The sequence below is a fragment of the Paenibacillus terrae genome, assembly GCF_000943545.1.
In the GTDB taxonomy this organism is placed as follows: domain Bacteria; phylum Bacillota; class Bacilli; order Paenibacillales; family Paenibacillaceae; genus Paenibacillus; species Paenibacillus terrae_A.
Genome location: NZ_JTHP01000015.1, coordinates 1 through 57,671 on the forward strand (window position 1 = coordinate 1; position 57,671 = coordinate 57,671).

Consider the following 57,671-nt stretch of genomic DNA (forward strand, 5'->3'; position numbering starts at 1 on the left):
CTGTTTTTTCTTCACGGCTGTCATGTTTTTCCATAAAGAGCTGTTCAGCATATCCTCATATCTATTCCGAACTTCTTGACTGGACTCATCATCTAACTGCAAAATGATATGATCAGGATTATATTCCGGTATTTTTTCCAATGAAATGGATAGACTTAGCGCACCCTGTGGATAATCTTTAATCGGCTTTAGACCTAGTGTCTTATGGATGAAGATCCCCCGATCACTATTTTCGCCGTAAATAACGATCTCCTTCGCCATAATCATCATGTACATGACTGTCTCGTCACCAACTAGAGAATGGAGTTTCTCCTTCGCTTCAGTTTCTTTCGTTTGCAAATCCTGAATGACCTTTTCAGCCTGTTCCACTTTGCCTAGAACCTCGCCAATATCCCGTAACTCATCACGCCAATCATCCCGCTGTGGCAAAAGCACTGTTGGTGCAATTTTAGAAAGCTGAGCATAATCCTTATCGGACCACCACGTAGGGGCAATAATTAAATCCGGCTTAGAAGCCAGAATAGCTTCAAAATTAGGTGTTTGGGCAATTCCCATCTTCAGTGTATCTTTAAACGGTTTCTTTAAATAGGATGGGAAATCCGGATGATAGTTTTGTACCGCAACAGGCGTAACGCCAAGTGCATATAACAACTCCGGGTAAACAACAGAAAGTCCAATGACCCTTTTGGGCTCCGTTGGAATACTAAGGTCCCCTTTTAAAGTTGAAATAACGTGCTGCTCAGCAGTGGCTCCTTTATTCGTTTTTTCAGAATTCCCAGCCGTGTCTCCGGTATTATCAGCTCCACAAGCAGTACTTACGATGACTAACAGTACGATAATTAACCCTGTGATCCAGCGTCGTTGGTGCTTCATTCTTCGGTGATCCTCCTGATCATTTGATTTATTTATGACAACCTCTAATTAAAATTGATTATCATTATCATATATTAGGAGTATAGATGAATTTATAATTTCGGAATATTGACGATAGCGACTTTTTTTTATGCACGATCCCGCCAAATCTTTAAAACTTCATCCAGCATAAGCTCATGAGTGAAAGCCGTATATTCTACCCAAGGATATGAGGGAAGGAAGTCCACCCGGCTGTTCCTGACAGCTTTCAAATCACTCCATAGCTTAGAGTTCATGAGTGTTCGCCAACTTAATTGTGATTGAATGTCCTCGTCTACGATGAGCAATAAACGATCTGGATCAAAATTCGCTAGTTGATCAGGCGTTATCTGCTGATTTTGACTCAAAAGATCGACGCCTTGCACAGGCAGAACATGCAGATCATCGTAAAATACTGTGCCCAGGCTTCTACTGCCCAAAACATTGTAACGATCACCAGTGATTCTCAGAATGAGGAGACGATCATCCTTGAATACGTGTTTCACTTGCTCTCTTACAAAAAGAGCCCTTCGATCATATTTTTCAAGCCAAGTCTCGGCTGCTACGGTCTTGTCCAGAAATTTCCCAATTAAGCGCAAATGCGTACGCCAATCGTTCTTCACCCAGGGTACAAAAAATGCAGGTGCAATTTTCCTCAGCATATCCTGTTCCTCAGGAGGTACCAGAGTGTCGATGCCAACAATAAAATCGGGTTCAGCAAGTCGAATTTCTTCTCTCTTGATCCATTGATTTGAACTTAGAGGCAGCACGGCATCGATTTGATACTTTCGCTTGTAATATTCAGTCCATGGGTGGTCCGCTGGCGCAGCGCAAGGATTAATTTGAAGCGCAATCAATTGCCCAATGTTGGGGAAATCGTAAGCGACTATTTTTTTCCTGCTGTTCTTCATAAATGCCGCTGGAGGCACACCCGATACCTGTTTAAATTTTCGTCGAAAATAAGTATCATCATGGTAACCTACATGTCGTGCAATATCCCGAAGACGATTTTGCCCACCCGATCTCATCAGCTTTTGTGCCTGCTCAATTCGGAAAACTGTCAAATAATCTATCGCGCTGCAGCCATACCTTTTTTTAAATAATCGCATAAAATGACGGGTACTAATACCCGCCACCTTGGCCAAATAATCGATTGTGAGTTCTTGCTGATAGTGCTGCTCGATATAGCCTTTAACGTATTCTAGGGCCGTTTCTGAATCATTTCCTTGTACAAGATAGGCATCTTGCAGGATGGTATGCAGCAGCTCTTGAAAGAGAATTTGACTGCGAAAGCGTTTTAAACGATCCTCGTCCTGCAAGTATTGGCAAATGGTATCGCACAAAGTATTAACAGAAACCTGCGACGTAAGGGTAACTTCCCCTTTAACGGGAAACGGGCTGTTCCTCTTAATAATCTGCATAGAGTGGACTGAAGATCCCTCATCCATAACATCGAATCGCATATGATAAAATCCCCGTTCATCAAAGGTGTTCACGGCTGCTTCGACGAGTTGGCCTGGCATGCACACGTAAACGCTACCCTGTCGAAGTTCGGTGAATTGCCCATCAATCGTTAGCCACCCTTGACCGCTTGCCGCAACAAGAATCATGTGGGATTCGATAAACTGAAGTCTTAGCTCCCAATCATTTGCTTGATTCTTGATATGCTCAATTTCTCGTAGCTTGAAACACATCCCTTCGAGGGATGCATATTCTTTATGTTTAAAGTTCTTTTCTATATCAACCAAGTAATCTCACCGCCCTCATACTAGCTAAAACATTTAACCTTGATACAAGTCAGACTTTAACTGGTTAAAAATATATTCCTGCATTTGATCTAAAAGAAGAATGATGTTAGCATCTTTGCCATTTTTCAAAACCCAATGAATAGACATCATGGAGTTAGCAGCATATAGTTCTGCTAAATACTCCAATGCGATCGAAATTGAGGAAATCTGTTGCTTTAAATAGTCTAAGCAAGTCCTAAACAAAATTTGTTCAAATTCCTTACGTAGATCAGCTGTTACTTCATGAACGGCTAACAATGTTGAAATCTCGAGCTTATTTTTAATCATTTTATCGGTTACAAGTTCTATGGCATTTGCTACCTTACCGTCTTCCATTGCAACAAAACGATGCTCAACCTCAACTTTAAAATCAGAAGCATACTGTTTAACTATTTTTTCTAGCAAATCGTACTTATCCAAATAATGACTGTAAAAAGTAGAACGTCCGATAAGAGATTGATCACAAATTTTTTTGATCGTAATATCTTTAAAATCATGTTGTTGGAGCAATTCAATTAAAGCTCGCTCAATAGCTATTTTTGTTTTATAAATTCTGATATCTTCATTCATTTAACCACTTGCTCCTTATGTGTAAGTTTTCGAACACTTCATATATACCGTGTAAGATATCCTACAGATTATACGATTTTAATTATTTTTTATGTAGTAACTATACTCTATAGTAAGCACATACCCAAATTGAAGGAGGAAAATATATGTTTAAACAATATGTAAATAACGAACAATTCAATCTTCAAATTAATCGTTTTATCAATGATTATTACCAAGAAGATGATCGAGCACAAGCTGACTTGGAAAAAATGATTCCGAATTTAAACGACACCCATAGCTGGTATGAAGCTTGGCTCCATTTTGCAAAGAAACGCGAAGATAGCAAGGACTATGACTTAGCCTCAGTCTACTATCAAGCTGCAGAATTTTATCTTGCAACCACAGACCCCAATAAAGAAAAAATGTATCAAAAATATAGAGAAACATTCTATAAAGGCTTTCATGATTTTGATTATGAATCCTACAAGATTCCCTATGAAGATTCCTATCTTCCTGCTGTAAAATTATTAACACCTGGAGCTACGAAAACATTACTTGTCTTTGGCGGGTATGATTCTTACATGGAAGAGATGCTTAAAATGATGAAATTTATGAAGGGAATTGATTACAATATTATTGTATTTGATGGTCCAGGCCAAGGAACTGCATTAAAAAAAGGTCTTAAATTCATTCATAACTGGGAAAAGCCAATATCAACTGTGATTGATTATTTCAAATTGGATCGTGTAAGCCTTGTAGGTGCTTCTTGGGGAGGGTATTTAGCTATGCGTGCTGCAGCCTTCGAAAAGAGAATCGATAAAGTAGTTGCTTTTAACATTTTCTATTGTGGCTTAGATGCCTTAAAAATGGGCATGCCAGAAGAAACGTATCAGAGTATAATGCAGCTAGTCGATCGTAATGAAGTAGATCAAGTGAATTCATTATTCGAACAGATGATGACTCACAATATTGATTTGCATTGGAAGATTACCAAAGGGATGGAAAACACCGGTGAATCAACGCCTTTTGATCTCATTAAAAATTTTGAAAAGCACACGATGCATGGCATTGGAGCATTCATTAATCAAGATGTTCTTCTATTAGCTGGAGAAGATGATCAATACGTACCTATTAGCCGACTCGCACAAATTCAACAAGAATTAATTAATGCTGCTTCCATTACTACCAAAGTCTTTACTAAAGAAACGGGTGGAGAACAACACTGCCAAGCAGGTCACAGGGAATTAGCATTTAATGAAATGAATAAATTCCTATAACAAAGAGGAATAAACATTTAATTTTTGTCACATTAAAAATTCAGAGTATTGCCAATGGGAATATTTCATAAATATTTAAAAGAATTATGTATAGCGTATGGTTTCCCCTTTTGGGGAAACCACCTTTTTAACGCAAGTATTGGTTTTTTGTTCCCCACTCACATAACCCTTCCAAAACGGGCAATAGTGTTTCCGCTTTATCTGTGAGACTGTACTCAACTTTAGGGGGAACTTGAGGATATTCTTTCCGATTCACCAGACCATCCGCTTCCAATTCTTTTAGTTGTGAACTCAATGTTTTATAAGTAATAGCTCCTATCTGTCTTTTCAGATCATTAAAGCGAACCGTTTGGTTTTCTGCTAGGAGGTAAATAATAACCATTTTCCATTTACCACCAATCACTGACACTGTATAACCAAAAGGTGTATCTTGAATATTTTTAACTTTACCTATATATTCAGCCATACTCATTTTCACACTATCCTTTCGGGTAGTACCTATCAAAAAAGTGCGTACTACGTTTTTATTTGCGTTCAGTTTATACTAACCTTACTTTGAAGTAAAGGAGATAAAAACATGGCTAAAAAAACAATACGCCTGTTAATGCCACAATGGCAAGGGGGGTACAACCCTAACTACTCATTTGGAGCCGAACTGCTTGCTTGGCTAGCTCCAGACAATGATCAACCCCTTATTCATGTTCCAGTTCAAGCTTATGATGGAACTCCTCTTGAAAACGAGAACGGTATGAATGGGAGAAAACAGCTACTTGAACAATTAGAGGCTGCTCAGCATATCATTAATGCTCATAAGCCAGACCGCATTGTAATGTTTGGTGGTGACTGCTTAGTCGAACAAGCCCCATTTGCCTATTTAAACGAACGATACGGTGGGGAATTAGGTTTAATTTGGATCGATGCTCACAGTGATTTAGTTAGATATGTGGGCTATGATAACGGACATACATTACCGCTCGGGAATCTGTTAGGAGAAGGAGATGAAGAGTTCGCAAAACATGTGAAAATCCCTCTAAAACCTGAAAATATCTTTATCGCGGGATTAGCTGCTCCTACAGAACAAGAAACAGAAGTGATTTCAGAAGCGTTTCAAAGACTAGGTATAGCTCCTGCTGAACAAGACACAGAAGTGATTCAAAGACTAGGGATTAAAACCGCCGGAACCAAAGAGTTAACGAACAGTACTGAATCTATAAAAGAGTGGATTAAAGAAAGTGGGATTAAGCACCTAGCTATTCACCTTGATTTAGATGTGCTTGACCCAAAGGCATTTCGTTCTTTATTATTCGCCAACCCTGAAGCACCTTATAATTATTCTCCTGCGGGAACAATGCAAATGCCTCAACTACTTAATCTGATTAAAGAACTATCTGAAGAAACAGATGTAGTTGGATTAGGCATAACGGAGCATATGCCGTGGGATTCTATTAACTTAAAGAATCTGCTTGGAGAGATACCTATTTTAAATAAGTAAAATCATAAACGGAATTATAACAGAACTATGATCTGCTTAATCATAAAAATACACTCACACACTTTAAGTTTGCGTGGGTGTATTTTTATGTGGGAGCAAGTGCAAAAAACACTTAAATTCCTCTGTTTCATGCTTTGTAAGATGAGGGCTAAGATAGGCTGGATTACGACTTAAAGACGCGGCAAGTATTGTAGCTGGTGCAGACTTGCTCCTCCGCAGACAAACATAGGTGATGGTTTCCACAGGGAAATAATCCAGCTTCGCCTCGCGGCTTTCAGCAGATTTTATCCGACTTGTAGGTGACCGTCTTCATGTCTGGCTCCTGCGAGGCAAGTGCCGTGAACACCTCGGCTTCATTGAACAGATTCAGCTCCAGTTGATCGGGGTCCGTCTTCTCGCTCGAGGCTATGCAGCCATCATACTCATGGTATGGGAATCAGTTCGTTTTAGTGAAGCGAGACTCCGCTTATTATTGACGATTCCGATCACCACATCAGGCTCCATTACATCCTGATGGGAGAGCATAACCATTGCTGCAATATCTCCCATTTGATATGCCGCCGTCAATGCCCTTAGAAAAGTCTTCGAGTTTTCACTTTCCGGTAAGGATAACTCTCCTTTGAGGAGGTCCTCCTTGATTGCTCCAAGCGATTTTCGTGCCCGGTGGAGTGCAACTTTGACCGCTCCCTCCGTTGTTTCGAGCATGTCGGATGTCTCACTAATCGAATATCCAAACACATCTCGCAGCAAAAAAACAGTTCTCTGAAGCGGAGATAAATGATTCATTAAGGACTGCAACGCTAGCTCAATTTCAAAAGGTCCATTATCCGGCACGGTTACTTTCGCTTGTTCCCTATTCACTATCCGAGTGTAGACTGCTTTTCTCCGTATATTATCAATCCAGGTGTTCTTAGCAATCCGCAGCAAAAGCGCTTTGGGATTTGTATGCTTGAAGCTATTTAGCTTTCCTAATGCTTTTACCCAAGTGTCCTGCGCCAGTTCTTCCGCATCCCAATTTGATTTCGTAAGCGACAGACAGTAACGTTTCAGGACCGCCTGTAATTCCTCCAAGTTCTCGATGTTCATTATATTGGCTTTCATTTGTATAGAATCATCTATGCTCATAGGCCTTCTCCTCCATGGTCTTATTCTGTCCTTTGCTAGAGCAAAGCCTTTTGCTACTTCCAATGTAAACGAACAAGTGGTTGTAAAAGTTACACTATTTACGCAAATCGTTTTTCCATTGAAACCTCCGTATCTTTTTACGGTCTCGGTTCGTTTACAAGGAGAAATCAACTGAAAACAGGAAAGTGGGGGTTAAAAAAAATGAGTGTTTATGTTCCTTATGTTGTCGAGCAAACCGCTCAAGGTGAAAGATCATACGATATCTATTCCAGACTATTAAAGGATCGTATTGTGTTTGTAGGGGCAGCCATCGACGATCATTTGGCTAACAGTATTATTGCTCAATTATTGTTCCTGGCGGCAGAAGATCCGGAAAAAGGAATTTACATGTACATCAACAGCCCGGGTGGCTCTACTTCCGCAGGATTTGCCATTTATGATACGATGCAGTACATCAAACCCGATGTACACACGATATGTACGGGATTTGCTGCTTCGTTTGGCGCGATCCTTTTGCTGGCGGGCGCCAAAGGGAAACGTTCGGCGTTGCCGAACAGTGAAATCATGATCCATCAGCCGCACGGAGGTGCACAAGGGCAGGCCAGCGATATTGCCATCAGTGCAAAACGAATTTTATGGACTCGTGAAAAGTTAACCCGTATCACAGCTGAGCGGACCGGGCAATCTTTTGAAAAAGTCGAAAAAGACATGGACCGAGATTTTTTCATGTCCGCTCAGGAGGCACTGGAATATGGTGTTATTGATCAAGTGGTGACTTCTTTGTAGAGTATGTCAAAAACCTAATGATCCGGCAAGAAACTTCAAGAAAATACGAGGTGATATCATGTTAGCAAGCTTACAAGGCAAGGAAGTAACTATTCATTTCATAGATGGCACAAATGCATGCGACGGGGTATTGGATCAGATTGACGACAAGTTCGTTAAATACCTTACGCAATATCAGACGCTTTTTATTCCTATTACATCGATTCGCACCGTATCCGTTGACATTAAAGAACGGCAACGCTACAGAGTTGGATTCGCCCCATGAACCTATTTTAGCATTACTGACACTCGCCGATTCAACAAACCACGATCCTATCATGTCTTATTGAATCGGCGAGCCGCATGGGTGGCAATTTCATTTTACGGAGGCCCGATATTATGGAAATTTCACAGGGAGTAGAAATGCTTCATCTAGATTTTCATGGGAATATTATTCACCCCATTCTTTTGTGGGATCGAGAAATGGCTGTTTTAATAGACACAGGATTCCCAGGGCAAATTGAAGATTTACGCGTGGCCATGGAAAAGGTAGGCGTGTCGTTCGACAAACTAAAAGCTGTGATTTTGACGCATCAGGATGTGGATCATATAGGAAGTCTTCCTGAGATTTTGCAGGAGTGTGGCCATAATATTAAAGTATATGCACACGAACTGGATAAGCCGTATATTCAGGGGGAGATACCTCTTTTAAAAGATGGTCACCTTGAGAATCCCCCGAAGGGCAAAGTGGACGTTACCTTAATAGATGGTCAGGAACTGCCGTTTTGCGGCAGGATTCGCGTCATCCATACGCCTGGGCATACTCCTGGTCATATCAGTCTTTATTTAAGGCAAAGTAAGACTCTTATTGCCGGGGATTCGATGTACAGTGTTAACGGGATTCTCGGGGGAATTCATGTCCCGACCACACCGGATATGGATGTAGCTCGTCTCTCATTGAAAAAGTATTTAGATCTCGACATTGCATCCGTGGTTTGTTATCACGGGGGGTTAAGTAATGTAAATGTGAATGATCAGGTATTAGGACTTAGCCAAGGATTATGAAGTTAAAGTTTCAGCAAGTTACCTTTGGTGAATCGATGTTGTGAACGAGAAGGATTATTTAAAATAACACTTTGTTAATTCGTGATTGAACTTTAACAAAGTGTTATTTTGCATTTCACAAAATAGATCTTCATTGTTTATTCCTGCAGCCCATCTAATGATATATCGTTTATAAAAACATCACTCCACGCGTGCTAACTTGTATATAGATCAGACTTTAACTGGTTAAAAATATATTCTTGCATTTGATCTAAAAGAAGAATAATGTTTGCATCTTTTCCATTTTTCAAAACCCAATGAATAGACATCATGGAGTTAGCAGCATATAGTTCTGCTAAATACTCCAATGCGATCGAAATTGAGGAAATCTGTTGCTTTAAATAGTCTAAGCAAGTCCTAAACAAAATTTGTTCAAATTCCTTACGTAGATCAGCTGTTACTTCATGAACGGCTAACAATGTTGAAATCTATTACTTGTCTTTGGTGGGTATGATTCTTACATGGAAGAGATGCTTAAAATGATGAAATTTATGAAGGGAATTGATTACAATATTATTGTATTTGATGGTCCAGGCCAAGGAACTGCATTAAAAAACGGTCTAAAATTCATTCATAACTGGGAAAAGCCCATATCAGCGGTGATTGATTATTTCAAATTAGATCGTGTAAGTCTCGTAGGTGCTTCTTGGGGAGGGTATTTAGCTATGCGTGCGGCAGCCTTCGAAAAGAGAATCGATAAAGTAGTTGCTTTTAACATTTTCTATTGTGGTTTAGATGCCTTAAAAATGGGCATGCCAGAAGAAACGTATCAGAGTATGATGCAGCTAGTTGATCATATTGAAGTAGATCAAGTGAATTCATTATTCGAAAAGATGATGAATCACAATATTGATTTACATTGGAAAATTACAAAGGGAATGGAAAACACCGGTAAAGCAACGCCTTTTGATCTCATTAAAAATTTTGAAAAGCACACGATGCGCGGAATTGGTCCCTTCATTAATCAAGATGTTCTTTTATTAGCCGGTAAAAATGATCAATACGTACCTATTAGCCGACTCGCACAAATTCAACAAGAATTAATCAATGCTGCTTCCATTACAACCAAAGTATTTACTAATGAAACGGGTGGTGAGCAACACTGTCAAGCAGGTCACAGGGAGTTAGCATTTAATGTAATGAAAAAATTCTTATAACAAGGATAAATAATGTGATATAACTCCCAAAACCATGGTGGAGAATTTTGGGCTCATCAAATTGTGGAATCGTGGTGGCATCATCAATAAAAAAGGAATGTACAAATGGATCGCCTAGCGGTCCATTTTAACTTTTAAAAAAAGCGATCATGCATACTAAGCATAGTCGCTTTTTTTTCGACAATCGCTATTCTTATTCTACAAAAAGCAATGTTAAGCTATCAAAGGTGTCCGTTTTTATTATGAATATCTCCTTTCCAACTCTAAACTTACCCAAAGAAAGAATTGTAAGCAATCAAAATAATGATAACTCCGCTTAAGACCGTGCTGAACTGACCTAATGTGAAAGATCTGATGCGAATCGCCGACAATTTATGTCCCAGGATCACACCAAGCCAGACCGTGATTTAGTCATAGGGAATGTTGTAGGATTCATAATCAAGATTTTCTGTATTCATCTAAATCAAATTCAAAAAGGTAATTCTTGTTCCCATAAATAATGTTGCATATTCCTGATGCTATTTAATAACGCTGTACCTCGATTAAAAGGATTTTTCGGTAGTAAGTTCAAAATATTAATATACTCTTGGGCTTTTGCATAATCTATTAAAGCAATTTCAGCGGCTAATTCTTTGGATTTTTTTTCCAACAAAGGTACAGATTGATTCATAGCCCATTTGATTGCTCGATTATAACTTATATTGCCTTCTTTAGACTCTATATCATTCAGTGCTTGTTGAATTTTGCTTTTTAGTTCTTTCTCTTCATTGGCAGATAAATATTTTAACAGTTCGCTTACTGAAACATTTGAAATCAACTCACTATTATCATTATAAAAATCATGTATTACTTCTACATATTCTTTTTCCTCTGATCTTCTAATTTGCTCCATATCTTTAGCCACATTTTCAACTTGTTCATCAGTTACATCTGCATCTAAATATTCCTTTGCAAATTTCACAAAGCTTTCTGTTCTATACATATAAAAATTTTGATTTGTTTTATTGTAAAATTCCTGGATTAATTGAGGATGAGGTCTTCGTATCTTGTTCTGATCATCTTTTTCCCACCAATCCTCTTTTTTTTCTTCCGTAATAAAAATTATAGAAGTTGGATTGTTTTCAGTCTTTGCTCTATCTATCATTTGATTCCAAACAATTAAATCTCCATATAGTTGCTGATACCTAAAATCTCCGTAAGTTCTATAATCCAGCTTATTCTTATCATCCTTGTCTTTAAAACCTGGAGGGACACTGTATTTGTACCTTTCCCCTCCTTCTTTTTCAATTATGTTGATTTTATCTTGTGGGTATGGCTCACCAATTATACCTTCTAATAAATTCAATAAGTCCTCTTGTATTATTGTAGAATCGGGTAAACTTTCAATTTCTATATTTATTTTTTTTGGAGTTCATAAATTGTTTGTTGGATACTATCAATTACAAACTGGAATTTATCAGTAATAATATATGGGTGCTTACTCTTTACTGTACTTATTATTTTCACAGAATTATCTTTTAATTTTTTAATTCTGTCTCCAATAATTTATATCCCTCCTGTTGCTTAAGCATATTGTTTTCATAGTTGAAGAAATACTCTAAAGCAACTTGATGTGGTATCCAAAGTCTCCCTGAATCTTTTAATTTTTTCAATATACCTAGCAGACTTTTTGTTGATTCTTTAGATGTATATTTAAAAAAGTTTAACAATACATTAGTATCCACCACAAATATTGCTTTTTCCCAAAATACTTTAAATTCCTCATTTGTATAACTTATAAATCCCTTGAATTTATCTAACAATATACTAATCCTCCCTATAAAGTAACCAGTGCTCTAAAAAGCAGAAAATCTTCACCTCATGTCTTTATAACAAATCTTTAATACTATTAGCTCCACCAAACAGTATATTCTCATCATCTAATTTAAAATCATGTTTTTTGGGTACATCTAAAGCTTTATTCAGCCTTGTTATAAATTCTAATTTAGAGGCATCATCATTTGCGTAGTCAACAATTACTACTTTTAATAACTTTGGATTTTCTTTTCTTCTAGCAATTTTCAGTCTATCAGAGATCGCTTTATTTATATGGTCGTCTCTAAAGCTGTACCCGATTATATATAATTCATCACAAAGATGATCTTCTATTACCATGTTTTTTTTGAATTCATTGTAATAGAATTGAAAGGGGTTCTGCTGAATTTTCAAACTTTTCCCCCCACCTGTTACTATAGAAGGTATAATGCCATGCTCGAAAATATTCTCATATAAGTTGCTATGCCTTAAAGACTCTGTGGTAATCTTGAAAAGTCTTCCAGTCTTAATATCTTTAAAAGAAGATAAAGAACCGTGTAGGTGGTGCAATCTTATATTATTTTCATAATTCGCAGGATGTATTTGTTTACTTCTGTCAGGATCATAGTAATATTGCCATTCATCATTTATGGACATCCATTTTTTTCCTCTAAAATGAAAATCAGCAAATTTATCTTTTGAAAAATAAGTCAATAGAATTGTTTCTAAAAGCAAATCAAAGTTCAAAGTAAACAAATCTATTTTTTCTGATGTTTCAATAGTATTCACTAACCAGTCGACAAAAGGTTGTAGTTTATCAGAGATATCTTTTTGTTTTACATTGTTTATTATTAAATCTAAGATAGATGAAGTATATTGATGTATAATTGTTTCTATTGCTCTAATGTGGTCTTCAAACTCACTATTTTTTAATTTATAAGCATCCAAAAAATTTTTACCTTTTTCACCAATTAGAAAACCATTATAATGTGTCAAGGAATCGTACACTTGCTCAATTGATGCAATTGCCTCCTCGAAATCTAACTGAGAATAATTATCCTTCATATGGTGTTTGATGAATTCTTTATGACTTTCATCTAATCTATCAAAAAATCTCTCAGTAATAGATTTTAAACTGAAATCAGAGTTTAATGCTACAGATAAACCATTTCCTGTTAAAACTACTCTTTTCATAAGACCTACCTCCTACTTCTCCCCTTATTCTACTAAATAAATCTAACGATTGATATAAAATAGAGACATAATTTAGTTTCCACTTTGTTAATATCTATTTTACAAACCTCACAACGAATATCCAATAACATTAAAGCCATCTTTTATAAATGGAAATTACTTCTCATTGAAAATTAAGTATTATTTTTAAAAGAATTTTAATACCTAAACCTTTTAATTTATCCATAAAGAATATTTCTAGACTATAGCCCAAATTAAGTGCTACGTTTAACCCACTTTTCAAATAACAGTTTGAATTTTTATTTTGTTTTTCTTATGCTCATATAATATAGTCACATATTTCTAGGTTGACGGGTATGGCTAAAGTGTTACGATCTGCTAACTTATTTAATCAATTCCCATCATTTTATAGATATGTTTCATTGTTATATATAGAAAAATTATTCTCAACGGTATTCCTAAAAGGAGACTTCCTTACTATTCTTTCACCTACAATAAACTGTAAACTCGGTTCAATTCCCTTCTTTATCACAAATAAACCATCCATCCTATCCACTTCTTAAACACCTTTTTTTGTAATACATTCCTTAAATACCTAATTCATTTCCGTATCTGCTCTACCATTGGTATTCTCCTTCATAAACTGCAACTTTACGCAATCCTTCAATTCCTCCTCAAGCTCATCTTTTGAATGTACAGCCTCCTTTCAATAATTATTTGCTTGGTATGATTTGGTCTTCTTCGAGTACGTAGTTTAACTATTTACGTTTGCCGCACGTAAGTTAGGTTCATTCAATTGTATTACATTTGTATTACATTTTTCGTAATATAATAATTCCCTCTCATCTAAATGCCCCCCCCCCCCGAATAAATAGCGAAATAATCGCTAAAAATAAATAGCGATTATTTCGCTGGGATATTCTTGGTTTGGAGGTGAGTAAGATGTACCAAAGAATCCGAGATCTGCGTGAAGATAGAGATTTGACTCAAACCCAAATGGCTGAATATTTGAATTGTAGTCAGCGAATATATAGCAATTACGAACGCGGTGATGTTGATATTCCTACGAGGATTCTAATCAAACTAGCTGATTTCCATAACACAAGCACAGATTACTTGTTAAACAGAACGAAACAAAAAAAGCCTTACCCGGCAGGTTAGCTCCTTTTAGAAATAAAAAAGGTAACTCCGCATGAAGGAGCTACCTTTCAAAATTTTTTTTATAATCGACTCCTTCATTCTTCTGAACTGAACTGCCTATATTAATCCTTCTTTCCCGTCAAATACTTCAATCATCATTAGTGCTCCCATTTTATAACCCTCAATATAAGCCGAAGCGGACAATAAGGAAATTAAAACATCTTGTAAATCCGAAAGTTCTTCAATTAATTTGTAATCCTGTTCTGGCAATTTTGTTTTGAGGGCTTCCTCAGCATCGGCTATTCTCTGAGAGACCAGTTCAAACTCAGTGTCTTTCGATTTAATTCGTTCACTTGGGTTACATTTTCCGTAATAAAAGTTCTCCAAGATACTCATGATCTACTCCTTCTTGATATGTATTATTAATCCTTTAATTAATCTTAGCGAAATATTCGCTAAAAATCAATAGCGATTATTTCGCTAAGATATTCTTGTTTAGAGGTGAACAAGATGTATCAACGGATTCGAGATTTACGCGAAGATAAAGATTTAACTCAAACTCAAATGGCCGAGTATCTGAATTGTAGCCAGCGGATATACAGCAATTATGAACGCGGTGATATAGACATTCCCACGGAGATTTTGATTAGACTGGCCAATTTCCATCACACAAGCACAGACTATTTACTAAATAGAACGAACCAAAAAAAGCCCTACCCCGCAGGGTAGAACTCTAAAACAATACAACCATCTCACATGGGCATTTTTCGCTCCCAAATTATCTGATCCTATTGTTCGGTCGGCATCTTCCGTTCAAGCAACAATTTCATCTGGATATCCAATGGGTAAGGGAACCTCCATAAATGGGGCTCCCTTTTTTTAGTAAAATAAATATTTAGAATAGCTTATTTATTAAGCAATTTTTTTGTTACCCAAGTTATAGCTGCATTATTGACATCTTCACCCTGGCCTCCGTGAGGAGCTTTAGAGTTAGACATAAAAATATTTTCTACTCCAGCATGGTTAAGAGCATCTCTAAGTCTCCAACTTTGTTGAATAGATACTAAACTGTCACGTCCTCCATGTGCAATAAACATGGGTGGATCATCTGAAGATACATAATTTATAGGACTTGCCAATTCTGCCAACTTTACTTTTTCCCAATAAGGAGAATTGGTTTGTTTTTTATCCCGAATATCTCTCAGGACTGCCACACCTTGTCCTTCTTTATCAAATCCAAGAAGTTTGGCTTCAGCTGCTCGTGGAGAGTCATGTGTTTCGGCTGCCTCCTCAGGAGATTGCAGGGTTGGGTCCATCTCAGGCCCCATGGTAAACATATCTGTTGGACCGTAAAAATCAACTGTAGCCATTACTTTGCTTGAATACTCAAGATTGCCCCCAACATCACCTTCAAGCTCTTTTATATCACTAGTAACAGCGAGTTCCGTAGCCAGATGTCCACCTGCAGAATTTCCTGCTACTGCAATTTTTTCTGGATCAATACCGTATTCCTTGGCATGTGCACGCAGATATCTGATACTGCCCTTAACATCATAAATTGGAGCCGGGAAAATAGCTTCGCCACTTAGCCGATAATCTATGGAAACGAAAGTAATTTTATCCTCTAATACTTTTTTGAAGACTTGGTATGCTGAATCTGTAGCCACTTGATCTGTAGCTCTACCTGTCATTTGTACTGGTCGATTTGGTAGTGTGGCTGTTTCCTTTTTTGCATCTTTAGGAGCATCATCGCCCTGATAGTCCCCTATAAGCCATCCTCCTCCATGAACATACACCAAGACAGGAGTTGCTTCGGTTACACCCTCCGGCTTGAAGATGTTCATTTTTAACTCTCTTTTCTTTCCATCGTCATTAGTTACGGTTGCATACACCACATCTTTATAGGTAGGAGCCATACTAATAACATCTGTAGGAGGACTTTCAGCTGCTACGAAACTTTCCTTTTGTGTGGCAAAAGCCAATGTTGCTAAAAGTGCGAAGGATACAATTCTTAGTTTTTTATTCATACTCTCTCTCCTTGAATAGATTCTCACTTTTTTTCATTCTCGCATTCTATCAGGTTATCTAAAGTTCTTATTAGGAAACTTTGATACAATGCTATTTCATCCTCGCTAAATCCCTTGTAAAAAATCTCTCCGACTTCATCAATAATCTTTTTGTTCAATTCCACTAGATTTTCATTTCTATTCACTACTTTAACTATTGTTTTCCGTTTGTCTGTTTGGCAAGGCATAAAACTGATATGTCCTGCTTTTTCCAACTTAGTTAATATACTCGTTAAAGTTGATTTTTGAAGATTGGTAATCCTTGAGATTTCATGTATAGGTATTTCGTCTTTTGTCCAAAGATAAAACAGAATCCTTGCTTGTGTTGCTGTTAAAGTATCAACCTCAGATTCCCTGTGTTTTCTTGAAACTATTCTAGCCAGCAATGCATCTATTGATGCTGATAAAAAAACAGATCTTCCTTTTATAATTCCCATTTGCACCTCCATTTTCTCAAAAATAGTACCATATCGTACTAAAATTATAGTACGATATGGTACTATTTTCAACATTTATTTTTGAATGTTTGCATTCATTATCTCTTGCGACCTGTAGCTCACCCCAATTAATAGTAGTAAGTACGGCTGGCAAAGGGAGGTCGGCAGTCGATGGAGCCTTAAGGGAGCTTCATTTCAAAACGAGAATAGAAAAAGGCAAACTCCCTAAAAAGGAGATTGCCTTTTGATTCAGGAAGAAAATAATTTCTGGTTGAGTAAATTCTTCCGCTCCAGCAACAATTTCATCTGGATATCTAACTGATAGGGCATTGAAATGGGGTCCGTCACAGCAAACTCGGAGTAGTCAGTAATGTAAACCTGATTTTGCTTCGCCGCAGACATTTCCTGCCACCAGCTCATACTGCATAGACGCTCATAACGCTCAGGATCAACTACCGTCACGAACAGATGATTCCCTGCGTAGGATGGTATTTGCTCCTCGGTAATAAGTCGGTAAGCCTGTCGATCAATCAATTCCTTCTGAATGATATCCGGTGCCTGTAACCCAAGCCCGTCATACAGATTATAAGCTCCCCTGCACCAGTAATTACCGAATACATAGATCGAGTCGTCTCGAATTTCCATCGTCGCAAATGTATCCGTGCTCTGAACAATACCGTTTAATTTGGACCTTAGGCGCTGTACCTTACGATTGTATGATCGAATAACCCGTTCCGCTTCGGGACCTTTGCCGAAAGTCTCTGCCAGCTTGCGAAGCAATTCGAACGGCTTATGATCATTTTGCGAAAAAATCTGAGTGGGCGCAATCGTCGACAATGCGTCGTATTCCTCCTGACTCCCGACCAGAATAAACTCCGGCTGCAAATAAGCAATTTCCTGCGGGTCCAGCGGCACGCTATTAACCTTGTGAATATCCGCACTCAATTTCCGCAGGTAATGATCATTCGATAAATTTTTAGCAACCGCAGCCGGACGTATACCAAGCGCGAGCAAGTGACCCAGACAGCTCATCGCACAAATATTGATCGGCTTCTTTCTATGGTTCAGAATGAACTGTCCCGGGGAGACGCCCTCCATCTGCTTAAACCGCCGATTGAAATAGAACTCGTCCCCGTAGCCGACCAGCGCCGCCACCTCCTTCATGCGCTCTCCGCGCAGCAGCATACGCTTGGCATGCTCCATCCTCAAGGTTGTCATGTAACCGGACAGATTTGTTCCCGTCAGCTGCCTAAACCAGTGGGTGAACCTCCGCTTGCTGATCCGCGCCTGGGCCGCAAGCTCATCCACCGTAATCTCTTCGGCATAGCGTCTCTGCAACTGGGCAATAATCTCCAATACATTAGCTTTCGTATTGTGGCTTGCGGTATCCTGCTCAAGATCGCTTGTTTCTTCTGCAATCATCCCTATCAGTTTTTGGAATTGACTGTGTACCACAATCTGTTCCTTCGTGGCCAGCGCATGGCGGCGTTTTTCAATGGCTTTTATTTTTTGCAGTATGGATCTGTAATCTGGTACGCTCTGCTCCCGTGTTTCCATAAGGGGTTCAAGCGAGCTTCCCGTAGGGCCATGCGGAGAAAAAGCAATCAGCCACAATGACAATACTGTATCGTCGTTTGCTGTGATTTTCACCGTGTGTCCTGGATTTACGGCATATGGAACTCCATAGTGCAATGTGTGCTCACTGCCATTGCAGTCGAGTGTCCCTTCCCCTTCTTCAACAACGACTAGCAAACCCGTATCAATATTTTGAAGCGGAATTCCATCCCTACCGGAAAATGTTCTGTGAACTAGTCCATGAAGCTCGAAATAGGTACTGGGAATAGAATAATCGGCTCTGATGTGATTTAGATCCAAAACTTAACGCTCCTTATTTGAGAATGATTATCATTTGGATTCATCATACCTAATACACCTATGAATTTCAATGACTGCTTCTGTTCTTAACAGCCTGATCCTACAAAAAAAACGTCCCATTCTTCCATTGATTACAGCCTCGCCCGGCATTACACTTGGTTTATTGATAATGATTATCAATTACTGCATTTACATACAGGGGGATTGCAATGTTTCGCAACACAGGCAAGTCGACAACCTTTTTCATCTTATGCCTACTTATTTTAGTCACAACAGCTTGCAGCAGTTCGTCTGCACCGTCAGAGAAGAAAAGCGCTACAGCAGGCCAAACGGAGGAAACAGGAACCCATATCGTAACCGACGCTTACGGTAAACAGGTAGAAATTCCGAAATCGCCCAAGCGGATCGTTTACACGGATAATACGGTTGGTGACCTGCTGCTGTTCGGCATCAAGCCTGTCGGTTTGGTTCAGGGGGGTCTGCAATATTCCGTGTATAAGGATGAAGTGAAGGATATCGCAGATATCAGTTGGCCACCCAACATGGAAAAGCTCATTGAGCTGAAGCCGGATCTAATCATCACCTCTACCACGGACGAGAAGTATAACGCGACGTTATCCAAGATCGCTCCCGTCATCCTGACGAATGAATGGGACCCGATGCCCGTCCGTATAAAGCGGATTGGCGACTGGTTCGGCTATGAAAAGCAAGCTGAAGATTTCCTCACCCGTCATAACGCGGATATCGTCAAGATGTGGAAAGCGATGCAGCAGGATGGAACGATCAAGAAAGGCGAAACGGCTTCCGTGTACCAGTATATGGTCGGCCAGAAAAGACTGAGCGTCTACACCACCAGCTATCTGACGACTTTTGTCTACCACAAGGAAGGCTTCCAGCCTACTCCTGCCATTCAGAAAATGATCGAAAACCCGGATGATTACGGCTATGCCAATATTTCTGCCGAGCTGCTTCCCAAGATTTCCGGTGACCGAATCTTTATTGTGTACTTTGATGATGCCGAGCTGGCGGAAGTCAAAAATATGATTAAAGGACCTATTTGGAGCAGTCTGCCCGCAATCAAAGCCGATAAAGTGTATTTCATCCATGGCGGACTAGGCATTACAACAGACCCGCTTGCAAGGGAAGAGCTGATTAAAGAGCTTCCCGTCATTTTAAAGAAGTAATTTTATAACGATCCGATCAGTTTGGAGGCTAACGATGACAGAATCTCTTGAATTATTTGATGTAACCATTATTGGCGGCGGACCCGCCGGACTATATACTGCTTTTTACAGCGGAATGCGAGAACTGAAAACGAAGATTATAGAAGCTCAGCCAGAGCTGGGCGGACGGGTTCTGACCTATCCGGAGAAAATGATATGGGATGTCGGGGCCATGCCGCCCATTCGCGGCGATCAACTCATTGCGCAGCTCATCGGACAGGCACGTACATTTGATCCTGTGATCGTCAATCATGGGATGAAATGCGATTACGGTGCTATACGGGAATGGGGCCTGGACCTTGGTGAATGGAACTTGCAGGTTGGAGAGGGAATGACGACGAACATCCCTGGGGTCTACGTGGTCAAGCCCCAATTTTGTAGACAAGGAAAATGCCCTATTAACTGAACTTCATAAGTTCAAAGCGACAGACCAAGATGAGAAAATAAAGTCTTAATCACTACAACTATAGTAATTAACTCATCATGTAAAAACAGATCACTTGATGGGCAATAGATACCATTAAGTGATCTGTTTTATGATGTTGGGCTATTTCACTATCGTACTCATTAATTTAGCATTGGGGAAGGAGATGTTTTAGTACCGAATGCGGTTATTGTTCCAACACCTTTTCAAACTCGCCGAACCAATTACCCCAACCATACTTAGCACCTGCGAGTGCTTGATCATTTGAGATTCCGGTTTGTTCGAGATGAAGGTTAACCTTTCCGTCCCCTAAATCCTGCAGCGTCCAGGTGACCGTGTGCTTCTCTCCGCTTTCCCAAGTATAGGACAACCGGTTTGGTGCGTCCACGATAAGCACTTCGCCGTCAATAATTCCATTCCACCATTCGGTCGGCTGCGTGCGAAACTGAAAAAGGTGTCCTACGACGGGCTTAAAATCATTTTCCATGACCCACTTGGCAAGCTTGCTTGAATCGGTTAAGGCGGACCAAACCTTCTCGATCGATGTCGTGAACTGAAAATCCAAGGATAATGTTAAACTCATTCGTACTCCAGAACTTGCTGTAGACAGACACCAATCTTGAATTTCTCTGAGTGGAGAGACGTTTAGCCTGAATCTCGTTTCTCTGCCTCTGCTAACAGACGAATCAGTCGGCGCCTAGTTGGATCTGCAATCGTGTCAAACACATCCCGCAACTGGTTGTTCTCGCTCACAACACACTCTCCTAAATATTATTACCAAGGGATAGCCGTTAATTCACACTTCCTTAAAGGATGTGGCCCTTCGGACGTAGCGCCCACGAGGCGAGAACTCCTTAAATACTCCCTGGTCAAAGCTCAACCATCTTTGTTGCGACATTGTTGCAGAACTCGCTGTCATGTTCCACAAAAAGTATCGTTGGCGAATACTCCAGTAGCAGCTCTTCAATTTGCATACGGGAAATGACATCGATGAAATTCAACGGCTCATCCCAAATATGCAGATGAACCTGCTCGCTCAGGCTTTTGGCAATCAGCACCTTCTTCTTCTGGCCGCCGCTATAAGCGGATAGATCCTTCTCGAATTGCACTCTGGAGAAATCAAGCTTTCTCAAAATAGATTTGAAAAGGCTCTCGTCAATCCCGTTGTCCCGGGCGTAATCTGTCAGACTGCCCTGCAAATGCGAGGTATCTTGGGACACGTAGGACATTTTTAGCTGACTGTCCTTTGTGAAGCTGCCAGTGTAGTCTATATCCACGCCGCAGATGAGTTTGAGGATACTTGATTTTCCGGAGCCATTTTTACCCGAAAGCGCGATTCGCTCCCCCTGTTCAATCGTAAAACTCACGTCTGCACAAACCTGCTTTTCTCCATAAAATATAGAGACCTGTTCAAGCTCAGCAAGCACATTTTTATGATAAGCAAGCTGTGAGATTTCCAGGGTGTCCGAGCTTTCTATATTTTTCAGCAGTTTGGACTTTTCGGTAATCGCCGATTGCTGTCTTTGCTCAATGGATTTAGAACGTTTCATCATCTTGGCAGCCTTATGACCAATATAGCCTTTGTCTACCTTGGAGCCGGAATTTCTGGTTCCGTTTTTGGTTTTTTCCACTTCGTGAGACCAGTTCCCCGTACGCTTGGAAGAATCCGATAGGCGCTTAATGTCTTTTCTAAGCTTCTCGTTTTGTGCAAATTCAAAGTTATCCTGTCTCTTCTTATTCTCCCACCAGCTGGAAAAATCACCTTTTTGAATCTCAATATTAGTTTTGTTGATGGACAGGATGTGATCCACACAGTTATCCAGAAAGGATCTGTCGTGAGATACCAGAATATATCCGCTTTTGGCATTCAGATAATTACTGACCCATTTTCTGGCATTCATGTCCAGATGATTCGTAGGCTCATCGATCAACAGAAAGCTGTTTTCCTTAATAAACAAGGCGGCCAGGAGCACTTTCGTCTGCTCACCGTTTGACAAAGAAGCAAATGGACGATATAGAACGTCTTCATCAACCTTCAGCAACGAGAGCTCACGCATGAATTGCCAGTGAACATAGTCCGGAAAGATTTCGTTGATTACATCCAGCGTATGATCATTCTTGTTTGGCACAGGATACGGAAAGTATTCAAAATTGACATTAGCAGAGATAGCTCCACTGTATTCATGTTTGCCGAGCAGTAACTGAAGAAATGTGGTCTTCCCTCTTCCGTTCCTTCCCGTAAACCCCAGCTTCCAATCGGTGTCGATCTGAAAATTCACGTTTTCGAATATGTTATCGTAGCTGCCCTCATAGGCAAACGTCAGGTTGGTAACATTAATTAATGACATCAAGTCGTCCTCCTGTATAAAAAAAATAAAAGCCGCAAGAAAGTTAATTTCTCGCAGCTCAAATAGATACAGAAAAACAAGCCTCCCCATGGAAGGCAGATGATTAAGGATCTAACGTTTGAGTGAAAAGAAAATGTAACTTTCTTGCTTATAAGCAATAAAACATGCGAAACCAATCGCACTAAATGTTTTATTAGTTTATAGATCAGCAAGAAAATCCTACATTATTCTTCTCAACCCCAATCATTAAAGTAAATGTATATTATCATACCGTTTTATTAAGCACAACTCCTCCACATGATACCATGTGGACTTTTTTGAGTGTCTACTTGAAGGGGATATTACCAAAGGACGGTTTTTATATCACTTATACATTTGTACAAAATAGTGAAGGTGCCTTTTTCATCGCACTTATTTTATTCCTTCCATAAATCCCCTGAAGTTTTCAGCGATTTCCTTTGACCTGGTATGGTGCAAATAATGTCCTCCTTCAAATGTCATCACTTTTCCATGTACAGAATTTTTGACTTGCTCTTCATGCAGTGGTAACCATCCTTTAATATCTGTATTATTCGCTTGTAAAAAGAATATAACGGGAAGATTTTTTGGGAATGTTAAATTTTTAGCTGCTTTAAAATTAGAAGAAATATGCTCCATTTCATTCAAGGTCGTGGCATTATTGCCGTTTTTATTCGAAATCATTCTCATTTGTTCTTTGGTTTGATCATCAAATGATAATGAAGCATATGGGTCACCACTTAGATTCTTGATCAATCTTAAGAGACCTGATTTTTTAAGAAATTCAAACGTTTTTATTGGGAATTTAACATCCATCCCACCTTGTGTTGGAACACTACTATCGATTCCGACAAATGCACTCACTTCGTTTGGATATTTGTTCACATAATCCAGTCCGTAAATGCCTGCAATGGAATGGCCCATTAGCGTGTAACGGTCAATATTAAGCTGCTGTAAAGCTTCATGAATTTCACTTACAATATTCTCAGTGCTTCGCTCTTTTTCGGTTTCATCACTTAATCCATAACCGAAAGGCTCAATCACGACAACTTTATACAATGGAGATAGTTCATCTACTAGCAGCTTAAAATCAAGAGCTGGTGCTGCTGTTCCATAACCAGGCAGGAGCACGACTGTTTCTTCGCCTTCTCCTTGAATGGTAACATTCATATGTTTCCCATCTACAGGTACTAACTGGCCATAGGGTTCTATTTTTCCTTGCTCCGATTTGTTGGAGATCATATTAACGATAAAAACAATGGCTAGAAAAAGCACTATGGCTATTGCTATAACTCCTATGGATTTAAGTATAATGGCAAGTATTTTTTTCATCATTTATGCACGAGGGGTTTGAGCGACCTTTGAAGCTCGTTATCTGCCTGTACTCGTGCCTACCCTCCTTTTTATGGCCTCTCTGTGTTCCACTCTCATCTTCTCCTGACCTCATCTGTTTATTCGGCTACTTTAATATGTGCTGTTAAGGATAGCTTATACGACGAAGATGTACTCCCTATGACGACAATATGAACAGAGTATGAACAAGCAAAAAAATGCTGCGGCGTCACATGCAAGGAAGCTTGCACATGATACCGTAGCATGGAGAATGCAGTTTAGACCATCCGAATGGTGCCATATGAATCTAACTAATCTGTCGGCGCTATGATTGGCAAGGTGACAATGACGGCCGTTCCTCGGCCGGGCTCGCTTTCCACTCGGATGTCGCCTTGATGAAGCGATACGATCTGTTTAACGATGGCAAGTCCCATACCGCTACCGCCATACTTGCGACTGTGGGAACGATCGGCCTTAAAAAACCGTTCGAATATACGCTTCTGGTCCTCGGGGGAAATACCAATGCCCGTATCGGAAATTCGGACTGTCACATTTTTGATATCTTGTTTGATGCTGACTATAATAATGCCGCCATCCATGGAAAATTTGATGCTATTGCCAATGATGTTCGTCCATACCTGGTTTAATAGATCGTGATCAGCCATGAATTGAATGACTTTCAAATTGAGGTCGAAACGGATGTTGCGAGCCGACCATTGCGGCTGGATCGCCACGATGACTCGTCTGATCTGTTCATCAAGGCTGAAGGTGATGAGCCGCAGTTGCCGGGACTGTGATTCAAGCAAACTTAGCTTGAGCAGGCTATCGCTCATCTTGGACATTCGACCTGCTTCAGCGATGATAATATCGAGATAACGGCTTCGCTCGTGATCTGCAATGTCCACTTGTTTGAGCGCCAAAGCATAACCGGATATTGAGGTGAGCGGCGACTGAACTTCGTGCGACACGTTCGATACAAATTCCTTGCGCATCTGTTCAAGTTGCTGCAGATCGTGCATCATTTCTTCGAAGCTGCGAGCCAAGGTACCTAGCTCACCCTTTTGCTTAATATTCAGCTTTACGTTGAAATCACCAGCTGCTATTCGTTTGGTCGCTGTTGTCAGCTTTTTGATCGGCCTGATCAGGAATATGGCGGCAACCAGGATCAATAAGCTTCCTGCGATCAACGAATAGGTCACAAAAGTAAGTAACCATTTTACGGCAAAAGAGGAGGAAGGAGACGTGAGCGGCTCCACAAACATTGCTTTCGTTCCCATTTCCGTTTTTAATGGCAGTCCCAAGAGGTTCGTTGCAACAGTACTCGGATTGACTTGAACAACTTCTCCACCCAATACCTTCTTTACTTGATCCATCGTCACAGTAGCAGGATTTTGTCCGTTAAGCGTTCCGTAAGACTGGAACTGACCCGTTTCATCGAAAATTCGAATATGATAGGAGTTAAGCTGCTTCATTCCACTTACGAGCGAGTCCGCTTCACGTAACGGAAATGTCTCGTAAATTCGGACGATGTCCTGACCAAAGTTAAGTAAGGTGGTGTGCAAATTTTCGTTCAATTTTTCCTCAAACACCCAAAATGTAATTAAAAAAGCAATGAGTGTGCCCACGATGACGGAGACCAGAAATGTCAGGACAACACGTATATATAAGGATCTGATCATTCGTAAACCTCAAGCCGGTAGCCAAGCCCGCGCACGGTTTCGATCCGAAAATCGGTTGTAGTGGCGAAACGTTCTCGCAGGCGTTTAATATGTACGTCTATCGTTCGATCATCTCCAGCGTAATCAATCCCCCAGATTTGATCGATCAACTGCTCGCGCGTATAGACTTGGCCAGGTGTTCCAGCGAGCTTATACAGCAATTCGAACTCCTTGAGCGGCAACGTGAGCGACTCCGTCCCTCTCATCACCTTATAGGTCTGCCGATCAAGGATGACGTTGCCGAACTGAATCGTCTGTGTGGAGCCAATCCGGTATCGTTTCAGTAGTGCCCTAACACGAACTGTCAGCTCCAGTGGATCAAATGGTTTCGTCAAATAATCGTCCGTTCCAAGTTCGAACCCTTTCACTTTCTCCCATGTTTCGCCTCTCGCAGTCAGCATAAGTAACGGAAGATCAGGATTGGCTCTTCTGAGCTCCTTGCATAATGTCCAGCCATCCATAATTGGCATCATAATATCGAGCACAACGAGATCGACATGCGTTGAGGCGTAGACGGTCAGTGCTTGCTTACCGTCCGCGGCTTCGGCTGTTTCGAACCCGTCGTTGCGTAGAAATAAACAGACGAGTTCGCGAATGTTAGCATCGTCGTCAGCTACCAGTATAGTAGGCATCCGTTCCCTCTTTCCCTGTTTTCCATTTCATATTGAAGTAACCATTATACTATAAATAAAATTGAATTACCCACATCCATCTCTTGGTTATAAGGCAATACACTAATGTGGTCAACCCACGTGATAACTGATGCCCTCCTGAAAGAAGAAGAACTAACATATTCATGCGGGCGGCAAAGAGACAGCAAAAAACGCGCTGATCAAGGAAAGAAAACAGTTTCCTTCCCGATCAGCGCGTTTCTACTGTGTACTGTTAGGGACATGTCCCGTTCCTGGATCACCAGCCGATGGCCGCTTCATCGCAGCGGGGGTCCGTGCCGCCGATCCGCAAGCCGCTGTCATCAATCAAAATGGCATACGCGTGCCCCATGGCTCCGGCAAAATCCTCAACCGGTCCAGGTTCTCAAAATAGGGGATCCTATATATCTCACTTATGGCGAATGGAAAACAGAGCTGATTTAAATCGTTCTTCGAATCACGCTTTTGGTTGCTGCCGCCTCAAAAATCGTCTCAATCAGTACCAGCACACGATGCACTTCTTCGCTTTTGATCGCAAGCTCCGCTTTTCCTTCGATGGCGGAGACAAAATTTTGATAAAAGCTTTCTGCTGCTGCAGGTATTTTCTCAATCGGGAACTTCAGGGTGGATTCCTCTGACGGTGGCGCCATCGTTTTCGTCAATCCTTGACCTGCTTGAATCGGTTTTGGTTCCACATGAGCAACATCCGGATTTCGGGTGACGATCTCTCCGCTCAAGTCCCAATCCCTGATCACTGCGGTACCCTCGGTTCCTTTAATATACCAACGCGGCAGCTTTACGTAATTGGTCGTACCCACTTCAATGACCGCTGTCAGGCCGTCCTTGAACTCTATAAAGCTGGTAAAGCCGTCATCCACTTCAGTTCCCAAAATATAGCTTAACTTAGCAGCTACGCTTTCTATTTGGCTGTCCGTAATCTGAAGCAGCTGGTCCAACAGATGCACTCCCCAATCCAGTAGCATTCCTCCACCGTACGCCTTCAGTTGCCGCCAGTCACCTGGAATGCCATTAGCCCCCTGAACCCGCGATTCCAGTTGGAAAAGCTCGCCCACGGTCTTCTTGCCGATCATATCTTTGATAATTCGGAAGTCTTCATCCCATCGGCGGTTCTGATGTACCGTAAACACCCGGTTTTCTTTCTTCGCCACCTCGACAATATCCAAGAAATCCGCGCTCGTTATCGTAACCGGCTTTTCGCAAATGACATGTTTTCCGGCTTGCAGTGCCTGGATCGCTATTTCTTTATGAACGTCATTAGGCGTTGCTATCAAAACAATATCCACGGCCTGATCGGCCAGAACGGCATCCAGACTTTCGTAGGTTTTATAGCCGCCAGCGGCAGCCAGTTCCATCCGGTAATCGACAATATCATATACACCGCCAACGGCAAGCTGCTGAATAGGTTCGATCAATTGAACATGGTAGCTTCCCATGCCTCCATAACCGATAATGACTACATTATATATCCGATTTCCCATTTTCATTTTCCTTTCACTCCTGATTTAAGCCCACCGCATATCAAGCGGTTGCTCACGGGTCAAAATCGATTGCAGATTGGTTACTACACGATTAAGCCCTTCTTCGACGGACATCAAAGGACCTTCGTGTTTGACGCTTATTACATATTATACACATAAATCCGCAAAGCGCTGATTATGTCGGACCATTTCTACAACCAATAATCCCAATTCATAATGTCATCGTAACTCTCCTTGCGGACTTGTTCAATGCATTTTACTTCCAGACCTGACTTTAAGAATTGACAAGCTTTTCTTTACTGACAAAATAATGATACAGCGCCCCGTACAGGTTGGCGTCGTTGCGGAATTGGCAGGCTACCACCTTGGGATTTGCGATATGCAGAGGATTGGCCTCTTTCACGTCGGCGATCGCCCGCTGAATCCGTTCAATCAGAACGGGCTGCGCGCTGATTCCGCCCCCGATCGCGATAATTTCGGGGTCCAAAATGTACTGTAGATTTAATATTTGAATGGCCAGATACAGGCAGTATTCATCAAAAATCGCATTGGCCTCTGCGTCCCCTTGCATAATATATTCAAATATCACTTCTCCGTCAGAGGAATCGACTTTCTTGATTTCGGCAATACGGCGAATCATGTCGACCGCAGAGCAATCCAGTCCAAAGTACTGTCCCCTCTTAGTTTCGAGATTGAATTGATGCATAATATAGCTGACTTCTCCGGCGGAGAGATTGACCCCGCGGTGAAGCTTACCGTCAATGATAATACCGCCGCCTATTCCGCTTCCAAGAATTAACACCACGGAATCTTTGGCGTTTTTTACGCTTCCAAGCCAGAGTTCGGCCAGAGCCGCGCTCTTTCCGTCATTTTCGACGAAAGCGTCTATTCCGTATCTTCGTTCGATTTCCTGTTTTAAATTGACCTCGTGCATAAAAGGCAGAGAACCGCCATGGTAGATGACGCCCCGGGCCGCATCCACCGTTCCAGGGCAGCTAAGGGCGATTCCCTTAACCGCAGACAAATCATGCCCATCTATAATGGAACACAATTTATCCATAAATCCTGCTAAATGTACTCTAGGTGTTGATTGTCTGCCTTTAGTCACGATCGTTCCAGCTGAATCCATCAGCGCATATTTTATAAAGGTGCCTCCTATATCGATTGCAAGATACATAAGCATTCTCCTATCCTGTTATTGTTACAAGAGATGGGGCATCTCCCTCCGGGGAGCAACTCCATCTCTTATACCAGTATTTTTACACTTGAGCTCTTCTAGCCTCCAATTCGGCTACGATTTCATTATGAGGCTTATCCCACTTGTAGATAAAGACCATGATCAGAATCGACAATACACTGAAGACAATCGGCAGCCAGATGTAGTTAAGCGTAATCATCTGCAATGCAGAATCGGTTTGCTTTTGTTTGGCGACATACCCGCCGGCTGCAAGCAGCCAGGCCGGAATGGCGCTGCCCAGACCGGAGCCAAGCTTGATCCCGATACCGGCAGCCGAGACAAGAATACCTTGGGCGCGAATACCCGATTTCCATTCACCGTAATCAACCGTATCTGCCATAAGGGCAAACAGCAATCCGCCCGGGAGTCCCAAACCAATACCGCCGACGATCGTTCCCAAGATGATCATGGCGACATTGTGTCCACCCACATAGATAATGAGCTGCCCGATAATATTGATGCCAATACCTGTGATAATCAGCGATTTTTTACTGAACCGTTTGGACAAGAAAGGAACCGCCAGCATTCCGAGCACCGTTACCATCGACAGCGTGTTTACCAAGGAAACGATTTCAGGTTTCTCTAAGGTGTATGTCATGTAATAAATGCCTGCGGAGAGCTTCATGATATACATCAGGAAAAAGACGATACCGAGCAGAGAAACGGCCATCCACGGACGATTTCCTTTGATCGCTTTCAGACTTTCCTTCACAGAAAGGCTTTGGTCCTGTCCGGCGATGTTCTGCACACGCTCTCTGGTGTTCAGGAATGTGACGATGAACAGGATCAATCCCACAATAGCGAAGAGCGTCATCGTATAGAAGAAGCCTTTTTGCTGATTCCCAGCACCAAAGTAGGCGACCAGCGGCAGCAGCGTGAGGTTAACGATCAAGCCGCCAACCTGTCCACCAATCATACGGAACGTATTGGCCACGGTTCTCTCCTGGACATCGCTCGACATGCTTGGCAACATCGTCGTCAGTGGATTATTGACAGCCGCATACAGCACGTTCGCTGCGATGTAAAAAATGTAAGCGTATGCAAGTTTGCCGGAAGCGCTTAATTCTGGCCCCATAAAGAGCAGTATGGAAACGATTGCAAAAGGAAAGCTGGACCAGAGAATCCAGGGTCTTGATTTCCCCCATTTTGTATTGGTCCTGTCAATCAGTACCCCGAAGATCGGGCTGTCGATCATATCGACGAATCTGGCGATCAGCATCAGCGTACCGACCGCAGCCGCCCCGAGTCCATACACGTCCGTAAAGTAAAAGGTCAAGTAGGTCGTAATAACTGTGTAAATCAAGTTGGAACCCGCATCCCCTAAACCGTAACTTACTTTCTCCAACAAAGACAATTTCTGATTTGAGCTTACAGCCTGCTTACCCTTCTTCAGGTCTGCTTCTACCACTGCCATTTTACCCCCCCCCCCTAAAAGCGCTTTCAAATCTTCTTAACATTAGAGCTTGATTAGAACCTTGCCCCAACTCGGAAAGCGTTTTATTTGTTTACAGTTTAAATATATTTGTTCATTATTTATGGTATTATTTAAGGAAAAGTTGTAATTTTATATTTTTTTTTATGGAGAGGAACACCATGAACCCATCTCAAAGAGACCTAGAAACCCTCTGCAAGCTCGTCTATAACGCGACCCATATTCCGATCTTCTTTTAAAAAAAGGCTGGGAAAGATCCCAGACCTTCAGCAATAACTATTCTTCTCTGATGATCCGGGAGACGCTGCCCCAGACATTGATTGACCACTTATTCTCCCTGAATTTGAGCAAGCCGATACAGATGGTTTATATCAATAACCGTGAGGACATTATTGCCATGCTCCCCCACCCGGAGCATGAGAATGAACGGATCATTCTGTGGCCGCACGCGGAAAAATATGTCTCGACCAACACCTTGATTGAGCCGTCTGAACAGCAAGATGCTTTTGATACGAACCAGCTGTTTAATACCGCGATCCTGCTGCATCATCTGTTCTACAACGAAACCTTGTCCTTAAATAAGGTCAAACAGGATAACGAGAACCTGAATCCTTCCCTAATCTCTGAATTGATTGAACTCAAAATTATCGAGCAGCGGGAGAACAGCGATTACCACAGCTCCTTTCTGGCCGAGAGGAAGATCTGGGAGCATCTTAAAACCGGGAATATTGAAAAAATGCTGTATTACATGAAGCTGCATTCCCAGGAAGGCAACTACGGAACCTTGTCCAAAAAAGACTCCTTGCGGAACAAGAAAAATCTCCTGATTACGGCAGTCACCCTGGCGACCCGAGCGGCCATCGAGGGCGGACTCTACCCGGAAATTTCCTATAACCTGAGCGATGCCTATATCCAGCATATCGAAGAACTAAAGAAGATCGATTCCATCACTAAGATGCTGGAAGAGATTTTGCCCGATTTTGCCGAACGGGTCACCAAAGCCAACCGCTCCAGCTTCTCGAAGACGATCCTGCTATGTCAGGACTATATCTTCAACCACCTGCATGAACACTTGACGCTGGAATCCTTGGCCAAGCAGCTGCGGATCAGCCCCTCCTATCTTTCCAACAAGTTTAAGGAAGAGACGGGGGAGACCCTAAAAGCCTATATCCAGCGCCAAAAAATCGAAGAGGCCAAGAACCTCATCGTCTACTCTGACCTATCGATTAGCGAAATCTATTCCCTGCTCAACTTTCACGATCAAAGCTATTTCACCAAGGTATTCAAAAAAATCACGGGCCTGACTCCCAAGCAGTATAGGAATAATTTGATTATTCAGCAGAGTTGAATAAACGAGAACGAAACCGCGCAAAAGTTGACAACCGATATTACACCCGTTCTTCATATAGAATTCCGGTTTTACTCGACCGTATCTACAACGGCCATATATTCATCAGGCTTCCATGTTATCGTATCCCTTAAAGCTTCGGTTATGAATCTTAACGGCACGTATGTTGAATTCCCGCCGAAGATGTAAGCAGGCTGCGGCAGCCGATCCGTGTACATTGACACAAAGCTCCCTACTTTAGCTGTTTATTTCAACTTTTTCTGGTTGTTCAATAATGAACAAATAATTTCAACTGTTCAATATCTTCAGGAAAGTTTGGTGACCTTCACAAATCAGGGGTTAGATGAGGATGCGATCGTTCGGTTTATTGCAACGGCGTATGTAGGGGGGGCGAATGGTGGTTTACTAACGGAAAGCCTTTCCCCCATCATATCTTGGCGGAACAGTTGGGGCTTGTTAGATCGGTTAGTTTACGTATGTTCAGCTCTTTCTGTCTTCTTTGGTAATCAGAGAACTGTAGGCTGGAATCACGACCGTTCCTTTCTTCGCCTTCATATCCTTCGAGGTGGAGAAGACCACTTTCCACTTGCCCTTATCCCAATCTTTGATCTGCAGGATAACCGGCTCTCCGGACAGGTTATGATATACATACAATGTTTCTTTGCCTGAAGTGCGTTTAAATGCAGTTACGCTGGCAGAACCTGATTGGATCGGTTCCAAACTGTCGCTGCGGAGGGCTTCATGTTCTTCCCTCAGACGGATGAGCGAGCGGTAGCTTTCCAGCAGGGAATCATCGTCCCGTAGCTGCGCTTCGACCGATACTTCACCTGTGTTGTATTTCGGTTCCTCCCACGTCGTTTGGCCGGGGCCATCGCCTTTGTACCAGCGCATAGGCTCCCGTAGATACTCATCGGGCTTCTCTCCCTTCATGCCGATTTCTTCCCCGTAATAAAGGAACGGCTGCCCTGGCAACGTCAAGAGAATCGAAGCGGCCAGCTTGGCTTTTCGCACATCCCCGCCCAGCTCACTCATGATACGGGTCTGGTCATGGTTGCTCAGGAATGGAGCATCGAGTGCCGCCTTATTGTACGATTTATACAATTTAAGCGTTTTCTCGGCGAATGTCGCAATACCCTGATCCTGACCATTTTTTATAGAGTTCAAAATCGTTCCGCCCAGGTCAAAATTAAACAGGGAGTGAAGTGGTCCGTAGTAAGGAGCTATTGTCTCCGGTTTGTCCCACACCTCCCCCGCTAGATATACATTTGGATTTACCTTCTCCATCTCGGAACGGAACTCATTCCACCACGCGATGTTTTTATCGGCACCCTCCTTCGTCTGTCCTTTAAAAATGTGCATCGCCGCGTCAAGCCGGAACCCGTCTGCACCTTGCTGTAGCCAATACTTACCGACCTTGATCATTTCTTTGCGAACTTCGGGATTGTCGAAGTTCAAATCCGGCATTCCCGACCAGAACGTGCCGTAGAAATACCCTTCACCATTCGGATTCTTATGCCATACCTGTTGTCCCCACGAGCCTTTTTCATCCAGATCCGTGTTCTTATCCGCCCATACGTAATAGTCGTGGTATTTGCTTTGCGGGTTGACGCTGCCCTCTTTGAACCAAGGGTGCTCACTACTCGAATGATTGATAACAAGGTCCATGATCACCTTGACGCCCTTTCGGTCTGCTTCTTTCATCAAGGTGCGGAAATCATTCAGATTCCCATACTGCGGGTCCACCTGATAGTAGTCGCTTACATCATATTTATGGTAGCTTGGAGACGGATTCAGGGGCATGAGCCAGAGGCCGCTGACCTGCAAATCCTTGCCCGAGCGGGGATTGCCGTCGTTTAAGTAATCAAGCTTTTGTGTAATTCCTTTCAAATCCCCGTGTCCGTCTCCGTTCGAATCATAAAAAGAATTAATATAAATTTCATAAAACACGCCGCTTCCAGTAGAAATCGGAGGCTTATGTCCGTTCATTTCCTGCTCGGCCATTGCACCTGAAGCGAACATCGTGAGCATAGGCACCGTTAACATGGCGGTGGACAATCTTCTTAAGCGTTTGTTACATGTCAAAACATATCAACTCCTTTGATTGTTATGGATGCGTCTTCATTATAAAGATAAAAAATCCAAGAAAGGGGGTATATTATTATCTATTTTGGTGGAAAATATCGCTCTTCTTGTTTTATCTCTGTATTTAACTGCAAATGATGAGGTGGCATTTTCGAGCCATACAAGGAGATATCCTTCCCAGAAAGCTACTTTTAGACTACTTATCGTCATAATCAGAATCACTATAGAGTGCTATGAGAAGACTGAATTGGCGATAAACCATAAAAAAACACCCCCACAGCATCTCTGCCGTAGAGGGGTGCTTCCCTTTCAAGGTAAATCAAGTACATCCATATATGTCCTACTTAAGCGTGTTCCTTGATGGCTACGATGCGTAATCGGCTGGTGTCAGCCATCCATTGACCTTCCTGGACTATGGATGGCCTAACCTTTGCCTCAATGGCGCGGTAGATGCTGTCTGGCTCGCTTCACCATCTCCTCTGACAGGTCGAGACCTGTGGCTATTGCTCCGGCGGCTGCAATCTTGGCGGTCAAGTCCCCAGATTCGCAGCCCACATCTAGGATTCGCTCGCCCGGTCGGGGCTGCAGCAAGAACAAGGCCCCGCCTCCCAGCTCAGCTACTAAATTCAGCTTATCATCATACGTTCCCGAGTTCCAGTGATTGGTAAAGGGTTCGCTGCACATAGTCTCAGTCTCCTTTTTGCATGAATGATGTGCAGAAAAGAAATATCCACTTTCTGCCCTTCAATCGATACCTCCGTTGGCACCCGAATCCGACTCGATCAGTTCAGTTTTCACCAGGATCGTGAGTATTTTCGATAGTAATGTGGGAGATAGACCCTGATTGACGACATCTATTAAAGATCTTATATATCCATGATAACTACAATGTTATCAAACTGTCAAGAAGCTTTTCGAAGACGTCGCTTGACAAGCGTTCCGGATGTCAGAGCGGAATCGGTACACATTCACATTTCTTATTATTCCCGGTTACTTAGGTCCACGCATGGCGCACAGGGATCTCCCGCATTATCATTTTGCGCATAGGTTCCTCGCCGCTTGTAATCAGCAGAAGAGACCCACATCACGTAGATCTCTTCTGAGTTTCTTGCTAGTGATGTTCAATATGACACGGGATTCCCGGTCTATCAATCTGTATTGTAATATGCTTGATCTCGTATCGTTCTTTCAACAACCTCTGTGCCCGCTCCAGCACAACACTGTTATACTTTGGATCTTGAATGATGATATGGCAACTCAGCAACGGAACATCTGATGATAACGCCCATACATGAAGGTCGTGCACTTCTACAACATACTCAAGATCAAGTAGGGATTGCTTAATTTGATCTGTGTTCATATTCAGCGGCGTACCTTCCATCAGAGTATGAATAGAATCCCGTGTTACCCGATAAGCACTGATAATCACCAGAACCGCCACCAAAATACTGGCGATCGGATCAGCCAAATTCCAGCCGAAGAACATAATCAGCAATGCCGCCACAATCGCACCTACAGAACCTAACAAATCCCCTATTACATGTAGAAAGGCACTGCGAATATTGAGGTTTTCAGATGTATCTCCTCTCATAAGGATAAAAGCAGCAGCTATATTGACGAGCAAGCCAAGCACTGCGATGATCAGCATTCCTGAAGTCATGATTCCAGGCGGGTCAGAAATCCGTTTGAAAGCTTCCCAGAAAATGTAAATCGATATCAGGGCAAGCGCTAAGCCATTAATAAAAGCGGCCAGTACTTCAAATCGTTTGTATCCAAACGTCTTTGACATGCTCGCTTGCCGTTGTCCCCAGGTCATCGCCAGATAACTTAACCCCAATGCACCCGCATCACTCAACATATGCCCCGCATCAGATAATAGTGCCAGGCTGTTCGTAAGTAATCCACCAATAAATTCAATGATCATATAACCAGCAATTAAAAAGAATGATAACTTTAGAGCATTTTTGTTCGCTCCATGTCCATGAGAATGCCCGTGGCTATGGGAATGCCCATGCCCGTGAGCATGTGAATGCTCACTGCCTTTAGAATGATTATGTTGATGATGTTGGTTGCAGTCATGTTCGCATGCCGTATTATGGTCGTGTGTGTGACTTTTTTTACTCATCTACCTGCCCTCTCCTCTATAAAATTCTGATGATTCACAATCAAATTAATATATGAGCACTTATTCATATATTATAAGTAATACAAATGTAATCCGCAAGAATAATATGAAATGTGAACAGTTGTATTTTTTGATTGCCATGTCTCGTTTTATTATTGAACTCACGGGCTTGTCTTTGTTAAAGCGCCGCTTGAGTCAAGCTCTGTTGATTCGGTTTTTAATTAGTGTGACAGCTACGATCAATAGTAGAGGAAGAACGTATGCCAGATTATTGAATAAGGTCCAAACCACGTATCCGTCTTTGTTAAAGGGCGCTTGATCGTGGTACATGGTAACCGAGAGAAGTAAGCAGATATATGCTATGGGAATTGTTGGAGTTCCATTTACCATTACGATAATCTTTCCATCCAGCAGAGCAGCCACAGCGGTATCTGGCCGTTCGGTGTAGCGCACCTGAGGAAAAGGAGGATACTAAAAAAGCTTGAGGACAAGTCCTCAAGCTTCATGGAACAAAATATGCGCTTAATTCATCCGTTCATTAACGACCAAGATAATCAACTCCACTACTCCACTAGAGGGTTTACATGCAAATCCTGATCTGCTTCGGTGAAAGCCCAGCGGGTAAAGGCAGGCTAATCCACTTGCCTGTCTCCCAATTCATTATGTTTTTGATCATGGGCTAACTCCTCCTTTATGAAGGGTCTGATCGACATACACCAACTATTCCATTCCCTTCCACATTTTGATTATAAATGACTATCAATTACTGGAGTATAGGCGCCTGTCCATGTCCCAAATTTGCATAATCTTCGCTTGCAAAGAGGCTAACACGGTTATTATTCAAATATCAAACCGTATTTTACAAAGCTTTTATACAATCCATCTTCCTCAACGTTGTCAGTAATATCATCTGCAATTTCCATCAAACCCGGCTTTGCATTACCCATAGCAATGCCTAGGGCGCAATATTCGAGCATCTCGGCATCGTTCATTCCATCTCCAATGGCAATCGTCTGTTCCTGGGGCAGGCCCAAATGATTCAGCAAATCAGCAATAGCGATTGCCTTGTGAATACCAGGAATCATCATTTCCCCACTGTCCTTACCAAAGATCGGAACGGTGCACTGGATGACCTCAAATTTCCCCTGGAATTCTTCCTTGATGCGTTCAAAGGGTACATCACTTTCCAGAAAGCAAACCTTATTGACATCGTCTTTATACAAATCAGTCTCTCCATATGTCAAACCCGCGATAAATGGGTGGGGGGAACGCTCCATTTTTTCTCTGGCCACAGGGTCGTTCTCAACATCTCCATAGATCCGCCTCTCCAGATGAGGTCTTAATTTCTGGCTAGCATAGAGCGCCGAATTGGACTCCAGATAAAAATCAATTCCATGTGTATTAAAGAAATCCACCATTTGCCGAACATCCTCAGGCGTGACTTTTTTATGATAAAGAATCTCATCTCCGGATTCTACATATCCCCCTCCTGCTCCAATGAGACCATCAAATCCGATATTCCAAATAGCGTCGTAGATTTCAGCTTTCGAACGACCTGTACACAGATAAAGAAGATGACCATTCTCGCGTGCTATTTTGCAGGCTTTTTGTGCCGATTCAGGCACCATACCGTCATCACCGACAAGTGTTCCATCAATGTCGATAAATACAATTTTTTGAGTATCTCTATCCATTAGTATGCTGTCTCCCTTGTTTAAACGAATGATGTTTTATGAGATGATTGTCGTTATGTTCTACAATTACACTGTAATTTGTGTAACGCATTACATGTCAAATCTTTTTTTGATCTCCGAACGGGATCATCATTATGTTCTTTGGTACTTTAAACCTGGCTGCTCGACAACTTCTAGTAAATGAAGCTCTTTCCTGAGACTCGGAGAAGCAACTTATATCGTTAAAACAAAAAAAGCCGCCAAAATGGCGACTTCTTTTATGCCTAAAACCTGCTATCCTCATTGGGAATCGTTAAGTTTAAATATTTAAAATTGACCCGGCAACCTGATCCCATTGGTGACTGGGCCAGTGCACCTGCTATAAACTGATCAGCAATTTCCATTCCAAAGTAGCGGACTAACTTCCAATCCTCACCATCGGGCGAATAGTAAAATGAAATAATGCTCCCAATTTTCGTGATTCTTAAATGTGGGTTATCAACCACAACGCGCTCAGAATTACAATCATCGGAGGAGCCATTCTTTGTTACAACAGACACAATCGTAGCATAATCACCGTTAAATTCATAACATAGTTTAGCCCAATTGTTCTCGTCCGCCATCAACATTAAGCACCCTGAATCATAAAGATGACGCATGTCTACCTGAAGCTGTGTCGTAAGCTGAAATGACGTATCAACCTGGAGATGTAGGAAAGGAGCCGAATGGGCTACATGCTTTCCTCCAGGATCCTTGAAAAAATCAACTTTAGCCGGTGCATCAATGATCAATCCATCTTCTTTGGTGTATTCCCAGTGCTCGGGTTCATTCATCCACTTCAAATTTTCTCTTATCTCAGGCTGAAACAAATTATAACTCATATGAATGCATTCCCCCATTTGAATTAATCTGTATAAATATAATCCCATTATACTTACATCCATTTCGCTTATAAATATAATATAAGTGCTGGATCATATAATAATAAGGAAATGAAAGGGACCATTTATTAGTTCGTAATAACTTAATTATTGAGGAAGGAGTTTTTCTTTTCTTTTTGAACTTGAAGTATTGTATTGGCTTACCTACTTGTGGGCTCAACTTAGCCTAATTTATTTTCACGAGATTCCATTGCTGATTGGAGCCCCCATTATCGGCCCATTGATTGACTGCCGCACCTGCGGTTACAGCCCCCTGATTAACATCCATCGTCAGGCCACTATTGCGGTTAACCAGAACAAGGTAGCCCCCGACGTCTACCGGCAGCCACTGCTGGTTATTATTTCCATTATCCTGCCACTGGATCAGGGAGGCCCCCCCTTGAATGGAGCTTTGATTTACATCCAGCAGCAAGCCACTGCCGACGTTCCGAAGCTTGTAAAAACCTTTTCCTGTCGCTTCCAGCTTCCATTGCTGGTTGGTTCCTCCGTTATCATTCCACTGAACAATCGAAGCACCGCCCGTGGTCGATGCTCCGTTCACATCCAATGCGAGACCACTCTTGCGGTTGATCAGCTTATAGATGGCATTGGAATCGTATCCGATGCTGTCCATGTAAGACATGCCGGATATGACGTAGGTCGTGACCGAACCCGCTTTTGCTGTTACTGTTAACTTTTTGTCCTGTACCGCGATGTTCGCCAGTGTCTTGAGATTCTCGCTGGAGGATGTCCGGAACACCTGGGCAGACGCACCTGTCGAAGTAAAGCGGCTCAGATCATACGTAACGGTCGTATCTGTAGGTTCTGAATTGGTGATTACCAAAACAAGTTTGCCTGAAGATGCATCGTAAGCGGCAAGCGTATTGGCGTCAGTCATACCGATGATTTTGTACCCCGGGCGAATGAACTTACTGTAATTGCCCATCACATAATATTTCTGATTCACAGTGTAGCTGGTCGTCTGTGTGTCATTAAGTACGTTCTTCAAAAATCCCCATCCCTCAGCACTGTCAACTGCCTGCCAGTAAACCCAGGCACTTGCGCCCATATTGCGTATGTCCTTTAGGATCGTCCGTGACATCGTCAATCCACTGGCGTCCCCGTCCCCATACTCGGAAGTCCATAGATGTTTGTTGTCCGAGGTGGCCCCATTGCGAAGCGCCGTTCGGTTGTTCCCCCCATACGTATGGGTATTGATCTGCGCGATGGCCGACTTCACAGCCGGGCTGTATCCGGCGAAGGAAGTGGTTGAATCCTCCAAATTGTATTCCTCCGGTGCGCTATGCAGAGCCTTTAAGGAGGCCATAATTCGTGGCATTATAGGATTGGTAGATATACAGATTGGACTCGCTGCTATTGGTAAAAGCCGAGATTGTATAAACACTTGTTGCTGCACTCGCTGTATTTGGGCTTATAATGCCGCACAGAATCATTGCTGTAAGAAATACGATGAATACTGACTCGCGTGTTTTCAATAACCATGTGCGTTCTTTCATAACAGTTAACATAGAGCTCTCTCCTTTACGCTAGATGATGGCCAGCTTTGGTTTCCAACGCTTCACTTCCTGGGGTTCTAACATGTGATCATATGACATACCCTCCTTTTACAGAACGGAAGTTTATAAAATGTAAGCGATTGCATTAATATTGTTATTAGGCTTCTGTCTGGTTCACACTATCCCAGATGACTGAATTTTACTTCAATTATTATATACCACGTTTTTTTGTATTTTCACTCTGCACAAGCCGCGTACTGCAACTGTTAGAAATAGAAAGTATCATCGTACTCTTCACCAAGGGCTTACCATTTATTCATTTAACACTTGCATACCATCAACAGATTTCCGTCAGGGTCCTGAAAGTTAAACCATTGGTCATGCTCTATGGTTGTCGTTATATTTACATTTTTAGATTGTATAAATGCATAGGCTTCTTCAATATTATGAGTATCTATGATTCTCGGCATAGATTTTGCTGTCCAGCACAATACGTGTTCCATTCATCGGAACGATGTACAAATGTCCAAATAAAATCTCTCCATCCGCAGACAACCCCAATATCTCGCAGTACCAATCGCGCGCTTTTTCAATGTCACTGACAGGGATAAACACAGTACCAATTTGATTTAAAATGGGATTCATGCAATCCCCTCCTTTTCGATAAACTCGTCTTTGGTTACGCTTATGATAGCCCATATTGTGGAATTTGCAAAAGTTTGTTTTCGAACAGCATAACTAAAAATAGCCCCGGCAAAATTATCCTGCCGGAGGCTATCATCTATTTTATAACATCATATCATGACTAATCATTCTGGGTATTGAGGCTTGGTCACGTTATTGGGAACAGATTCGTCATAAACGTCCTGGCCGGGATAATCCCGAACTTCCTCCTCATGCAACTCATGATTTTCATAATCAAAACGATGCGCGGTTCTCTGATCCACTCGCCACGGCGAGCTTTTTCCAAGAGATTCAGACATCAGAGCTGAACCGTAAGGACCTTCAGGGAACTCTTCAAGAACCAGATCATTTCGCTGTGACTCCACCGTAGATACATCGGTATACTCTTGCCTTTCTTCCTGCAAAAATTTATCCTTCATCGTTGCCCCTCCCTATCCGCTTTGAGATGATCAAAGCAAGCTTATTTTGAGCGAAAACGAATTTATGTATGCATGATGTTTGAAAAGCACTGCGTTTCAGGCTCTGATTCAGGTTTGGTTCTGTTGCAATAAATTTCTTCTTTAGAGGTTCCGAATTGATATAAATAATGCAAAAACAATAAGGCCTATGATATAGATCTTCGTATCCCGCTTGGACCATACCAGCAAGGCGGAACGTGCTCCAAACAGGGAATGCTCTCTAACTTTCCGCATTTCCATCGCGATCGTCATGTCCTCCGCACGCTGAAACAGCGACATCAGCAAGGGAATCACCATCGGTCCAAGATCCCGCCCCCGCACTGTGTTCGGTCGTAGCGCAGCTTTGCCGCGTGCCCGGACAATCAGCGAGAATCGCTGCCATTCACTCCAGATCATCGGGATGAACCGAAAGATTAACGATACGGCAAGTGCAAACGAGGTAACGGGAAGCCTCAATTTTTTGCCAACACCAAGCACCCAATTCAATCCTTCCACCATGCGTCCATAAGGCGTAGTCAGCGAGAACCAGAGACTGGCCAAGGTGACAATTAACAAACGGTACACATTCAGTAAAGTAGCCTCCGCCTGCATCAGGGAGAAACCGAACTGGAGACCGCCCCTTTCTGTTGAAAGAGTTGTTCCTGACAAAGCCGTGGATACGAGAAAAAACAACCTCCAGCATGGCTGTTGGTTCGTCCAGAATGAGGAGAGAGACCATGACAGAATATTCAATTTGAAACCCCTCCGTCATCAAGAGAATATTCATCATGTTAACACAACTAATCTGCACAGTAGTAGATTAAAAGTAAATTCAACAGCCATCTTGAAAGTATAAAGGGGATGTGTTAGGATGAAGTTGATTTTTAGTAAAATTATTAACTAAAAAGGTGTGAGCTCTTTGGCAACAATAAAAGACATTGCCCACGAAGCGGGAGTGTCTGCCGCAACAGTTTCAAGGGTTTTAAATAACGATCAGTCTCTAGCTGTGAGCCCGGACACCAGAAACAGAATTTTTTCGATTGCCAAACAGCTTGGGTATAAGCCTTCCCGGCTGAGACAATTAAAGCAGAACAAGGAACGTGCTGGAAAGACGGTCTCCCTCCTGTTGTGGTGTTCCATTGAAGAGGAACGGGACGATCCGTATTACGCCTCGATCCGTCGTGGAATTGAGCTACGCTGTGAAGAGCTTGGCCTGACGTTGGGACAGACCCTGCGGGGCCGCTCTTCCATCTCCACCTTGCAGAAGACAGACGGTCTGATTGTTGTGGGCGGCGTCGATCCTGAAGAGGTGATCAAGCTGCATCCCGACAAGAACTCCATTGTCCTTGTGGACCAGTATCATGAACAGCTGGAGTACGATTCTGTACGCCTCCACTTCCGTCAAGCTGTTGATCAAGCACTCGGACATCTAATCGAGCTTGGCCACCGACAAATCGGGTTTATCGGCGGCAAGAGCGACGGAGAGCGACGGGCGCATTATTTTGAACGGTTCATGCGGGAACAGGGATTGTACAATCCTCAATTCGTCCGTGTAGGCGCATGGAGTACCGCGGATGGATATCTGATGATGAACAATCTCCTTACCGAACAGCAAAGACCGACGGCTTGCTTCGTTGCAAGCGACCCGCTGGCCATCGGAGCCCTTCGCGCCCTGCATGGACATGGAATCCGGGTGCCAGAGGATATGGCTGTCGTCGGCTTCGACGACATTGAGATGGCGGCCTTCGTACAGCCTCCGCTCACCACCGTACGTGCCTACCCCGAAGAGATGGGAAAGGCTGCCGTTCAACTGCTCTCTGAACGGTTTGAGGGACGTGAACCACCTTCGCACAGCGTGATCGGGACTAGACTTGTCATACGGGAGAGCTCGTGCAGAAACGGCTAAAATCAGCAAGTGAAATTCTCAATGTTTTTGATAAATCCTTACGTGAAAACAAATTGATATGATGAACCCTCAAGGAGTGAATACCATGAACATTCATGTAGACGAGACGCTTGGTTTGTTCCATCTGCAGTCCAAGGATTGCAGCTATATTATCCAGCTTGTAGAAGGATATCCCGCACATGTTTATTGGGGAGCACGGCTTCATCATGACAAAAGTCTGGCAAGTATACTGGAGCTTAGGGAGCGGTGCTCCTTTTCTCCCAATCCTGTTCCTTCCAATCGTACGATTTCCCTGGATACGCTTCCCCAGGAATATCCTCAGTATGGAACAAGCGACTTTCGTCAGCCTGCTTACCAGGCTGCACTTGCGGACGGAACCCGGATTACGGAGCTAAAATATAGTGGTTACCGTATTGTAGCGGGTAAACCACAGCTCGAGGGACTTCCTGCCGTCTATACCGAATCGGATGATGAAGCGGCAACCCTCTTTCTAATCCTTGAGGACAAATACTCGGGTCTTAAGACGACACTGCTCTATACCGTATTTGCGAATCACAGCGCTATTGCCCGGTCTACTCTTTTTGAGCATAAGGGAAGCGCTATCATGAATATTGAGCATGCAATGAGCGCCTCTGTCGATTTCACCGATTCCAACTACCAAGCTCTCTACCTGTCCGGAGCGTGGGTGCGGGAAAGGCATATCCAGCGCCGCGACCTCGGACCCGGGGCCATTCGGTTGGAAAGCCGTCGGGGCTCCAGCAGTCACCAGATGAATCCCTTTCTGGCACTGCTTCGTCCTGATGCAACTGAAGATCGCGGAGATGTATACGGCTTCAGTCTGGTCTACAGCAGCAACTTCGTCGCACAGGCAGAAGTAGAGCAATTCAACCAGACCCGTGTAAGTATCGGAATCAATCCCTTTGACTTCTCCTGGCGGCTTGAACCGGGTCAGTCATTCCAGACCCCTGAAGCCGTTCTGGTCTTTTCCGAAGAAGGTCTTGGAGGCATGTCGCGCACCTATCATCGACTCTACCGCACACGTCTGTGCCGGGGCTCTTACCGTGACAAAGAGCGCCCTATTCTCGTAAACAATTGGGAAGCTACTTATTTCAACTTCGACGCCGATAAAATCGAAGCGATTGCTAAGGAAGCGGGGCCCCTCGGTATTGAGCTCTTTGTTCTGGATGATGGTTGGTTTGGCAAACGCGACAACGATGATAATTCGCTTGGAGACTGGTTTGAAGACAGCCGCAAGCTGCCTGGAGGTCTTGCCGACCTAGCCAAAAGGGTTAATGAACAAGGATTACAGTTCGGACTGTGGGTAGAGCCGGAAATGGTGTCTCCTGATAGTGAATTGTACCGCAAGCATCCCGACTGGTGCCTGCATGCTGAGGGTCGGCGGCGGACGGAAGGTCGATCTCAGTTGGTGCTCGATCTCTCCCGCAAGGAAGTATGCGATTATTTATACGATACGCTTAGCTCCGTTTTTTCGATCGCTCCGATCACTTATGTCAAGTGGGACATGAACCGTAATATGACGGAGATTGCTTCGGCTACAGCTTCTAGCGAACGGCAAAAGGAAACCGCACACCGTTATATGCTTGGACTTTACGATCTGCTGGAACGTCTGACCTCCCGGTTCCCAGACATCTTGTTCGAAAGCTGTTCCGGAGGAGGCGGACGGTTTGATCCCGGAATGCTCTACTATATGCCGCAAACATGGACCAGCGACGATACCGATGCGATTGAAAGATTGGCTATCCAGTACGGAACAAGCATCGTGTATCCAGCCAGCACCATGGGAGCACACGTATCGAGCGTACCGAACCACCAGGTGGGTCGAATGACCTCCCTCGCCATACGCGGTGACGTGGCAATGAGTGGCAACTTTGGCTACGAGCTTGACCTTACTGCATTTACAAAGGAAGAAAAAGAGCTCGCTGCCAAACAAATCGCCCAGTATAAGGAAATTCGCTCCCTTGTACAGCAGGGGAATATGTATCGGCTTCTTAGCCCGTTTGAAGGCCGAGGCGATACGGCCTGGATGTTCGTTAGCGAGGACCAGTCGGAAGCGTTTGTTGCTTATTTCCGCGTACTGGCTGAGCCCAATGGGCCAATCCTGCGATTAACTTTAAAAGGACTTGACCCAGAGAAAAAGTATAAGATCGAAACCGGCGCAGCAGGCAATACTGACCATACGGGTAATACCTTGGCGGAAGACGGCGGTTCCCCCTTCCGCGAAGCGTTCGGCGGCGAAATCTTTGGAGGTGACCGCTTAATGAAAATTGGGCTTGTTGTCTCGGATCTGTCAGGAGATTTTGTCAGCTCCACCTTCCGCCTTAAGGCTGTCCCCCGCGGATAATCGATGCAGCCAGTGACGATATTAGGATGATAAAAAAATTAAAACAAGGTAGTCCGATTCTCCGGTCTGCCTTGTTTTATCATTAATCCGATAATTTAGGTATCTTCACTTTCGTTTGCTTCAAACCTTGTCTGCCACAGTGCGTGGAACCATATCATCACTTGCCAACTTCTCGATGTATTTCGGAACGACCGTTGGCTCTTTCACTTCAGGGATTCTGTATGCGAGCAACTCCCTCCACCTTGACGTTCACCACGATCGAGGATAATCCTGTCATATTAGTTATATCCTCCATGACATTTTTCTGTAACTCTCGGGCCACCTCATGAATGGAGCATCCGTAATCGACGACTACTCTGAGATCAATAATTGTTTCATCCGGGCTTACTGTCACTGAAATTCCTTTTTTGAAATTTTTTCTATTCAAACGTTTGATTGCTTCTTTTGAAATCCCTCCGTAGATTGCTGATATTCCGGGAGTTTTCAATGCGGCCAAACCAGTAATTTTGGATACAACATCATCTGATATTAGAATGTGACCGTGCTGCTCGTTTTCAGTCATACAATGCTCTCCTTTGGTACCATCATTCAAGCATAATTATGACCTATCTATCTTTTGTATCAACTACAACTACAAAGACAATGAGCTATCGTTACTTGTATGCATTTCCTTCTTATGCTTCCGTTTCAGCTTCAGATTAGCTACGACCATATAAAGAGTAGGCACTACAAACAAAGTTAAAATGGTTGAAAAGATCAGTCCGAATATAATGGTCGTTGCCAACGGTTTGAACAGGATCTCCCCTATTGTGGCAATGGGGATCATGCCGACAATTGCAGTTAGTGAAGTAAGCAAGATCGGACGGAAACGGGCAGAGCATGCCATTAGAATCGCGTCTGTTAAATCGACTCCTTCACGCCGCGCATCTTCAATAAACTCTATCAATACGATACCGTTACGTACGACGATACCGGCAAGTGAAATGATACCCATAATACTCATAAAGCCAATTGGCATACCTGAAATAAAGCTTCCAAGGATTCCCCCTGCCGCTGCCAGATAAACAGTGGTCATAATAATTAGCGGTGTGGAAACCGAGTAAAACTGCATTGTGATTAAAAGGAGAATGAGAAAAATAACTATAACGGCTAACTTGCCCAAATCCTTAAATATATCGGACTGCGCGGATGTTTCCCCTCCCATCTCCCAGGTGTAGCCTGGTTCAAACTGTGTATTGGTAAGTTTGCTGCGGATGTCCTGAGTGAGCTCCGTAGCCGTACGCCCATTTGCATTGGCTGAAATCGTTACCGTCCGTTCCAAATCATAACGGTGGATTTGCTGGATGGAAAAGTCCGGTTTCATCGTGACTAACTGGGATAAGGGAATTTGCTCTTTTGCCGCATTGGTCACACTTAATTGTTGAAACAATACCTCAGGATCATTGTTTGGTTTATCCATGTATATATTTATATCCAGCAATTCCTTACCTGTATCAAAATCCGTTACATTGACCCCGTCACCCATTAATAGCATGGTACGCGTTAAATTGGAATAGCTAACCCGATATTTATCCAAGGCTTGTTGATTGACTTGGAAATTCAGATTATAGCTTTGCATACCCATATTATCGGTCACATCTACAGCCCCGGGAGTCCCCGCAACAATTTCTTTTACTTTAGCTGTCATGTTTTGCAGTTTTCCGATATCTTCTCCCTTAATACGGATAGACACCGCACTGCCGACCGGGATACCTAATTGAGGAACCCGAATGCTTATCAATGCAGCTGGATATTTAGCTTGTAGCGTATGGGTCCAATTATCCACTGTTTTTTTGAGATCAAATAGCCCCTCTTTTCCAACGACAGCAAGTTGGCCATTTACCGCTCCCCCAGAGCCGTGACCACCTGCAACATCGCTGTACATCTGAGGCGCTCCTCCACCTGCCGTTCCCGACAACCTCTCTGTTTCCGGCTGTTTTTTGACCCAGTTTCCAATCTCGTTTACAACCTGATTGGTTGCCTGCAACGACGTTCCTTCTGGCATCGTTACGCTGATCGTGGCATCCGCTTGATCGGATTCCGGAAATAATTCAATGGGAACAATAACAAGCAGTCCGTAGGCTGCTGTACCAATCATAAGACCTATAAGCGCTGTGAGAAGCGGACGTCGCAATATTCTCGGCATCCAGTTTTTAGAGTACACATTGGAGAGAGACTGTATTTGATTACCAAGAAGCCCCGGAGGCTTGGTCGTTTTGCTACGTTCTTTACCCTTACGACGGCTATCGTACCATTGACGGAAAATAGGAATGATCGTTAGCGACATAATCATGGAGGCCAACATCGTTAACGAAATAACGATAGGAATCGGCTTAATAAAGTCTCCAATATTGCCCGGCAGAAATAAAAGCGGGGCAAATGCTGCAATCGTAGCTAACGTGGCTGTAATGATTGATAAGGAGACCTCTTTCGTTCCTTTAATTGCTGCCTGAGTAGCATCTTCTCCAAATTCAGAGCGTCGGCGTTCAATGTTGTCATTGACCACGACGGCATCATCAACCAATATACCTAGTACGATGATTAATCCGATAACTGAAATTTGATTCAGCGTTGTCCCTGTTGTGGGCAAGACAATAAAGCTGATAGCAATAGAAACAGGAATAGCCAAGGCAACAAACGCAGAAGTCAGCAAATTTAATCCTAATGTACAAATAACAATGACCGATATAATAGCGATGATCATCTCTTTGGTGAGATTACCAAACATTTCACTTACTCGATCATTTTGCGCAAAGAGCTTTTCAAAATGTACATCCTTAGGCAAGCTACTTGCAAGTTCATTGATTTTGGCTGTTGCCGCTTTGGATACCGTTGGCACGTCTGTGCCTGTATCTCCGCTCACACTGATCGAAATAGCAGGCTTGGTATTCACATACGTATAACTAGCCGCTTTTTTAAAAACAAGCGAGGCTGTACCTACATCCTTCAAAGATATCGGAAACCCATCTTCGTTGCTTGAAATCTGAACGTTATTTAGGACAGATGGATCAGTTGAGGCATTTACCGTCATCTGATAAGTACGCTGATTGAAATCTAAACTTCCTGTAGGAACTCTATCATTCTCATCTTTGATTGCTTGAACAACCTGTTCCCAGGAAATATTATATTGCTGCATTTTTTGTGTGTTTAAACTGATACGTATTTCTTGATCTGGTATTCCTTGAATATTAACTTGCGAAATACCTGAAACCGTTTTTAATTGATCCTTCCATTTGTTCATCAATTCATTTAAAGAGTATAAATTCTCAACTTTATCAGAAGTAATCGCATATGAACCAATGAAAGAGCTTGTCATACTATCATTTATAATGGGCTGCTTGGCATCTGCTGGAAGCTCAGACTGTGAATCCTGCACCTTTGTACGAAGATCAGCCCACACTTTTGTCGGGTCCGCATCATTTAAAGCTTCTATACTTATACTGGATTGGCCTTTAGAGGAAGTGGAAGAAATCGTTTTGACACCTTGCACTTCTTTAATTTTCTGTTCCAATATCTTAGTAATGGTTTGCTCAATTCTTTCAGGCGAGGCGCCCGGATAGACGGTTGTAACACTGGCTGACATGGGAATAACATCAGGCTGCTCCTGTTTAGGTAACGATGTAAAATTGTAGAGCCCTAGCACAATACACATACCAAAGAAAATAAGTGTAATTTTCTGTTTTTTAACGATGTATTTAATCATTTGGACGATTCCTCCGATTTCCCAAGTACATCATTCCCGAGTAAATCGCCATTAAATAAAGTTCCTGCTCCTTGCGTAACGATTTGATCGCCTGCTTGTAGTCCAGAGACAACTTCGAACTGATTGTTAGTCACTTTTCCAACTTTAATCGCTGTTTTAACGGCCTTGCCATTTACAACTTTAAAGACATAAGGATCATCTCCAGTGCTAATTACAGCCTCTACGGGCACTAAAAGTGCTTCGTTTTGATTCACACTTTTCGATGCGCTGATGACTTGACCGGGCTTCCAATTCAGTTCAGGATTGGGAATGGTAACTTCCACATTGATGCTTCCCGTTTTGGAATTCGTCGATGGATAGATCTGAGTGACAGTTCCTGTTCTAATTTCATTATAGAGAGATATATTTACTTTTTGATCTTTCTTCCACGATAAGATTTCACTGTCCGGTACGGGCAGGAGCACTTTTAAAGTCCTGATGTTTCCGACAATAAACGCTTCACTCCCGCTGGAGCCCAACTGCCCATCAGCTACCTTTTTCTCAATTACAACACCAGATATGGGGGAGGTTAAAGTGGCTTTCTTAAGTGCTAAAGCCGTTTGCTCATAAGCAGCTACCGCATCCTCGTAGGAAGCCTGTGCCTGAGCTTTACTGGCTAGCCCTTGTTGCTGAGTAGCCATAGCCGATTCCAGCCCTGCCCTGGCCTGATCTACACCATCCGAAGCTTGTGCACGCTGTTCCTGGGAAGCCCCTGCAAGCAAAAGGGACAATTTCTCTTGCGCATCACTTAAGCTTTTTTGAGCGTTCGTTACTTCCAGCTGCGCATTTTCATTTTCCGTTAATGATACGGCCCCTGCCTGAAATAGACTTTGGGTCCGGACGGCATCTGCCTTTTTCTTGTTGTACATATTGGTTGCCGCAGTAACTGCATTTTTCGCCTGTGCAATTTCCTGTTTTTTGGCTCCATTGTTCAATTCCTGCAATTTGGATTGGGCTGAATTAATCTGGGATTGTGCATTACGAATGCTTGCATGTGCCGATTGAACAGAAGCGTCCGCTTGGCTAACACCGGCTTTCGCCTTCTCTATAGTTGCCTTGGCCTGAGCAAGCTGCAGCTGATAAGTGGTTGTGTCCAATTTCGCGAGGACTGCCCCTTTATGTACCTGATCCCCCACTTCAACCGTCGTATTTAAAATACGTCCATTCGCTTCAAAGGAAACTGTGGTTTGATTGCTGGCCTGCAATGTTCCCGCCAGATTAAATTCATTAGCCAAAGGCTTCATCGTTACTTTTTGAATGTGTACCGGTTGACCGGATTTTACAGTGGTATCCTCCGAAGCACTTGAGCAACCAGAAACCACCATAGCGAAAGTTATTCCTGTGACTAGCATTTTGATTCGTGTTCTATTCAACAATTTCATCCTCCTCGACTTCCTCTAAGCAGTTTGAGCAATCCATAATATTAAACTGCATACCTTTTTTTTCATAGTACAGCAGTTTATAAAAAAAAAATCGTACATAAGGGCAAGCTCCTTATGTACGAAAGGGCAAATTCGAACTGAATATGTTTTTATTTACCATTTTAACGATGCAGAATACCTCGTTCCAGAGACACGGCTACCGCTTCGGATCGGGAATCGACACCGAGTTTATTGTAAATGTTCGTTAAATGTGCTTTCACGGTCCGCTCCGAAGTCCCCATGTCGAACGCAATTTCTTTGCTCCTAAGTCCCCGTGCAACAGACTGCAAAATAATCCTTTCTTTCTCAGTCAGGATTGAAGTTTCTTCACGCTGCTCGCTTTTGATCTCTCTCTCACTTGTTTTAGCAAAAACTCTTGCTGTAATTTCCGGCTGAAGAAGTGTCTCTCCCCTTAATGCGGATTCAATAGTCCGAAATAGATTCTCACGGCTGGTATCTTTTAATAAATATCCTTTTGCCCCCAAAGTCAGTCCCTGGATCATTAAATCATCCTCGTTATAGGTAGTCAGGATAATAACTGGTGTTTCATTTTGCCGCTCTTTTAAAGCTTTCATCGTTTCCAACCCGCTCATTTGGGGCATATATAGATCCATTAGTATTACATCCGGCTGAAGTTCCTCAATCAGGGTAAGAGCTGTTGCCCCTTCTTCCGCTTCACCAACAACTTCGTAGCTGTCATTTGTCTCTAGAACAAGCTTTAGCCCTTCTCTAACCACCCAATGATCATCTACGATTAGTATTTTAAATTTCATGCTATGTCTCCTTTAGTAAGGGGGGCCTCTACTTTAATAGCCGTCCCTTCTTGAGCTGTGCTGTTGATCTGTATTGTTCCGTCCAGCAGACGCACACGCTCATGAATACCTATGAGTCCATAGTGTCCTGCTTGTCTAGCAATGATATCGGGGTTAAATCCTTTCCCATCATCACGGACCTCTATAGAAATTATACCTTGGCTATCCAAAATATTGATCCATACGTTCTTGGCATGCGAATGCTTGGCTACGTTCGTTAGACATTCACTTATGATGTGTAGCCCATGCTCAATCAACAGCCTGGATACCGAGGATTTAATCTTGATGTCCAGTGCTGTTCGGATTCCGGTAGCCATCGTAAAGCGCTGCGCCTCTTCCCGGACTGCATCAGCAAAGTCGACTTCCGAGGCCGATTTTGAACGCAGGTTGTCTATAGCCCGGCGTGAGTCAGCCAACGCCTTGCGTGCCTGGGACATGGACTGCTGAACGATTTCATGGGCTCTCTGTGAGCTGCCTTGTGTCAGATGAGCATCTATGGCTTCCAACTGCATAATCAGGCCAGCAAGACCTTGAGCCAGTGTGTCATGCAGGTCCCGCGCCATGCGTTGCCGCTCGTTGGCTAACGTAAGCTCTTCCACTTTTTGATGTGCAAGCTCCAGCTCATTGAGAAAGTTTTGGGTACGAATCCGCGCATTGACCTGACTGTAGAAAAGATTAGCATATGCAGCTACGATAATAGCTATAAGAATGAGCAGCGCAATAAACAGCACTGAGTTTTTGCTATCGTGACTCCATATAATGTAAGAACAAAAAAGAAGATAGAAACTAAAAAACAGCAACACAACTTTTTTTGCATAATAATAAACACCTATGCTTTGACCGATTAAAACCGGGATTAAACCAGTCAGCACAATCGGAAAACTTTCCGGCAGGAGAAAGGCGCTCGAAAAAATGATTCCTCCTTGAATAATAAAATAAAACCATGAGCAGTAGTGTAGAACTTTACGAACATGCCAGTACAGAAGTACGTGCAGAATCATGGCCAAAGAGAACAATATACTTTGAAGCGGCAGTAGTGTATATATATTTTGAAAAATAAGCCCTTCACTATGAATCAAAATGATCCATATTATAATAGGAACTCTGGATGTACTAATTCGATCACTTTCTCTATCGTTTATTTTTAAGTCTACATCTTGGTCTTGTTCCTTGGATTCGTTGCCCATAGTCCACCTCTTTATTCCTTTGGTCCAACTCAAAATTCTGGAAATGAATAGCCATACAGCTAACTTAGTTGCATACAAAAAACCTTATATTTATATTTTATCATTTTGTAACATAGTTAAAAGCAAGTAAAACTGTATCTCAAGCCATTTTACAAAATTATGGAGTTAAAAAAAACGTACGTTTGGGCGAGGACGTGTGTACGTTTGGGCAAAATAGATGTATGTATGCTAAATATTCAATATCAATCATAAATTTTCCCATTTATCTTTATAAAAAAGCAAATATGCCTTACCTAAGATGACTTTAACTATCATGTATAACGGGATAATCAACACTATTCCTGTAATTCCTGCCAAATCTCCTCCAATCAGCACGAGAATGATGACTGTCAAAGGGTGAACATCCAGTTGCTTACCGAATACATAAGGAGAAATGATATTGTCTTGTATTTGCTGGGCCAAAAGAATAACGATAAGTGACCATATAGCAACAGTCGATGATTGAATGAAGCCAATAATAACAATTGGAATTGATGATAAAATGGCGCCGACAAAAGGAATAAAATTCATAATCATCGCAACCACGGTTAATAATAGTGCATATGGCAGTCCGATTAATAAGAATCCCAAATACATTAACACACCAAGTGCCAAGTTAATAAGTACCCTTCCCACAATAAAGCTGCTAAGCGCGCTATCAATATCATCCAAAACCTCGTTTGCAGCGACTAAAAAGCGTTTTGGAACAAAACTGACCAATTTGCGGCCGTGACTAAAAAGAAACCTTTGTTCAAGTATTCGGTTAGGTGCGACAGTGGATTAACATCGCCCGGAAAAATAGCAGAAAGTGCCCCGTTCTGTTCTAATTCATGAACTTTTTTACTTAATGCACTAAATAGACTGGGTGCGTTCTCCACCAGGTTGATCATTTGGTTACGTATGGAAGGCCAAATGCCAACAACAAAGACAGCTAAAATGACTGCAATGGCGATATAAATGAGTATGATCGCAAGAGAACGATTTAACTTATGTTTTTCCAGTAAATCTACCAACGGGCGCAGAAGATAATAGAAAAAAACAGACAATATTAATGGCAATAAGACAATGCTGATTAAAGAAGTTAGCGGTTTAAATAAAAAATTGACCAGTGTGCACAAATATATAATGATGAGAACAAAAATAATACCCATACACCATTTAAAAAACTTGTTGATTTGGGGAGTGTGATTAGTGATTGGAACCAATCCCTTCTATCTTTACATATTTAATTAACTTCTTCAACTGACCACGCCCTTCATATCATAAAAAGAAAATTCGCATTATGAACATCCTGCTAATTCACTTAGATTTCTTATATTCATCTTAAATTGAATACCAAATAAAAAAATCGTACTTAAGGGTATAAACCTCATGTACGATAGGGCAAATTATTATTTTGTAACTTTGCAAAGTCCTCGGAGAATCTTAATTTTATCTTTAGTCATATTCGCTCAAGCATTCGAAAAATCCCCTTCCCGAAAAGCCGAGCGAATCCGAATGTGGGAAACGCCTTGGCTTATCAGCAAGGGGAACTTTGTCTATATTCGTATAAAGGTTATACTTTTAAATCACCATCATAGGTAGCAATCATTTTATATAGTTCCGGGCGGCGGTCACGGAAAATGCCCCATTCAATCCGCCCCACTTCCAGCTCATCCAGATCAAATTCAGCAGTAAGCACTTCCTGATCCGTACGACCAGCTTCTGCAATTTTGTTACCCTGTGGCCCAGCAATAAAGGATGAACCGTAGAATGTGATACTGGAGTCCTCATCCGTTTCAGTTCCAATGCGGTTGGAAGCAATGACTGGAATCAGATTGGAAGCAGCATGACCGAGCATGCAAATCTGCCAGTGATCCTTGGAGTCAATGGAAGAATCCTGCGGCTCCGAACCAATCGCTGTCGGATAGAACAAAATTTCTGCACCCATCAGCGCCATACAACGGGCAGCTTCAGGATACCACTGATCCCAACATACGCCTATTCCAATTTTGGCATATCGTGTATTCCACACTTTAAAACCGGTATCGCCCGGATTAAAATAAAACTTTTCCTCATACCCGGGACCGTCCGGGATGTGGCTCTTGCGGTATTTACCCAGCACTTCACCGTCCGCATCAATCACAGCAAGGCTGTTGTAGCGGGCGTAGTTTTTTTTCTCATAAAAGCTGATTGGTAGCACAACTTGCAATTCCTTGGCAATCTTCTTAAAATGGTTGACCGCCTTGTTATGCTCGAGCTCGGTTGCATATACAAAATAATCGGACTTTTCCTTCTGGCAGAAGTACGGAGTCTCGAACAATTCCTGAAGTAAAATAATCTGCGCGCCTTGCGCAGCCGCTTCACGTACCAGCTTCTCAGCTTTGCTTATATTTTCATCAATGTTGGTAGAGCAGCTCATTTGGGTTGCTGCCACTTTTACTTTTCTCACGTCAGTCCTCCTCTTGGATTTATATAGGTCAATTATTTACAGCGGGCATCTGCTGGGTAGTGCAGTGTACGTTACCGCCTTCACGGATGACCGCCATGCCGTCCACGGTACGAATGGTACGTTCCGGAAATACATTTGCCAGCACCTGCTCGGCTGCGCGGTCGCTTTCAGTAGCAGTGCCGCCAAACACAGGCAAAATAATGCCGCCGTTCACAAAATAGAAGTTGATATAGCTCAGCGTCAACCGACTGTCGTCAAAATCCACGCGCGGAGGTTGCCCGATTTGGATCACTTCCAGCTTGCGGCCTTTTGCATCCGTTGCCTGCTCCAGAATGCGCAGATTTTCCTGCGTGATTTCGTAATTTTCATCCATAGGATCATCGCATACTTGCATAATGACCTTGCCAGGAGCAGCAAAGCAAGCAATATTGTCCACATGCCCATCCGTTTCGTCGCCACTAAGTCCACGTTTCAGCCAGATAATCTTCTCAACGCCTGTATATTCGCACACATACCGTTCGATTTCTTCCCTGCTTAATTCCGGATTGCGGTTCGGATTCAGCAAACACTCTTCCGTTGTAATAAGTGTGCCTTCGCCGTCTACGTGCAGTGAGCCGCCTTCCATCACAAGCGGTGCATCAAACCTCGGTAATCCAAGCTTGTCCAAAATTTGCGGCGCTACCTGATCATCCAGGTCCCACGGAGCGTATTTGCCGCCCCAGGCATTGAACTTCCAGTTCACACCTGCCAACTGCCCTTGCTCATTCGTTAGAAAAGTAGGACCGTTGTCGCGCAGCCACGCATCGCTATGCTCTATCGGTAGCAGCTCTACCCGTTCCCCGAGCTCAAGCGCTTGGACGCTCTCCAAATCAGCTGGATTTACCACCACGGTAACTGGTTCAAACTCTGCCATGGCGCGTACAATTCCTGCGTAGCCCTTGCATACATCAGCATGCATATCCGGATAAACCATGGAAGACTGTACAGGCCAGGAAATATACGTACGTTCATGCGGCGCCCATTCAGGCGGCATCTTATACTGTGAATCCTTAATTTGCATGTGTTGAAGCTCTCTTTCTTCATCATAATGTTGAGTCTTTTCTGTAACTGGAAAACGTTGTCTAATAAACAAGACGGACGGACTCCGTTCCTATCATACAATAATATGATCTTTGTCTCAATCAGATCGAAAAAGTTTTGAACGAATCCCATTCAAGCTAAAATGAATTACATTGAAAATGTGATCGTTTTAATCGTGTCGCCATCAAAATCCTTAACCGTGAATTGCACTCCCTCCAATAGCCCATAGGATGGAGGATAGTTTTCCTTCGGCAACGCTATCGAACCGGGGTTCAGCACAAAGACACCCTTTTCCACATCCGCTACCGGAATATGGGTATGTCCCTGGATGAACACATCCCCCTTTTCCAGTGGTGGTAAGTTCCCAATGCTGAAGCCATGTCCGTGCGTGACATAGATGCGCCGACCTTCATGGTACAATAAAGCATAATCGCCCATCATCGGGAACTCCAGCAGCATCTGATCCACTTCTGCATCGCAGTTACCGCGTACAGCCACTGCAATATGAGACTTGTACTGATTCAGCACAGCCGCCACTTCTGCCGGATTGTACCCTTCCGGTAGCCGATTACGCGGTCCATGGTACATATAGTCTCCGAGCAGGACAAGGCGGTCTGCTTTTTCCTCCCTGAACTTTTCCAGTGCCAGCTGTAACCAGTGCAGCGAGCCGTGAATATCCGATACAAACATAAGCTTCATTATGTTCATTCCTTTCTGAATATGCTTCTCACCGTATCATAGCCTTTCTGACAATCGCTCGTCAGTAATAAAATTATCAACTAAGGGCCTGATCGTGATGCAAACAAAACTAAGCGACCGCTTCCCTGCACAATAGCAGGAAGCGGTCGCTGTATAAAATCCTTTTTCGTTGAATTGCTGCCTTGATCAAGCAAACAGCATTTTATTTCCGTCGCAAGCTTGCACCATTGGTCGAAATAACATCTTTGTACCAATGGAACGATTTCTTCCGATATCTTTCAAGTGTGCCGCTTCCATCATCATGACGATCTACATAAATGTAGCCATAACGTTTTTTAAGTTGAGCTGTCGATGCACTAACAACGTCGATACAACCCCAAGACGTATAGCCCATAACTTCTACTCCGTCGTCAATAGCCTCGCCAACTTGAACCAGATGATCATTCAGATAGTTGATCCGATAGTCATCTTCAACGGTTTTTTCGCCTTTTTCATTGGTGATAAGCTCGTCAACGGCGCCCAAACCATTTTCAACTATGAATAGTGGTTTTTGGAAGCGGTCATAGAATGTGTTCAGTACATAACGCAAGCCTTGCGGATCAATTTGCCAGCCCCACTCGCTTGCCTCAA

The 57,671-nt window shown here is 42.8% G+C and carries 49 protein-coding genes and 9 pseudogenes (1 of these 58 running past the window's edge); 13 read left to right on the forward strand and 45 right to left on the reverse strand.

Annotated features, from left to right (window positions below; genetic code table 11):
- From QD47_RS09670 to QD47_RS09680, 3 genes are all read right to left on the reverse strand, one after another.
- Window positions 1-873, reverse strand: an 873-nt coding sequence (locus QD47_RS09670; protein ID WP_044645937.1) for an ABC transporter substrate-binding protein, incomplete at its 3' end; no start/stop codon positions are given.
- A 128-nt stretch (window positions 874-1,001) separates the two neighbouring features.
- Complete coding sequence (locus QD47_RS09675; RefSeq protein ID WP_052646746.1) at window positions 1,002-2,639, reverse strand: helix-turn-helix domain-containing protein; 1,638 nt, start codon at window positions 2,637-2,639, stop codon at window positions 1,002-1,004.
- Between the two features lie 33 nt (window positions 2,640-2,672).
- Complete coding sequence (locus QD47_RS09680) at window positions 2,673-3,248, reverse strand: TetR/AcrR family transcriptional regulator (RefSeq protein ID WP_044645938.1); 576 nt, start codon at window positions 3,246-3,248, stop codon at window positions 2,673-2,675.
- A 146-nt stretch (window positions 3,249-3,394) separates the two neighbouring features.
- Here QD47_RS09680 and QD47_RS09685 point away from each other — a divergent pair, with 146 nt between their 5' ends.
- Complete coding sequence (locus tag QD47_RS09685; RefSeq protein ID WP_044645939.1) at window positions 3,395-4,507, forward strand: alpha/beta fold hydrolase; 1,113 nt, start codon at window positions 3,395-3,397, stop codon at window positions 4,505-4,507.
- A 127-nt stretch (window positions 4,508-4,634) separates the two neighbouring features.
- Here QD47_RS09685 and QD47_RS09690 read toward each other — a convergent pair whose 3' ends face one another.
- Entirely contained in the window at window positions 4,635-4,979 is a 345-nt protein-coding gene (locus QD47_RS09690; protein WP_044645940.1) for a winged helix-turn-helix transcriptional regulator, read from the reverse strand.
- 105 nt (window positions 4,980-5,084) lie between these two features.
- Here QD47_RS09690 and QD47_RS09695 point away from each other — a divergent pair, with 105 nt between their 5' ends.
- The gene (locus QD47_RS09695) at window positions 5,085-5,999 is read left to right on the forward strand and encodes an arginase family protein (protein WP_044645941.1); all 915 of its coding nucleotides are present in this window, start codon (window positions 5,085-5,087) and stop codon (window positions 5,997-5,999) included.
- A gap of 199 nt (window positions 6,000-6,198) precedes the next feature.
- Here the strand turns inward: QD47_RS09695 and QD47_RS34375 are convergent.
- Together QD47_RS34375 and QD47_RS09700 are read right to left on the reverse strand one after the other, a co-directional pair.
- Window positions 6,199-6,405, reverse strand: a pseudogene (locus tag QD47_RS34375) (IS66 family transposase); the annotation flags it as partial.
- Window positions 6,405-7,124: an RNA polymerase sigma factor gene (locus QD47_RS09700; protein WP_044645942.1), complete on the reverse strand. Its 720-nt coding sequence runs from the start codon at window positions 7,122-7,124 to the stop codon at window positions 6,405-6,407. The gene QD47_RS09700 and the pseudogene QD47_RS34375, both read right to left, overlap by 1 nt.
- A 201-nt stretch (window positions 7,125-7,325) precedes the next feature.
- Here QD47_RS09700 and clpP point away from each other — a divergent pair, with 201 nt between their 5' ends.
- The 4 genes and pseudogenes from clpP to QD47_RS09725 form a co-directional block, all read left to right on the forward strand.
- Entirely contained in the window at window positions 7,326-7,910 is a 585-nt protein-coding gene (gene clpP / locus QD47_RS09705; protein WP_044645943.1) for an ATP-dependent Clp endopeptidase proteolytic subunit ClpP, read from the forward strand.
- A 58-nt stretch (window positions 7,911-7,968) separates the two neighbouring features.
- The gene (locus QD47_RS09710; protein WP_044645944.1) at window positions 7,969-8,175 is read left to right on the forward strand and encodes a hypothetical protein; all 207 of its coding nucleotides are present in this window, start codon (window positions 7,969-7,971) and stop codon (window positions 8,173-8,175) included.
- A gap of 113 nt (window positions 8,176-8,288) precedes the next feature.
- Window positions 8,289-8,954: an MBL fold metallo-hydrolase gene (locus QD47_RS09715; protein ID WP_044645945.1), complete on the forward strand. Its 666-nt coding sequence runs from the start codon at window positions 8,289-8,291 to the stop codon at window positions 8,952-8,954.
- Between the two features lie 464 nt (window positions 8,955-9,418).
- Window positions 9,419-10,150: pseudogene (locus QD47_RS09725) on the forward strand (alpha/beta fold hydrolase); the annotation flags it as partial.
- Between the two features lie 269 nt (window positions 10,151-10,419).
- Here QD47_RS09725 and QD47_RS33070 read toward each other — a convergent pair.
- The 4 genes and pseudogenes from QD47_RS33070 to QD47_RS09740 all read right to left on the reverse strand — a co-directional run.
- Window positions 10,420-10,557: pseudogene (locus tag QD47_RS33070) on the reverse strand (sporulation membrane protein YtaF); the annotation flags it as partial.
- A 62-nt stretch (window positions 10,558-10,619) separates the two neighbouring features.
- Window positions 10,620-11,549, reverse strand: a complete 930-nt coding sequence (locus QD47_RS09730; RefSeq protein WP_161797169.1) for a PIN-like domain-containing protein — start codon at window positions 11,547-11,549, stop codon at window positions 10,620-10,622.
- 118 nt (window positions 11,550-11,667) lie between these two features.
- Entirely contained in the window at window positions 11,668-11,952 is a 285-nt protein-coding gene (locus tag QD47_RS09735; RefSeq protein ID WP_044645947.1) for a PIN-like domain-containing protein, read from the reverse strand.
- Between the two features lie 64 nt (window positions 11,953-12,016).
- Window positions 12,017-13,138 (reverse strand): SIR2 family protein, encoded by a 1,122-nt coding sequence (locus QD47_RS09740; RefSeq protein WP_044645948.1) that lies wholly within the window; start codon window positions 13,136-13,138, stop codon window positions 12,017-12,019.
- Window positions 13,139-14,080: 942 nt separating this feature from the next.
- On the opposite strand from QD47_RS09740, the gene QD47_RS09745 reads away from it, so the two are divergent.
- Entirely contained in the window at window positions 14,081-14,299 is a 219-nt protein-coding gene (locus QD47_RS09745) for a helix-turn-helix domain-containing protein (protein ID WP_044645949.1), read from the forward strand.
- 96 nt (window positions 14,300-14,395) lie between these two features.
- On the opposite strand, the gene QD47_RS09750 is transcribed toward QD47_RS09745, so the two are convergent.
- Complete coding sequence (locus QD47_RS09750) at window positions 14,396-14,674, reverse strand: DUF6809 family protein (RefSeq protein WP_044645950.1); 279 nt, start codon at window positions 14,672-14,674, stop codon at window positions 14,396-14,398.
- Between the two features lie 114 nt (window positions 14,675-14,788).
- On the opposite strand from QD47_RS09750, the gene QD47_RS09755 reads away from it, so the two are divergent.
- The gene (locus QD47_RS09755) at window positions 14,789-15,007 is read left to right on the forward strand and encodes a helix-turn-helix domain-containing protein (protein ID WP_044645951.1); all 219 of its coding nucleotides are present in this window, start codon (window positions 14,789-14,791) and stop codon (window positions 15,005-15,007) included.
- Between the two features lie 176 nt (window positions 15,008-15,183).
- On the opposite strand, the gene QD47_RS09760 is transcribed toward QD47_RS09755, so the two are convergent.
- The 3 genes from QD47_RS09760 to QD47_RS09770 form a co-directional block, all read right to left on the reverse strand.
- Complete coding sequence (locus tag QD47_RS09760; protein WP_044645952.1) at window positions 15,184-16,305, reverse strand: alpha/beta hydrolase; 1,122 nt, start codon at window positions 16,303-16,305, stop codon at window positions 15,184-15,186.
- A 23-nt stretch (window positions 16,306-16,328) separates the two neighbouring features.
- Window positions 16,329-16,781 (reverse strand): MarR family winged helix-turn-helix transcriptional regulator, encoded by a 453-nt coding sequence (locus QD47_RS09765; protein WP_013310254.1) that lies wholly within the window; start codon window positions 16,779-16,781, stop codon window positions 16,329-16,331.
- Window positions 16,782-17,030: 249 nt separating this feature from the next.
- Entirely contained in the window at window positions 17,031-18,656 is a 1,626-nt protein-coding gene (locus QD47_RS09770) for a helix-turn-helix domain-containing protein (protein ID WP_044645953.1), read from the reverse strand.
- Between the two features lie 209 nt (window positions 18,657-18,865).
- Between QD47_RS09770 and QD47_RS09775 the strand changes: the two genes are divergently transcribed.
- A complete protein-coding gene (locus QD47_RS09775; protein WP_044645954.1) occupies window positions 18,866-19,840 on the forward strand; it encodes an ABC transporter substrate-binding protein in 975 nt (324 codons plus the stop codon).
- Between the two features lie 34 nt (window positions 19,841-19,874).
- A pseudogene (locus QD47_RS33075) lies at window positions 19,875-20,126 on the forward strand (NAD(P)/FAD-dependent oxidoreductase); the annotation flags it as partial.
- 364 nt (window positions 20,127-20,490) lie between these two features.
- On the opposite strand, the gene QD47_RS09785 reads toward QD47_RS33075, so the two are convergent.
- From QD47_RS09785 to QD47_RS09820, 9 genes and pseudogenes are all read right to left on the reverse strand, one after another.
- On the reverse strand, window positions 20,491-20,886 hold the full coding sequence (locus tag QD47_RS09785) for an SRPBCC family protein (protein WP_044645956.1): 396 nt from the start codon (window positions 20,884-20,886) through the stop codon (window positions 20,491-20,493).
- Window positions 20,885-21,056, reverse strand: a pseudogene (locus tag QD47_RS30660) (transcriptional regulator); the annotation flags it as partial. The gene QD47_RS09785 and the pseudogene QD47_RS30660, both read right to left, overlap by 2 nt.
- A 116-nt stretch (window positions 21,057-21,172) precedes the next feature.
- Window positions 21,173-22,651, reverse strand: coding sequence for an Lsa family ABC-F type ribosomal protection protein (locus QD47_RS09790; protein ID WP_044645957.1), 1,479 nt, complete (start codon window positions 22,649-22,651; stop codon window positions 21,173-21,175).
- Window positions 22,652-23,062: 411 nt separating this feature from the next.
- Entirely contained in the window at window positions 23,063-24,004 is a 942-nt protein-coding gene (locus QD47_RS09795; RefSeq protein WP_044645958.1) for an alpha/beta hydrolase, read from the reverse strand.
- 308 nt (window positions 24,005-24,312) lie between these two features.
- Window positions 24,313-25,680 (reverse strand): sensor histidine kinase, encoded by a 1,368-nt coding sequence (locus QD47_RS09800; protein WP_044645959.1) that lies wholly within the window; start codon window positions 25,678-25,680, stop codon window positions 24,313-24,315.
- On the reverse strand, window positions 25,677-26,351 hold the full coding sequence (locus QD47_RS09805) for a response regulator transcription factor (protein WP_044645960.1): 675 nt from the start codon (window positions 26,349-26,351) through the stop codon (window positions 25,677-25,679). Before QD47_RS09805 ends, QD47_RS09800 begins: the two co-directional genes overlap by 4 nt.
- Window positions 26,352-26,809: 458 nt before the next feature.
- Window positions 26,810-27,874: a Gfo/Idh/MocA family protein gene (locus tag QD47_RS09810; protein WP_044645961.1), complete on the reverse strand. Its 1,065-nt coding sequence runs from the start codon at window positions 27,872-27,874 to the stop codon at window positions 26,810-26,812.
- Window positions 27,875-28,142: 268 nt separating this feature from the next.
- Entirely contained in the window at window positions 28,143-29,045 is a 903-nt protein-coding gene (locus tag QD47_RS09815) for an ROK family protein (RefSeq protein WP_044645962.1), read from the reverse strand.
- Between the two features lie 82 nt (window positions 29,046-29,127).
- Complete coding sequence (locus tag QD47_RS09820) at window positions 29,128-30,519, reverse strand: glycoside-pentoside-hexuronide (GPH):cation symporter (protein ID WP_044645963.1); 1,392 nt, start codon at window positions 30,517-30,519, stop codon at window positions 29,128-29,130.
- A 334-nt stretch (window positions 30,520-30,853) separates the two neighbouring features.
- Here QD47_RS09820 and QD47_RS09825 point away from each other — a divergent pair, with 334 nt between their 5' ends.
- Window positions 30,854-31,885, forward strand: a complete 1,032-nt coding sequence (locus QD47_RS09825) for a helix-turn-helix domain-containing protein (protein WP_052646748.1) — start codon at window positions 30,854-30,856, stop codon at window positions 31,883-31,885.
- A gap of 71 nt (window positions 31,886-31,956) precedes the next feature.
- Here the strand turns inward: QD47_RS09825 and QD47_RS30670 are convergent, their stop codons facing one another.
- The 12 genes and pseudogenes from QD47_RS30670 to QD47_RS09875 all read right to left on the reverse strand — a co-directional run bounded on the left by QD47_RS30670 (window position 31,957) and on the right by QD47_RS09875 (window position 42,076).
- The gene (locus QD47_RS30670) at window positions 31,957-32,103 is read right to left on the reverse strand and encodes a stalk domain-containing protein (protein WP_082067151.1); all 147 of its coding nucleotides are present in this window, start codon (window positions 32,101-32,103) and stop codon (window positions 31,957-31,959) included.
- A 262-nt stretch (window positions 32,104-32,365) separates the two neighbouring features.
- Window positions 32,366-33,967: an alpha-amylase family glycosyl hydrolase gene (locus QD47_RS09830; protein WP_044645964.1), complete on the reverse strand. Its 1,602-nt coding sequence runs from the start codon at window positions 33,965-33,967 to the stop codon at window positions 32,366-32,368.
- A 444-nt stretch (window positions 33,968-34,411) separates the two neighbouring features.
- A pseudogene (locus tag QD47_RS09835) lies at window positions 34,412-34,651 on the reverse strand (class I SAM-dependent methyltransferase); the annotation flags it as partial.
- A 427-nt stretch (window positions 34,652-35,078) separates the two neighbouring features.
- A complete protein-coding gene (locus tag QD47_RS09840) occupies window positions 35,079-36,092 on the reverse strand; it encodes a cation diffusion facilitator family transporter (RefSeq protein WP_044645966.1) in 1,014 nt (337 codons plus the stop codon).
- A 366-nt stretch (window positions 36,093-36,458) separates the two neighbouring features.
- Window positions 36,459-36,563, reverse strand: a pseudogene (locus QD47_RS31565) (spore germination protein); the annotation flags it as partial.
- Window positions 36,564-36,928: 365 nt separating this feature from the next.
- Window positions 36,929-37,786 (reverse strand): Cof-type HAD-IIB family hydrolase, encoded by an 858-nt coding sequence (locus QD47_RS09845; protein ID WP_044645967.1) that lies wholly within the window; start codon window positions 37,784-37,786, stop codon window positions 36,929-36,931.
- Between the two features lie 263 nt (window positions 37,787-38,049).
- Entirely contained in the window at window positions 38,050-38,646 is a 597-nt protein-coding gene (locus QD47_RS09850) for a DUF1349 domain-containing protein (RefSeq protein WP_044645968.1), read from the reverse strand.
- A 226-nt stretch (window positions 38,647-38,872) separates the two neighbouring features.
- Window positions 38,873-39,967, reverse strand: coding sequence for an RICIN domain-containing protein (locus tag QD47_RS30040; protein ID WP_052646749.1), 1,095 nt, complete (start codon window positions 39,965-39,967; stop codon window positions 38,873-38,875).
- 19 nt (window positions 39,968-39,986) lie between these two features.
- A complete protein-coding gene (locus QD47_RS09860; protein ID WP_044645969.1) occupies window positions 39,987-40,214 on the reverse strand; it encodes a hypothetical protein in 228 nt (75 codons plus the stop codon).
- A 308-nt stretch (window positions 40,215-40,522) separates the two neighbouring features.
- Window positions 40,523-40,847, reverse strand: a pseudogene (locus tag QD47_RS09865) (VOC family protein).
- A 164-nt stretch (window positions 40,848-41,011) separates the two neighbouring features.
- Entirely contained in the window at window positions 41,012-41,305 is a 294-nt protein-coding gene (locus QD47_RS09870) for a hypothetical protein (RefSeq protein WP_044645970.1), read from the reverse strand.
- 141 nt (window positions 41,306-41,446) lie between these two features.
- On the reverse strand, window positions 41,447-42,076 hold the full coding sequence (locus QD47_RS09875; RefSeq protein ID WP_082067154.1) for an energy-coupling factor transporter transmembrane component T: 630 nt from the start codon (window positions 42,074-42,076) through the stop codon (window positions 41,447-41,449).
- 166 nt (window positions 42,077-42,242) lie between these two features.
- On the opposite strand from QD47_RS09875, the gene QD47_RS09880 reads away from it, so the two are divergent.
- Together QD47_RS09880 and QD47_RS09885 are read left to right on the forward strand one after the other, a co-directional pair.
- Window positions 42,243-43,229 (forward strand): LacI family DNA-binding transcriptional regulator, encoded by a 987-nt coding sequence (locus QD47_RS09880; protein WP_044645972.1) that lies wholly within the window; start codon window positions 42,243-42,245, stop codon window positions 43,227-43,229.
- A gap of 85 nt (window positions 43,230-43,314) precedes the next feature.
- Window positions 43,315-45,591, forward strand: coding sequence for an alpha-galactosidase (locus QD47_RS09885; RefSeq protein WP_044645973.1), 2,277 nt, complete (start codon window positions 43,315-43,317; stop codon window positions 45,589-45,591).
- A 208-nt stretch (window positions 45,592-45,799) separates the two neighbouring features.
- Here the strand turns inward: QD47_RS09885 and QD47_RS09890 are convergent, their stop codons facing one another.
- From QD47_RS09890 to QD47_RS09935, 10 genes and pseudogenes are all read right to left on the reverse strand, one after another.
- Window positions 45,800-46,153 carry an Asp23/Gls24 family envelope stress response protein gene (locus QD47_RS09890; RefSeq protein WP_044645974.1) on the reverse strand — a complete coding sequence of 118 codons (354 nt, stop codon included), beginning with the start codon at window positions 46,151-46,153 and terminating at the stop codon, window positions 45,800-45,802.
- Window positions 46,154-46,222: 69 nt separating this feature from the next.
- The gene (locus QD47_RS09895) at window positions 46,223-49,333 is read right to left on the reverse strand and encodes an efflux RND transporter permease subunit (protein WP_044645975.1); all 3,111 of its coding nucleotides are present in this window, start codon (window positions 49,331-49,333) and stop codon (window positions 46,223-46,225) included.
- The gene (locus QD47_RS09900) at window positions 49,330-50,754 is read right to left on the reverse strand and encodes an efflux RND transporter periplasmic adaptor subunit (RefSeq protein WP_044645976.1); all 1,425 of its coding nucleotides are present in this window, start codon (window positions 50,752-50,754) and stop codon (window positions 49,330-49,332) included. Before QD47_RS09900 ends, QD47_RS09895 begins: the two co-directional genes overlap by 4 nt.
- Window positions 50,755-50,915: 161 nt before the next feature.
- Window positions 50,916-51,566, reverse strand: coding sequence for a response regulator (locus QD47_RS09905; RefSeq protein WP_044645977.1), 651 nt, complete (start codon window positions 51,564-51,566; stop codon window positions 50,916-50,918).
- Window positions 51,563-52,792 (reverse strand): sensor histidine kinase, encoded by a 1,230-nt coding sequence (locus QD47_RS09910; RefSeq protein ID WP_044645978.1) that lies wholly within the window; start codon window positions 52,790-52,792, stop codon window positions 51,563-51,565. The genes QD47_RS09905 and QD47_RS09910 overlap by 4 nt, the downstream gene beginning before the upstream one ends.
- 246 nt (window positions 52,793-53,038) lie before the next feature.
- Window positions 53,039-53,982, reverse strand: a pseudogene (locus QD47_RS09915) (AI-2E family transporter).
- Window positions 53,983-54,386: 404 nt separating this feature from the next.
- Window positions 54,387-55,262 (reverse strand): N-carbamoylputrescine amidase, encoded by an 876-nt coding sequence (aguB, locus tag QD47_RS09920; protein WP_044645979.1) that lies wholly within the window; start codon window positions 55,260-55,262, stop codon window positions 54,387-54,389.
- A gap of 28 nt (window positions 55,263-55,290) precedes the next feature.
- The gene (locus QD47_RS09925) at window positions 55,291-56,322 is read right to left on the reverse strand and encodes an agmatine deiminase family protein (protein ID WP_044646010.1); all 1,032 of its coding nucleotides are present in this window, start codon (window positions 56,320-56,322) and stop codon (window positions 55,291-55,293) included.
- A 167-nt stretch (window positions 56,323-56,489) separates the two neighbouring features.
- Window positions 56,490-57,041, reverse strand: a complete 552-nt coding sequence (yfcE, locus tag QD47_RS09930) for a phosphodiesterase (protein WP_044645980.1) — start codon at window positions 57,039-57,041, stop codon at window positions 56,490-56,492.
- A gap of 202 nt (window positions 57,042-57,243) precedes the next feature.
- Window positions 57,244-57,671 carry the end of a glycoside hydrolase family 1 protein gene (locus QD47_RS09935; RefSeq protein WP_044645981.1) on the reverse strand. The gene runs 991 nt beyond the window's last position, so the window shows 428 of its 1,419 coding nt (coding positions 992-1,419); its start codon lies off the right edge, out of view; its stop codon occupies window positions 57,244-57,246.

Excerpts from the sequence above, each read along its gene's own strand:
- QD47_RS09680 (WP_044645938.1), bottom strand. The coding sequence starts at position 3,248 with ATGAATGAAGATATCAGAATTTATAAAACAAAAATAGCTATTGAGCGA.
- QD47_RS09685 (WP_044645939.1), top strand. The coding sequence starts at position 3,395 with ATGTTTAAACAATATGTAAATAACGAACAATTCAATCTTCAAATTAAT.
- QD47_RS09690 (WP_044645940.1), bottom strand. The coding sequence starts at position 4,979 with ATGAGTATGGCTGAATATATAGGTAAAGTTAAAAATATTCAAGATACA.
- QD47_RS09695 (WP_044645941.1), top strand. The coding sequence starts at position 5,085 with ATGGCTAAAAAAACAATACGCCTGTTAATGCCACAATGGCAAGGGGGG.
- QD47_RS09700 (WP_044645942.1), bottom strand. The coding sequence starts at position 7,124 with ATGAGCATAGATGATTCTATACAAATGAAAGCCAATATAATGAACATC.
- clpP (WP_044645943.1), top strand. The coding sequence starts at position 7,326 with ATGAGTGTTTATGTTCCTTATGTTGTCGAGCAAACCGCTCAAGGTGAA.
- QD47_RS09710 (WP_044645944.1), top strand. The coding sequence starts at position 7,969 with ATGTTAGCAAGCTTACAAGGCAAGGAAGTAACTATTCATTTCATAGAT.
- QD47_RS09715 (WP_044645945.1), top strand. The coding sequence starts at position 8,289 with ATGGAAATTTCACAGGGAGTAGAAATGCTTCATCTAGATTTTCATGGG.
- QD47_RS09740 (WP_044645948.1), bottom strand. The coding sequence starts at position 13,138 with ATGAAAAGAGTAGTTTTAACAGGAAATGGTTTATCTGTAGCATTAAAC.
- QD47_RS09745 (WP_044645949.1), top strand. The coding sequence starts at position 14,081 with ATGTACCAAAGAATCCGAGATCTGCGTGAAGATAGAGATTTGACTCAA.
- QD47_RS09750 (WP_044645950.1), bottom strand. The coding sequence starts at position 14,674 with ATGAGTATCTTGGAGAACTTTTATTACGGAAAATGTAACCCAAGTGAA.
- QD47_RS09755 (WP_044645951.1), top strand. The coding sequence starts at position 14,789 with ATGTATCAACGGATTCGAGATTTACGCGAAGATAAAGATTTAACTCAA.
- QD47_RS09760 (WP_044645952.1), bottom strand. The coding sequence starts at position 16,305 with ATGAATAAAAAACTAAGAATTGTATCCTTCGCACTTTTAGCAACATTG.
- QD47_RS09765 (WP_013310254.1), bottom strand. The coding sequence starts at position 16,781 with ATGGGAATTATAAAAGGAAGATCTGTTTTTTTATCAGCATCAATAGAT.
- QD47_RS09775 (WP_044645954.1), top strand. The coding sequence starts at position 18,866 with ATGTTTCGCAACACAGGCAAGTCGACAACCTTTTTCATCTTATGCCTA.
- QD47_RS09785 (WP_044645956.1), bottom strand. The coding sequence starts at position 20,886 with ATGAGTTTAACATTATCCTTGGATTTTCAGTTCACGACATCGATCGAG.
- QD47_RS09790 (WP_044645957.1), bottom strand. The coding sequence starts at position 22,651 with ATGTCATTAATTAATGTTACCAACCTGACGTTTGCCTATGAGGGCAGC.
- QD47_RS09795 (WP_044645958.1), bottom strand. The coding sequence starts at position 24,004 with ATGATGAAAAAAATACTTGCCATTATACTTAAATCCATAGGAGTTATA.
- QD47_RS09800 (WP_044645959.1), bottom strand. The coding sequence starts at position 25,680 with ATGATCAGATCCTTATATATACGTGTTGTCCTGACATTTCTGGTCTCC.
- QD47_RS09805 (WP_044645960.1), bottom strand. The coding sequence starts at position 26,351 with ATGCCTACTATACTGGTAGCTGACGACGATGCTAACATTCGCGAACTC.
- QD47_RS09810 (WP_044645961.1), bottom strand. The coding sequence starts at position 27,874 with ATGAAAATGGGAAATCGGATATATAATGTAGTCATTATCGGTTATGGA.
- QD47_RS09815 (WP_044645962.1), bottom strand. The coding sequence starts at position 29,045 with ATGTATCTTGCAATCGATATAGGAGGCACCTTTATAAAATATGCGCTG.
- QD47_RS09820 (WP_044645963.1), bottom strand. The coding sequence starts at position 30,519 with ATGGCAGTGGTAGAAGCAGACCTGAAGAAGGGTAAGCAGGCTGTAAGC.
- QD47_RS30670 (WP_082067151.1), bottom strand. The coding sequence starts at position 32,103 with ATGTACACGGATCGGCTGCCGCAGCCTGCTTACATCTTCGGCGGGAAT.
- QD47_RS09840 (WP_044645966.1), bottom strand. The coding sequence starts at position 36,092 with ATGAGTAAAAAAAGTCACACACACGACCATAATACGGCATGCGAACAT.
- QD47_RS09845 (WP_044645967.1), bottom strand. The coding sequence starts at position 37,786 with ATGGATAGAGATACTCAAAAAATTGTATTTATCGACATTGATGGAACA.
- QD47_RS09850 (WP_044645968.1), bottom strand. The coding sequence starts at position 38,646 with ATGAGTTATAATTTGTTTCAGCCTGAGATAAGAGAAAATTTGAAGTGG.
- QD47_RS09860 (WP_044645969.1), bottom strand. The coding sequence starts at position 40,214 with ATGTTAACTGTTATGAAAGAACGCACATGGTTATTGAAAACACGCGAG.
- QD47_RS09870 (WP_044645970.1), bottom strand. The coding sequence starts at position 41,305 with ATGAAGGATAAATTTTTGCAGGAAGAAAGGCAAGAGTATACCGATGTA.
- QD47_RS09885 (WP_044645973.1), top strand. The coding sequence starts at position 43,315 with ATGAACATTCATGTAGACGAGACGCTTGGTTTGTTCCATCTGCAGTCC.
- QD47_RS09890 (WP_044645974.1), bottom strand. The coding sequence starts at position 46,153 with ATGACTGAAAACGAGCAGCACGGTCACATTCTAATATCAGATGATGTT.
- QD47_RS09895 (WP_044645975.1), bottom strand. The coding sequence starts at position 49,333 with ATGATTAAATACATCGTTAAAAAACAGAAAATTACACTTATTTTCTTT.
- QD47_RS09900 (WP_044645976.1), bottom strand. The coding sequence starts at position 50,754 with ATGAAATTGTTGAATAGAACACGAATCAAAATGCTAGTCACAGGAATA.
- QD47_RS09905 (WP_044645977.1), bottom strand. The coding sequence starts at position 51,566 with ATGAAATTTAAAATACTAATCGTAGATGATCATTGGGTGGTTAGAGAA.
- QD47_RS09910 (WP_044645978.1), bottom strand. The coding sequence starts at position 52,792 with ATGGGCAACGAATCCAAGGAACAAGACCAAGATGTAGACTTAAAAATA.
- QD47_RS09925 (WP_044646010.1), bottom strand. The coding sequence starts at position 56,322 with ATGCAAATTAAGGATTCACAGTATAAGATGCCGCCTGAATGGGCGCCG.
- yfcE (WP_044645980.1), bottom strand. The coding sequence starts at position 57,041 with ATGAAGCTTATGTTTGTATCGGATATTCACGGCTCGCTGCACTGGTTA.